General features: G+C 52.8%; 46 protein-coding genes, 2 tRNA genes and 1 pseudogene (1 of these 49 running past the window's edge). 31 read left to right on the top strand and 18 right to left on the bottom strand.

The features are described from left to right. The 5 genes from hybA to ACTVJH_RS09755 all read left to right on the top strand — a co-directional run. Positions 1-811, top strand: the 3' portion of a protein-coding gene (hybA, locus tag ACTVJH_RS09775) for a hydrogenase 2 operon protein HybA (protein WP_455989864.1). It extends 104 nt beyond the left edge of the window; 811 of the gene's 915 nt are visible here — the last part of the coding sequence; its start codon lies off the left edge, out of view; its stop codon occupies positions 809-811. Beyond that, entirely contained in the window at positions 808-1,971 is a 1,164-nt protein-coding gene (gene nrfD / locus ACTVJH_RS09770; RefSeq protein ID WP_455989862.1) for an NrfD/PsrC family molybdoenzyme membrane anchor subunit, read from the top strand. Before hybA ends, nrfD begins: the two co-directional genes overlap by 4 nt. Further along, on the top strand, positions 1,968-2,753 hold the full coding sequence (locus ACTVJH_RS09765; protein ID WP_455989860.1) for a cytochrome c3 family protein: 786 nt from the start codon (positions 1,968-1,970) through the stop codon (positions 2,751-2,753). Before nrfD ends, ACTVJH_RS09765 begins: the two co-directional genes overlap by 4 nt. Further along, positions 2,754-4,052, top strand: a complete 1,299-nt coding sequence (locus ACTVJH_RS09760; RefSeq protein WP_455989886.1) for a tetrathionate reductase family octaheme c-type cytochrome — start codon at positions 2,754-2,756, stop codon at positions 4,050-4,052. 70 nt (positions 4,053-4,122) lie between these two features. Continuing rightward, positions 4,123-4,356 carry a hypothetical protein gene (locus ACTVJH_RS09755; RefSeq protein WP_455989858.1) on the top strand — a complete coding sequence of 78 codons (234 nt, stop codon included), beginning with the start codon at positions 4,123-4,125 and terminating at the stop codon, positions 4,354-4,356. Between the two features lie 129 nt (positions 4,357-4,485). On the opposite strand, the gene ACTVJH_RS09750 is transcribed toward ACTVJH_RS09755, so the two are convergent. From ACTVJH_RS09750 to ACTVJH_RS09720, 7 genes and pseudogenes are all read right to left on the bottom strand, one after another. Further along, complete coding sequence (locus ACTVJH_RS09750) at positions 4,486-5,355, bottom strand: EamA family transporter (RefSeq protein ID WP_455989856.1); 870 nt, start codon at positions 5,353-5,355, stop codon at positions 4,486-4,488. Positions 5,356-5,735: 380 nt separating this feature from the next. Further along, complete coding sequence (locus tag ACTVJH_RS09745) at positions 5,736-6,464, bottom strand: amino acid ABC transporter ATP-binding protein (RefSeq protein ID WP_455989854.1); 729 nt, start codon at positions 6,462-6,464, stop codon at positions 5,736-5,738. Between the two features lie 111 nt (positions 6,465-6,575). Further along, positions 6,576-7,248: pseudogene (locus tag ACTVJH_RS09740) on the bottom strand (ABC transporter permease subunit). Between the two features lie 152 nt (positions 7,249-7,400). Beyond that, positions 7,401-8,144, bottom strand: coding sequence for a glutamine ABC transporter substrate-binding protein GlnH (gene glnH, locus ACTVJH_RS09735; RefSeq protein ID WP_455989852.1), 744 nt, complete (start codon positions 8,142-8,144; stop codon positions 7,401-7,403). Positions 8,145-8,217: 73 nt separating this feature from the next. Continuing rightward, complete coding sequence (murA, locus tag ACTVJH_RS09730) at positions 8,218-9,471, bottom strand: UDP-N-acetylglucosamine 1-carboxyvinyltransferase (protein ID WP_455989850.1); 1,254 nt, start codon at positions 9,469-9,471, stop codon at positions 8,218-8,220. A 183-nt stretch (positions 9,472-9,654) separates the two neighbouring features. Beyond that, positions 9,655-9,730 (bottom strand) — tRNA-His (locus ACTVJH_RS09725). A 63-nt stretch (positions 9,731-9,793) separates the two neighbouring features. Then, complete coding sequence (locus ACTVJH_RS09720; RefSeq protein ID WP_455989848.1) at positions 9,794-10,972, bottom strand: TraB/GumN family protein; 1,179 nt, start codon at positions 10,970-10,972, stop codon at positions 9,794-9,796. Positions 10,973-11,143: 171 nt separating this feature from the next. On the opposite strand from ACTVJH_RS09720, the gene ACTVJH_RS09715 reads away from it, so the two are divergent. Both ACTVJH_RS09715 and ACTVJH_RS09710 read left to right on the top strand, forming a co-directional pair. Continuing rightward, entirely contained in the window at positions 11,144-12,547 is a 1,404-nt protein-coding gene (locus ACTVJH_RS09715) for an ATP-binding protein (protein WP_455989846.1), read from the top strand. A 34-nt stretch (positions 12,548-12,581) separates the two neighbouring features. Continuing rightward, on the top strand, positions 12,582-14,030 hold the full coding sequence (locus ACTVJH_RS09710; protein WP_455989844.1) for a response regulator: 1,449 nt from the start codon (positions 12,582-12,584) through the stop codon (positions 14,028-14,030). Between the two features lie 184 nt (positions 14,031-14,214). Here the strand turns inward: ACTVJH_RS09710 and ACTVJH_RS09705 are convergent, their stop codons facing one another. From ACTVJH_RS09705 to ispG, 9 genes are all read right to left on the bottom strand, one after another. After that, complete coding sequence (locus tag ACTVJH_RS09705) at positions 14,215-14,538, bottom strand: hypothetical protein (protein ID WP_455989842.1); 324 nt, start codon at positions 14,536-14,538, stop codon at positions 14,215-14,217. Between the two features lie 512 nt (positions 14,539-15,050). Then, positions 15,051-18,698: a DUF748 domain-containing protein gene (locus tag ACTVJH_RS09700; RefSeq protein ID WP_455989840.1), complete on the bottom strand. Its 3,648-nt coding sequence runs from the start codon at positions 18,696-18,698 to the stop codon at positions 15,051-15,053. Between the two features lie 391 nt (positions 18,699-19,089). Beyond that, on the bottom strand, positions 19,090-20,994 hold the full coding sequence (dxs, locus tag ACTVJH_RS09695; RefSeq protein WP_455989838.1) for a 1-deoxy-D-xylulose-5-phosphate synthase: 1,905 nt from the start codon (positions 20,992-20,994) through the stop codon (positions 19,090-19,092). 46 nt (positions 20,995-21,040) lie between these two features. After that, positions 21,041-21,934 carry a polyprenyl synthetase family protein gene (locus ACTVJH_RS09690; protein WP_455989836.1) on the bottom strand — a complete coding sequence of 298 codons (894 nt, stop codon included), beginning with the start codon at positions 21,932-21,934 and terminating at the stop codon, positions 21,041-21,043. Continuing rightward, entirely contained in the window at positions 21,912-22,157 is a 246-nt protein-coding gene (gene xseB / locus ACTVJH_RS09685) for an exodeoxyribonuclease VII small subunit (RefSeq protein WP_455989834.1), read from the bottom strand. Before xseB ends, ACTVJH_RS09690 begins: the two co-directional genes overlap by 23 nt. Positions 22,158-22,338: 181 nt before the next feature. After that, positions 22,339-23,208: a M23 family metallopeptidase gene (locus ACTVJH_RS09680; RefSeq protein WP_455989832.1), complete on the bottom strand. Its 870-nt coding sequence runs from the start codon at positions 23,206-23,208 to the stop codon at positions 22,339-22,341. Positions 23,209-23,574: 366 nt separating this feature from the next. Continuing rightward, positions 23,575-24,975 carry an exodeoxyribonuclease VII large subunit gene (xseA, locus tag ACTVJH_RS09675; protein ID WP_455989830.1) on the bottom strand — a complete coding sequence of 467 codons (1,401 nt, stop codon included), beginning with the start codon at positions 24,973-24,975 and terminating at the stop codon, positions 23,575-23,577. A 27-nt stretch (positions 24,976-25,002) separates the two neighbouring features. After that, the gene (locus ACTVJH_RS09670) at positions 25,003-26,736 is read right to left on the bottom strand and encodes a proline--tRNA ligase (RefSeq protein WP_455989828.1); all 1,734 of its coding nucleotides are present in this window, start codon (positions 26,734-26,736) and stop codon (positions 25,003-25,005) included. A gap of 241 nt (positions 26,737-26,977) precedes the next feature. Beyond that, positions 26,978-28,051 carry a flavodoxin-dependent (E)-4-hydroxy-3-methylbut-2-enyl-diphosphate synthase gene (gene ispG / locus ACTVJH_RS09665; RefSeq protein WP_455989826.1) on the bottom strand — a complete coding sequence of 358 codons (1,074 nt, stop codon included), beginning with the start codon at positions 28,049-28,051 and terminating at the stop codon, positions 26,978-26,980. Between the two features lie 287 nt (positions 28,052-28,338). Between ispG and ychF the strand changes: the two genes are divergently transcribed. The 9 genes from ychF (at position 28,339) to ACTVJH_RS09620 (ending at position 41,295) form a co-directional block, all read left to right on the top strand. Further along, positions 28,339-29,439, top strand: a complete 1,101-nt coding sequence (gene ychF / locus ACTVJH_RS09660) for a redox-regulated ATPase YchF (protein WP_455989824.1) — start codon at positions 28,339-28,341, stop codon at positions 29,437-29,439. Between the two features lie 242 nt (positions 29,440-29,681). Next, positions 29,682-33,236, top strand: a complete 3,555-nt coding sequence (locus tag ACTVJH_RS09655; RefSeq protein ID WP_455989822.1) for an FAD-binding and (Fe-S)-binding domain-containing protein — start codon at positions 29,682-29,684, stop codon at positions 33,234-33,236. A 157-nt stretch (positions 33,237-33,393) separates the two neighbouring features. Continuing rightward, on the top strand, positions 33,394-33,861 hold the full coding sequence (ruvX, locus tag ACTVJH_RS09650; RefSeq protein WP_455989820.1) for a Holliday junction resolvase RuvX: 468 nt from the start codon (positions 33,394-33,396) through the stop codon (positions 33,859-33,861). Next, on the top strand, positions 33,858-34,913 hold the full coding sequence (mltG, locus tag ACTVJH_RS09645) for an endolytic transglycosylase MltG (RefSeq protein WP_455989818.1): 1,056 nt from the start codon (positions 33,858-33,860) through the stop codon (positions 34,911-34,913). The genes ruvX and mltG overlap by 4 nt, the downstream gene beginning before the upstream one ends. Before the next feature lie 160 nt (positions 34,914-35,073). Continuing rightward, complete coding sequence (locus tag ACTVJH_RS09640) at positions 35,074-36,636, top strand: ABC transporter substrate-binding protein (RefSeq protein WP_455989816.1); 1,563 nt, start codon at positions 35,074-35,076, stop codon at positions 36,634-36,636. Between the two features lie 194 nt (positions 36,637-36,830). Continuing rightward, positions 36,831-37,808: an ABC transporter permease gene (locus ACTVJH_RS09635; RefSeq protein ID WP_455989814.1), complete on the top strand. Its 978-nt coding sequence runs from the start codon at positions 36,831-36,833 to the stop codon at positions 37,806-37,808. Next, positions 37,809-38,726, top strand: a complete 918-nt coding sequence (locus tag ACTVJH_RS09630; protein WP_455989812.1) for an ABC transporter permease — start codon at positions 37,809-37,811, stop codon at positions 38,724-38,726. Between the two features lie 299 nt (positions 38,727-39,025). Continuing rightward, complete coding sequence (locus ACTVJH_RS09625; protein WP_455989810.1) at positions 39,026-39,997, top strand: ABC transporter ATP-binding protein; 972 nt, start codon at positions 39,026-39,028, stop codon at positions 39,995-39,997. 278 nt (positions 39,998-40,275) lie between these two features. After that, on the top strand, positions 40,276-41,295 hold the full coding sequence (locus ACTVJH_RS09620; protein ID WP_455989808.1) for an ABC transporter ATP-binding protein: 1,020 nt from the start codon (positions 40,276-40,278) through the stop codon (positions 41,293-41,295). Between the two features lie 99 nt (positions 41,296-41,394). Here ACTVJH_RS09620 and ACTVJH_RS09615 read toward each other — a convergent pair whose 3' ends face one another. After that, positions 41,395-41,829 carry a response regulator gene (locus ACTVJH_RS09615; RefSeq protein ID WP_455989806.1) on the bottom strand — a complete coding sequence of 145 codons (435 nt, stop codon included), beginning with the start codon at positions 41,827-41,829 and terminating at the stop codon, positions 41,395-41,397. 144 nt (positions 41,830-41,973) lie between these two features. Between ACTVJH_RS09615 and ACTVJH_RS09610 the strand changes: the two genes are divergently transcribed. From ACTVJH_RS09610 to ACTVJH_RS09585, 6 genes are all read left to right on the top strand, one after another. Beyond that, entirely contained in the window at positions 41,974-42,171 is a 198-nt protein-coding gene (locus ACTVJH_RS09610; protein WP_455989804.1) for a hypothetical protein, read from the top strand. 3 nt (positions 42,172-42,174) lie between these two features. Continuing rightward, positions 42,175-43,086, top strand: coding sequence for an ATP-binding protein (locus tag ACTVJH_RS09605; RefSeq protein ID WP_455989802.1), 912 nt, complete (start codon positions 42,175-42,177; stop codon positions 43,084-43,086). Positions 43,087-43,376: 290 nt separating this feature from the next. Then, complete coding sequence (locus ACTVJH_RS09600; RefSeq protein WP_455989800.1) at positions 43,377-43,769, top strand: response regulator; 393 nt, start codon at positions 43,377-43,379, stop codon at positions 43,767-43,769. Positions 43,770-43,807: 38 nt separating this feature from the next. Then, positions 43,808-44,356, top strand: a complete 549-nt coding sequence (locus ACTVJH_RS09595) for a CBS domain-containing protein (protein WP_455989798.1) — start codon at positions 43,808-43,810, stop codon at positions 44,354-44,356. 60 nt (positions 44,357-44,416) lie between these two features. Next, a complete protein-coding gene (locus tag ACTVJH_RS09590; RefSeq protein ID WP_455989796.1) occupies positions 44,417-45,883 on the top strand; it encodes an SLC13 family permease in 1,467 nt (488 codons plus the stop codon). A gap of 102 nt (positions 45,884-45,985) precedes the next feature. Then, a complete protein-coding gene (locus ACTVJH_RS09585; RefSeq protein WP_455989794.1) occupies positions 45,986-47,413 on the top strand; it encodes a transferase in 1,428 nt (475 codons plus the stop codon). A 239-nt stretch (positions 47,414-47,652) separates the two neighbouring features. Here the strand turns inward: ACTVJH_RS09585 and ACTVJH_RS09580 are convergent, their stop codons facing one another. Next, positions 47,653-48,030 (bottom strand): PilZ domain-containing protein, encoded by a 378-nt coding sequence (locus ACTVJH_RS09580; RefSeq protein ID WP_455989792.1) that lies wholly within the window; start codon positions 48,028-48,030, stop codon positions 47,653-47,655. A 650-nt stretch (positions 48,031-48,680) separates the two neighbouring features. Between ACTVJH_RS09580 and ACTVJH_RS09575 the strand changes: the two genes are divergently transcribed. From ACTVJH_RS09575 to ACTVJH_RS09535, 9 genes are all read left to right on the top strand, one after another. Next, positions 48,681-49,814, top strand: a complete 1,134-nt coding sequence (locus ACTVJH_RS09575; protein WP_455989790.1) for a branched-chain amino acid ABC transporter substrate-binding protein — start codon at positions 48,681-48,683, stop codon at positions 49,812-49,814. Positions 49,815-49,922: 108 nt separating this feature from the next. Further along, entirely contained in the window at positions 49,923-50,828 is a 906-nt protein-coding gene (locus ACTVJH_RS09570; protein WP_455989788.1) for a branched-chain amino acid ABC transporter permease, read from the top strand. Positions 50,829-50,840: 12 nt separating this feature from the next. Next, positions 50,841-51,788: a branched-chain amino acid ABC transporter permease gene (locus tag ACTVJH_RS09565; RefSeq protein ID WP_455989884.1), complete on the top strand. Its 948-nt coding sequence runs from the start codon at positions 50,841-50,843 to the stop codon at positions 51,786-51,788. Further along, complete coding sequence (locus tag ACTVJH_RS09560) at positions 51,785-52,549, top strand: ABC transporter ATP-binding protein (protein ID WP_455989786.1); 765 nt, start codon at positions 51,785-51,787, stop codon at positions 52,547-52,549. Before ACTVJH_RS09565 ends, ACTVJH_RS09560 begins: the two co-directional genes overlap by 4 nt. A gap of 2 nt (positions 52,550-52,551) precedes the next feature. Beyond that, positions 52,552-53,259 (top strand): ABC transporter ATP-binding protein, encoded by a 708-nt coding sequence (locus ACTVJH_RS09555; RefSeq protein WP_455989784.1) that lies wholly within the window; start codon positions 52,552-52,554, stop codon positions 53,257-53,259. Positions 53,260-53,410: 151 nt separating this feature from the next. Beyond that, a tRNA-Pro gene (locus ACTVJH_RS09550) sits at positions 53,411-53,487 on the top strand. A 425-nt stretch (positions 53,488-53,912) separates the two neighbouring features. Further along, positions 53,913-54,587: a hypothetical protein gene (locus tag ACTVJH_RS09545; RefSeq protein ID WP_455989782.1), complete on the top strand. Its 675-nt coding sequence runs from the start codon at positions 53,913-53,915 to the stop codon at positions 54,585-54,587. A gap of 801 nt (positions 54,588-55,388) precedes the next feature. Continuing rightward, positions 55,389-55,625, top strand: coding sequence for a hypothetical protein (locus ACTVJH_RS09540; RefSeq protein ID WP_455989780.1), 237 nt, complete (start codon positions 55,389-55,391; stop codon positions 55,623-55,625). A 377-nt stretch (positions 55,626-56,002) separates the two neighbouring features. Next, a partial coding sequence (locus tag ACTVJH_RS09535) for a DUF927 domain-containing protein (RefSeq protein ID WP_455989778.1) occupies positions 56,003-57,671 on the top strand: 1,669 nt, incomplete at its 3' end.

The raw sequence follows: 57,671 nt of genomic DNA, 5'->3' as shown, positions 1-57,671 counted from the left end.
GGCACCTCCCGACCCCTTCGGCTGCCTGGTCGACATCACCCGGTGCGTGGGATGCCGCAAATGCGAACAGGCATGCAATGCCTACAACAAACTCCCCGAGCCTGACAAATCCTTCACGGACTACACGGTATTCAACACCACCCGCCGGATGGACGCGGATGCCTTTACCGTTGTCAATCGATATTTCACCGGGGAGGTGGACGATCAGGAACGGCAGGTTCCCACCTTCGTCAAGATCCAGTGCATGCACTGCCAGGATCCTGCCTGCGTGTCCGCGTGCATCACCGGCGCCCTGTCCAAAAAGGAAAACGGGACCGTGCACTACGACGTGACCAAGTGCATCGGCTGTCGGTACTGCATGGTCGCCTGTCCCTTCGAGGTTCCGGCCTACGAATATGACGAACCCCTGACTCCACGGGTCCGCAAATGCACCTTCTGCTTCGAACGGATCGAGAAAGAGGGCGGCAAACCGGCCTGTGCCGAGGTCTGTCCCGTCGAGGCGATCACCTTCGGCAGGCGCACGACCCTTCTTGAACTCGCCCACACCAGGCTGGACAATGATCCCAGCCGATACGTGGACCATATTTTCGGCGAGACCGAAGTCGGGGGAACGAGCTGGCTGTATATCTCCGGCGACCCCTTTGAACAGCTCGGATTTCCTGTCATGCCGACCAAACCCGTCCCCAAATTGGCAGAAACCATTCAGCATTCCGTGTACACATATATGTGGGCTCCGGTAACCCTGTTCGTGGGGCTTGGATGTCTCATGCGTCGAAAGAATAAAAAACATGACGGGGAGGTGAACTCATGAGCCATACTCCCAGACCCATGCATACGCCCTTCTGGACGCCGGGCGTGATTGTCCTGGCCGTTTTGATGCTCATCGGATTCGTATGCATCGCGGCCAGATATATCGGCGGACTCGGGTACGCCACCAACCTGGACAATGGCAATCCATGGGGCCTCTGGATCGGTGTTGACGTGGCCTCGGGCGTTGCCCTGGCAGCAGGAGGCTTCACCACCTCGTTTCTGGCACACATCCTGGGACGCCACAAATACGAAGCCGTACTCCGTCCGGCACTTCTGACCGCCGCCCTCGGATATACCTTTGTGGCCTTTGGGGTCTTTTTGGATATCGGCCGTTCCTGGGCTATCTGGAAACCCATGTTCAACTGGAATTTCAATTCCGCCCTTTTTGAAGTGGCCATGTGCGTCATGGCCTATCTGACCGTGCTCTACATCGAGTTCTTTCCGGTGGTGGCCGAACAATTCGGCAAACGGTTCAAACTGCTCGCCTCCCTCGACCGGATGCTTGCCCCTGCCATGTGGGTGTTCATCATCCTGGGCGTTGTCCTCTCCTGCATGCATCAATCAAGTCTGGGCACGCTCATGCTCCTGGCACCCACCAAAGTGCATCCTCTCTGGTACACCCCGCTTCTACCCCTGCTCTTTCTGCTCTCGGCCTTTTCCGTGGGCTACCCCATGGTCATCTTCGAGACGGGACTGGCCACACAATCCCTGAAACTCGAATCCGAAATGGAGATACTCGGACCGTTGTCCAGGTGGACCATCCTGACGCTGGGTACCTACATGGCCGTTAAAATCGGGGACATGATCGTTAGGGGAACCTATGTCTATCTCCTCGACGGCACGGCCCAGTCCAATGCGTTCATCATCGAGGTCCTCTTCGGAGTCATTGTGCCGTGGCTGATGCTTCTCTCTCCCAGGGTTCGCCATTCACGAGGACTTTTGTTCTCCGCAGCGACCATGATCGTCCTCGGGGTGCTCATCAATCGAATCAATGTGTTCACTGTGGCCTACAAAGCACCGGTGACCCATACCAGCTACTTTCCCTCTGTTCCGGAAATAGCCACGACTGTCGGCCTTATTGCCACGCTCATGTTTTTATACCGGATCGTGGTCACCTGGCTGCCGGTGATAGGCGCCCAAAAAAGAGAGGTGAAATCATGAAACAATATATATTGACCATACCCCTCCTTGTCATCCTGATGGCCCTGGGGCTGCCGGTTCATGCGCAAGAAGAGCCTTCTGGTCCGTCCGAGCATGTAGGAGCAGGGATCAACACCCAATGGAGAGCCCCGGATCAGGACGCCGCCATTGCCCGCTCCAAGGAAATCATTCCCCTTGTCAAGGAGGTGGTCATCGAACCTCCGGGGGTACGCAGTCAGCGATTCATTGAGGAGGGGTTCGATATTGCCGACATCAAGCACAACTATTTCTGGCTGGACAGCCCGATCATCAAAAAAACCGAGGACATGTACCGTCCCGTGCGATTCATGCACACCAAACATGCCGCTTCGGTCAAGGATTGCACCCTCTGCCATCATGCGCGACCTGAGAAAGCAATCCATGACCAAGCCAGACTGGATGAAACCCTGAGGTGTTCAGCCTGCCACCAGGAATCCTTTGATCCCCGGATGCCGGAACGGATCGGGCTCAAAGCCGCCTATCACATCACGTGCATGGACTGCCACAAAGAGGAAGGCAAGGGTCCGGTGGGCTGTCAGGGATGTCATCTCAGAAATGAAGTCAACCATACGGACAGGATCAATCTGCCTGCGAATCCAACCCCCATGCAGGTGACCGCGGAATGTCTGCGATGTCATGAAAAAGCGGGCAACGATATGATCAAATCGGCTCACTGGCTCTGGAAAGGTCCTTCTCCCTATACCCTTAAACACAAAAAGAGCATACAGATCGGAAAATCCGAGAAAACGCTCAACAATTTCTGAATAAACATTCAAAGCAACGAGGCTCGTTGCACATCATGTCACGCCGGATACGGATGGAAGGACAAGAACTTCGATTTCACGGACAAGACCAGAATAGATTGCCTTGTGTGTCACGACACCACGGGCACATACAAAAAGACACCCGCCGGAGCCGGAATGCCTGCCGAGGATGTCGACCTGGTCATGGTGGCCAAAAATGTCGGCTATACCAGTCGTCAAACCTGCGGAGAATGCCACTTCAGTGGTGGAGGGGGTGACGCCGTCAAACACGCCGACATGTCGGAAACCCTGAACTGGCCCGACCGCAACTGCGATATTCACATGGGCGGATACGGTTTCAGCTGCACCGAATGCCACAAGACCAACAACCACAAGATCCCCGGTCGAAGTTCTTCTGTGGCCGTGGCCGAGGGGAGCAAGACCTGTGAAAGCTGTCACACGGACAATCCCCACTACGGGGATGACCTGCTGGATGTCCATTTGAACCGGCATTGCCAGAGCGTGTCCTGCAATACCTGCCACACCCCGGTCTATTCCAAATGCACCCCAACCAAGGTTTTCTGGGATTGGTCAAAGGCCGGTGACAAGGATCGGGTCCCCAAAAAAGATAAATACGGCAAGGAAGATTATAGATGGAACAAGGGCGAATTCAAGTGGGAGGAAAGCGCCAAACCCGAATATGCCTGGTACAATGGATATATGGAGAGGATCCTGGTGGGTGATAAAGTGGATTTCAACGGGGTCAACCACATCACCTATCCGGTCGGTTCCATCAAAGACCCGCGCTCCAAAATTTATCCCTTCAAAATCATGCGCGGCGTTCAGGCCGCAGATGCACAAAACGGCTATTTTCTCCTGCCGCATCTTTTCGGCGAGGAAGGATTCTGGGCCACGGGCAATTGGCAGAAAGCCTTTGTCCTGGGAATGCAGGCGGCCGGCATGGACTACAGCGGTGAATATGCATGGGTGGAAACGGATATGTACTGGGGGATCCACCATGAGGTCTGTCCCAAGGAGTTTGCCCTGTCCTGTGCCCAATGCCACAAGAGTCTCAGCGGCGACGTAACCTGTGGCCGCTGTCATCAGGACAACCGGAACGTGGACTTCAAGAAGCTCTCCACCCAGGGGACCAACTTCCAGTTCATGTACTCCCAGGGTCGGGATGTGAAAGATCTGATCGGGGTGACAGATTACCTTGATTTCAAGGCCCTTGGCTACAAAGGCGATCCCATCATCTGCGGGGGACGGTTCAAGAAACTGCCCCTGGGATATCAAAAGGCCCCTGAAACCTGTGAATAGAACCTGCAAACATTAAAAGGCCCTGGGGCTGCATCCGTGCGGTCCCAGGGCACACCATGGAGCCCACATTATGGCTGAAGTGAGAATGAAGGCAGAGGCACGTACGGATTATGATTGTGAAACCACCGGTCTGCCCGCGGAACGATGGGGCGAGGCCGTTTTCACCATAGGCGACCAGGAGCTGGTCGTTGAGGTCAGCGTGGAAAAGGACATCATCGTGGCCATCATGCTCGACGAACAAACGACCTGGAAAGGAACACTCACCGGACTCAGGGAGCTGATCACCTCTTCCATGAAATCGTAAATTCATCCTGCTGATTTTTTAGTAAGTTACTCGTGAAAGTCTGCCATAAAAAACAAGAAAATTCTCTAACCGCTTGAACCTAAAACTTAAAACTTAAAACCTAAAACCTAAAACTGCGGCTTGACCGCATTACACGAACATGACCCAGGCCCCGGCGAGCATGACCAGGACGGCGAACCATCGCCTGCGCACGTCTTCACCCAGAATCAGCCAGGAAAGCAGCAGGGTCACGACCATCCCGAGCATGGACACGGGTTCGGCAACGCTGACGTCGATGGTGGTGATGGCCACGAGCAAAAAGAGATAGGAATAGGCGTTGATCGCCCCGCTGGCCATGGCCGTCCAGGGCTGTTCCCGCATGATCCTGACAATACCCCCGGTTCGCCCCTTGATGAGCACATAGACAAAAACGTATCCGGAAATAATCAGGTAAAGAAAGAAGCAGTATACAAGGGGGGAGGCTGCCTGGATATTGCTCTTGTCAATGACCCGGCCCACGGCGATGAGCAGGGAAGCGATCATCATGAACCGGCAGCCGGTGTTGTGAAGCAGTCCGTGCATGGATTGGATAAACGAGGTCGTTTGTGCAGCAGAACGATTCAGATGGGAGGCCCCGTACAGGAGAAGCGCCAACCCGATTCCCTTGGAAAGGGTCAGGGATTCGCCCAGAAAGATAAACGCAATGACCGCCAGAAAAACAATGTTGAAATTGTACAGCGGGCTGACAAGCGACGCCTCCTCCAGCGACAGGGACCGGACATAACAGACAAAGGCCACGGAATAAAAGAATCCGCTCACCAGGGCCCTGGGAATAAAAACCCAGGAATCGATCCGTTGGAACATGACAAACGGAAGCAGAAACAGGGCCCCGAGAAAAAAGAATAAAAAGGTGGAGCAAAAGGAATCGGCCCGCGAACCCATTCTTTTAACGACGATCCGTTCCACCCCGAGGGTGAGCACCCGCCCGGCAAGGGCGAACATGGGTAAGGACACCAGCATATCTATTGATTCTCCACGAAAAAAGGCAGCCGGGGCTGCCCTGAAAAGAAACGGTGGAAAGAGAAGGGAGGAGGGAGACGGGAGACAGGAGACAGAAAAGCGAACGCACTAAGCCTTAGCGGCTCATATGCAGAGCAGACAGAATAGAAACGCGAGGTCCGAGGTCGAAATAAAATTTCAAGCGGGATTGTTCTCACCGTCACCCCGAAGAAGCCCGAGATAACGGCAATGTCACAACGGGCACTGCCTTTCCTGCGCACTGCGTACTGCGCACTGAGCACTTCTCTCCCCTTCAGCTCTGCATAAGGTCTGCTAACCTCGCAACCTCGCTTTTCCTGCCTCCCGTCTCCCTCCTCCCTTCTCCCTTTTTCCCTTCTCCCTTAATGATCCTCAACCTTGCCCAGAAATTCCCTGGTCCTTTCATTCTGGGGATTGGCGAAAAATTGTTCGGGATCGTTTTCCTCGACGACCCGGCCGTCATCCATAAAAATAACCCTGTCGGCCACATCCTTGGCAAAATTCATCTCATGAGTGACCACAAGCATGGTCATTCCCTCTTTGGCCAGATCTTTCATGACATCCAAAACCTCGCCCACGAGTTCCGGATCCAGGGCACTGGTAGGTTCGTCAAAAAGAATCAGCTTGGGATTCATGGCCAGGGACCGGGCAATGGCCACACGCTGCTTCTGACCACCGCTCAACCTGTCCGGGTAGACATCGGCCTTGTCGACCAGACCGACCTTTTTGAGGAGCTTCATGCCCAGGATCTTGGCCTCTTCCCGACCCAGCTTCCGGACCTTGCTCGGCCCCAGGGTCACGTTTTTGAGCACGGTCATATGCGGAAACAGGTTGAACTGCTGGAAGACCATCCCGGCCTCGGCCCGAACCTGATTCATGTTCGTGGACTTGTTCGTGAGATCCTGTCCATCCACGACAACCCGACCACCGGTGATGTCCTCGAGCCGATTGACGCACCGAAGCAGCGTACTCTTCCCTGATCCACTCGGTCCGATGATCACAACCACCTCACCGGACTGAACATGAAGATCGATCCCGTGAAGCACTTCCTGTTCACCAAACCGTTTTATGAGATTTTCAATGCGTACCATAAAAGCCCTGCCTGTGTTCCCCGCCTGTCGTGATGACAGGCGGCCGTTTGCAATCCTTTCTGCTTCTGGTCACAAAATAAATGCCGCCCAAAGCACATGTTGATCTGCCCGCTATCGCCTGGAAAAGACCAGCTTGTCTTCCACCACAGCGAGAATCTTGGAAATGGTCATTGTCAGGACGAGATACATGATGGCTACAGTCAACCAGATCTCAAACGACCTGAAATTGGTGGCGATGATTTCCTGACCACTGCGGGTCAGTTCGCCGACTCCGATGACCACGAGAAGCGAGGTGTCCTTGAGACTGATGATAAACTGATTTCCCAGGGGGGGGAATCATCCGCTTGAAGGCCTGGGGCCAGATGACAAAGGCCATGGTCTGCCCCCGGGTCAGCCCGATGGAACGACCGGCTTCATATTGACCGATATTGATGGACTGGACTGCTCCTCGGACGATTTCCGCGATATAGGCTCCAGCGTTTACCGCGATGGCCACGATACCTGCGGTCAGGGGAGGAATGCGCATGCCCAGAACCAGGGGAAGACCGAAATAGAGAAACATGACCTGAACGATGAGCGGTGTTCCCCGGATGGTCTCGATATAGGTGCCGGCCAGCTTCTGCAGACACCAGCTTCGCGAGATCCTGAACAGTCCGGCCATGGCACCGAGGATGAATCCAAAAAGCAATCCCACAAGGGTGATAAGGATGGTCAGCTGAACCCCTTGCAGGAGGATGGGAATGGCTTCCCAGATCGCGTCGAACTTGAATTGAAAATTACCCATGACGATCCTTGATTCGTACTTGGCGTTGACATCATGTATAAAAAGACAAGGGTGAGCTCGAGAACTCAATGTAAAAAACGAAGCGTGAAGTGGGAAGACGGGTGCAACATGGTGTCTCACACTTCACGCCTCGCAGGTCCGGCAGCCGTCGCTTAGAGAGGCTCGATACCAAACCACTTCTTGTAAATCTTGGCGTATTCACCCGACTCCATCAGCTTGAGAATGGAAATGCTGACCTTCTTGCGCAACGGGGAACCCTGAGGAAAACCGATTCCATAGTACTGGCCGGCATAAACAGGACCGACAACCTTGACCGCACCTTTGCCGGCATCCTTGGCATAATATTCGACAACAGGCTTGTCGAAAACAACCGCGTCAGCGCCACCGCTTCTCAGCTCCATGAATGCCGCATCCTGGTCCTGAAACTTGCGGATAGGCTTGGTGGTGTATGGTTTGACAAAATCAACACTGCTGGTGCCGATCTTGGTGGCGACAATCTTGTCCTTCAGATCCTCGGCGCTCTTGATATCCGTGTTGTCGCTTCGAACCAGTATACGCAGACCGGACTGATAGTAGGGATAGGCGAAATCAATGACTTCCATGCGCTGGGACTTGATGGTCATCCCGGCGATACCGACATCCACGTTCCCTGTCTGCAGGGCGGGAACGATCCCGTTGAAGGCCATGGGCTGCAGCTCGTACTCCAGGCCGAGATCCTTGGCAACGGCATCCCAGAGATCGATGTCAAAACCCACATATTCCCCGGTCTTGGTATCCTTGTATTCGAAGGGCATGAACGCGGTATCACAGGCGACCACGAGCTTCTTGGCCACAGCATTTCCGGACAGACAGCAGAGCATGAGCCCGGCGAGCAAGACAACGGCAATTCGTTTCATCTTTTCTCCTCCATGATTGTGAATGATATCGGTTGACAATTAAACAGCATCTTTTTTGGGAAGATACCGATGACTACGTCTGTTGTTCACGTCTGATGTGGGCGCCCACCCGGGAGAGTTTGCTGTCCATGGTCTCGTAGCCTCGATCGAGATGGTAGATACGACGTACCGTGGTCGTACCCTTGGCGGCAAGTCCGGCAAGAACGAGCGAGGCACTGGCCCGAAGATCCGATGCCATGACAGGGGCCCCGTCAAGACGATCCACGCCCCGGATAAACGCATTTTTCCCTGAAAGTTTGATGTCTGCACCCAGCCTGACCAATTCGAGCACATGCATGAATCGATTCTCGAAGATATTCTCTTTGATCATTCCCGAGCCTTTTGCAAGGGCCATCAGGGCCATGATCTGGGCCTGCATATCTGTGGGAAAACCTGGATGAGGCATGGTTTCAAGATCCACGCAGCGCAGGCCGTCGGTTCCCCGAACAACCACGCGGTCACCAACCGCCTCGATGTGCATGCCCATTTCGCGCAGCTTGACAACCACGGGCTCGAGTTCGGTTAGCGGACACTGGGCAAGGGAAAGCTCCCCCCCGGTAATCCCGGCCGCAACCATATAGGTTCCGGCCTCGATGCGATCGGACATCACCTGGTAGGAACAGCCCGTGACCCGGTCCACCCCCTGGATCGTGATCACACTTGTCCCGTGCCCTTCGATGCGTGCACCACAGGCGATGAGAAAACGGGCCAAATCGACCACCTCGGGCTCCCTGGCCGCATTTTCAAGAACGGTTTCCCCCTCAGCCAGGGTAGCGGCCATGAGCAGATTTTCCGTTCCTCCAACGGTCGGGAAGTCGAAATGTATACGCGCCCCATGCAGTCGGTTGCAATATCCGGTGATATCGCCCCCTTCGAGTTCAAACCGCGCCCCCATCTTTTCCAGGGCCCGCAGATGCAGATCAACGGGGCGGGCACCAATGGCGCATCCACCCGGCAATGCCACCTTGGCATGCCCCAGCCTGCTGAGCAGCGGTCCCAGACAGAGCACCGATGCGCGCATGGTCCGAACCAGATCATACGGGGCCTCTGGAACGAGATCTCCCGGCCGGACCATGACCCGGTTTCCCTCCTGCTCGGTCGTGCACCCCAAGACAGCAAGAAGCCTGATCGTCGTGGTGATGTCGCGTAATACAGGGACCTGAGTCAGATGCACATCGCCTTCACACAGGATCGAGGCGAGGAGAATGGGCAGGGCTGCGTTTTTCGCCCCGCTGATAGCCACCTCCCCGAAGAGGGGATACCCGCCTTCTATGACTAGTTGATCCATGGAAACTGCCTCGAAATTGTTGAAATCTGGGGTTTTGAAAGCGTCAGCAAAGGTCAATTCTGTACTCCAAAATTCATTGAAAGTCATTTATTAAATGATCCGCCTGCAAAGTTCCTCGCTGTCCCCGCCGAAGCGGGGACAATAAAAAAGACCTGTGCTTGTCAGCACAGGTCCTTGTATTCTTGGGGTGGATGACGTGACTTGAACACGCGGCCGCCTGGGCCACAACCAGGAGCTCTACCAACTGAGCTACATCCACCGTCTGAAGAAATGCGTGTCTATAGAAATCATGCCCGCCGGTCAAGGATTTTTTAACGTCCGATCAAAAAATCCGGGCCGTGATCCAGCTTCCGGCGACAAATGTCCCCAGGGTGCTGCCCAAGTTGGCCAGCACCACAACCAGGAGAATCCGACAAACAGGATTTTTCCAGAACCCCTTGATGGAACCAATGGCCCGAGGGATATCCTCGAGATCTGCAACCGTGGGTTTCTTGACCCACGCCTGAACCAGACCGGCCACCCAGCCGGCAGCGATCATGGGATTCATGCTGGTTAACGGGGCTGCAACAAAGGTGGCCGCAATGGTCAGGGGATTGGCCAGTGCCAGAGCGGTTCCGGCTGCTGAAAAAAAACCATTGACCAGAAACCATATATATACGGACTCCATGGAGTGTTCAGCCCCACCCTTGAAGAACCCCAGAACGAGGATGAGCAGAATGAGAAGGGGAATGACCCACTTGATGATCGTTCCGGTATGTCCCTTGGGAGGAAGCTCCTCAAGGGGAGCAAGATCCTTATCTTCCTGGATGTGTTCGAGGATGCCGGGCACATGGCCGGCACCGACGACACCGACCACGGTATTTCCGGGGGCATTGCGGATTCTCTGGGCCAGATAGATGTCCCGCTCATCGATGAGCCGCTTTTTCACCTGGGGAAAGGACGCCGCCAAAGAAGCCATCATCCCTTCCATCTGATCCTGCTGTTTGATCTCTTCAATGGTCTTTTCATCGATTGCATCACTGACGAAAATACTCCCCACAAGCTGAAAAAGCATCTTCATCTTGCTTATGAAACCGAGATATCCCCAGACCCGCTTCAAGGTGATTTCCACATTGCGATCCGCACACACCAAGCGGGCTCCCAGCAGTTCCGCCTGCTTGATCCCCTCCATCATCTCCGCTCCGGGCTGAACCCCGAGCTTGTCGCCGATCTTCCGGTAAAAGGAGGTGAGCATGAGCTGGGCGAGAACGAACAAGGTCTTTTTCTCTTTGATAACCTTGAAGATATCCATACGCCGCCAGTTATCCTGACTGACCATGGCCTTGTACCGGGGTTCACAGAGCTCGACACAAACGGTGTCCGGTTGGATTGCGCCGATGGTTGTCCTGACGTCTTCCACGCTCTCTTTGGAGACATGGGCGGTGCCGACAAGATAGATATCCTTGCCATTGGCCCGGACATGCGTACATGCATCGGGCAATTTGGGTGATGAAAATTCCATAATGATTGTGGGCTCAAGCCGGGATGTGAAGTGAAGAAAAAACAGGGGAGATGAGTGAAAAACGACCTGTTCGTCGCGTTCGGCCCTGGAAATATGTCCAAAAGGGATTGTAACATCAACCAATGTCGGATAACCAACAAGGCATCCACTCACCCGCACGAGGAAAGGGGTATGCGTATGCAAAGCCTTTCATTCTGTAAAGAGATAAACGATCCCCAGGAAAAAAAACGCCTGGAAATGATTCACGATCGGATCCGGCAAAAAATTGCCGATTACAGACACTACCATTTCACCCGGGAACAGATCCACGCCCTGGCCATTTTTTTCGACCTGGCTCAGGAGTTCAACTCCCTCGAGGATCTCTACTCGTTGGCGGTTTCCACCCCCAAGGAGCTCTTTGGGATCGATGCCTCTTTGTATGTACTCAACGCTGAGGGGGAGTTCCTTGTCAAAAGTTCGACCATTGGCGATCAATGCGTCCCCGAAGTCTGGCAGGAACCCGAGCCCTTCTCCTGGACTCCCTGGCAGCAGGGCAACCGATTCATCCTCCCCATCCGCTGCAAACACATGCTCACGGCCCAGCTTCCCTTTGTCCCCAAAAACAAGGATATCATCGGCATCCTCGAACTGGTCACCCCTCGCCCCCTGACCGACCATGAGCGGTTTTTCTTCGGGAAATACGCCAACCGGGTCGGCTTCCAGACCCACAACAAGATCCTGAGCTCCTCCAACCAGGAACACCTGCGATTCATCAAAAGCCTGGTCCAGGACATTGGACACAATGTCATCGTGCCCAACATGTATTTCAAACTTCTCTTCAACCGGTTCAAGGAGCATTTGGACGAGCTCAAGAAACGGTTACAAAATCTGACCGCGGAACTGGAATCCAGCACCCAGGAAATAGCTCCCCGTCATCTGGATACGGCACTGGGAGGTCTGAAAAAAAGCGCTCAGCTGCTCACGGAGCGTTACAGGGATATGTACAGCCACTACACCAGAACGAGCCTGTTTCTGGAGACGTTGCTCAGACGGAGCCACTTTGAAAAAGGGCGCTATGTTCTGCTCAAGCAGGCCTGCAACTTCAAAAAAAAGATCATCGACCCTCAGCTCGAACATTTCCATCCCCAGTTCGAGGAAAAAGACATTACCGTGGACACCCAACTCGGGGGCGTTCCCGATGAGGACACCACACTCGTGGCCGACATCGGGCTGTTGAGTCAGGTCTTTGCCAATCTTTTCTCCAATGCCGCCAAATATACCCGTGAGGTCATCGGGCCGGATGGCAAATCCCACAAATTCGTCTCCTATGGGTGGGAAAAACTTCCTGACTATTTCGGTCCGGGAAAGGACGCCATCAAACCCAATGTCTTCTCCACGGGTCCACATATTCCCGAGGAAGAACGCAGCTGGCTCTTTGAGTCCAGTTTCCGGTGCAAGGCCACCCGGAATGAACCCGGATCCGGACACGGGCTCTTCTTTGTCAAACAGATCGTCGAATTGCACGGCGGCACAGCGGGATACGAACCCACTGAAATGGGTAACAATTTCTATATCATCCTCCCCTGCGCCGATTGAGGCGATCAGAGGACACGAGACCGGGGAGCAGGATATGAAACATACCGTACTGACCATAGAAGATGACGATATCATCCGGGAAACCATGGCCGAATGGCTCGAGGACAACGGGTTCATCCCCCTGACAGCATCCAACGGCCAAAAGGGTATTGAAACATTCAATCGCAAACACCCCGACATGGTCCTGCTGGATCTGACCATGCCTGGGATGAACGGGCTGGCCGTTCTCAATGCTATCAGACAGCAGGATCCCGACACTCCCGTGATCGTTGTTTCCGGACGAAACGATATCAGAGATGCCATTTCAGCGTTCAAGGCCGGGGCATGGGATTATGTGACCAAACCGATTCTCAGCATGGACATTCTCAAGGCGACCATCCTCAATGCCCTGGAGAAAAAAGATCTCAAGGAACAGGTCGAACAGGCCGAGAAACGTTACAGTCAACTCATCCAGAATCTGCCCATCGTCATCTTTGCCCTGCGCAAGGATTTTTCCATCGATTTCATCAACCAGGCGTCTCAGGTCATTCTCGGCTTCAAAGACAGCGAACTCATGGAAAACCGGGGACTTTTTTTCAAACGCATCCCCAAGGAAGACCGCAAGGAAATCGCCCGGTCCTTTAAAACCTGCTTCAAGGAGTCGAACACCCCCTTTTCCCTGGAGTTCCGGTTCAGGCACAGACAGGGGTATTTCATCCATCTCCAGGCCCGATCCATCGTCCTTTCAAGTTCCGAGGATCCCCAAAAAATCCGTCGCATCGAGGGGGTGCTCATGGATGTCACCGAGCACCATTTTCTCCAAGAGGTTCTGGTACAACGTGAAAAACTCAATCTCCTGGGCGCCATGTCCTCAGAAATCGCCCACCAATTCCGCAATCCCCTCATGTCGCTGGGAGGGTTCGCGCGTATCCTGCACAACAAGCATCCTGACATCCAAGAGGCCGAAATCGTCCTGAGCGAGGCCAAAAAGCTCGAGGAACTCCTGGCCAATGTGGACAGCTACATCCGGCCGGTACCTTTTTCACCCGCCCCCTGTCAGATCAACGACCTGCTCATGTTTTCCATCGGCATGCTCAAGGAACTCTTTGAAAAATACCATGTCGCTCATGCCCTGGATCTTGCCGAATCCATCCCCGCGATCATGTCCGATGAAAACACCATCAGGCAGAGCTTTATCAGTCTGCTCACCCAGCTCGTTCCCCTGGCTCAAGACGGACGGATCCGGTTTGCCTCCTATGCAACCAGTCAGCATGTGTGCATGGAACTGCTCATTACCCCGGTCCTCCAGGAGCTCAAACGTCCGGGGTTGAGCCTGATCCCCTTTGAACAAAAACAGGACAACACCATGGCTGCGACCTACCGGCTGGTCAAGAATATCGGGGGATATCTCTCCATCAAGCAGGAAGTCGATGCCACTTCCGTGACCATTACCCTGCCCAAGATCTTCAAGCATGGCCAGGAAGGGATGCAGGATGGATTCTAATGCGGCCAAGCCGCAGTTTTAAGTTTTAGGTTTTAGGTTCAATCGGTTATAGAATTTTCTTGTTTTTTATAACAGAACTTTTTGAGTAAGGTACTAAGGCTCACAGCCAAAAACGCGGCTGCCTTGAATCTTCAAGACAGCCGCGTTTTTGGCTGTGAAACCATGATGTCCGGGTTCAGCCGACTCAATGCCTCTCCACATGAATCTCTGTCTGGGAAAACTGATTCACCCCGACCTCGACCCGCTTGAGAGAATCCCTGCACAGGGCCACGGCCTCTTTGAGTGGTTCCAGCCCCTCGGGAAGGTCCATGGTACTGCCGGCCGCCTGCAATTCCTGGATTCGCTGCATGACCGTATCAAATTGTTTCCGGACCTTGCCCGCTGATTCAGGACTTTCCCGGCGAACCAATCCTTCATAGATATCCATGGCCCGTCTCATATCAAAAAGATATCCTTCGATCTCGTCATTCATGAACTTGAATTTTCTGGTCTCTTCACTCGTTGCCACGCGTCTCTCCTTACACCTCAATCAGTATTTCCCGAGTCCCTGACGGACTTTCTCCCATCAGATCCAACCGATTTTCTTTTTGCTACCAATTTCCATTTATATTCTTGTACAGGGCAAAGGCAATCAGCCCTCCTACAACAAAGCCGCACAGGGTCAATATCCAAATACTCATTACACCTCCGGCACATCTTGCCGTCAAAGCCGAACACGGTGTCTGAAAAAGACAATCCTTCGCGTATCGGACATGTTTCTAAAAAACAGGATCTACCCGCACCTTCTGATGGCGTCAAATCGTGAAATCCTCTTCACGACAGATTCTTGGCAGACAATCTGCTGCCAGGGCATCGATGGCGGTCTCTCCCGGAAAATGATCGACCCGCAACCAGGAATGCGCCCGCACGGTCCGGAACCTGACACGATTCTTTGGTCGGACCCCGGATCATCCCGCGAGCATCGTCTTTCACAAAGACACCTATCTCGAGGGACCTGGGGCATGGGGGAATTGATCCTGCTTATTGGTTCAGGGACAATTCAACGCGCATGCCGGATTGATCATCAGCCTGCTCAATCAGTTTCGGAGAGGTGACAAAGACACGATTCGCCGCGATTTGACCCGTTTCCAGAAGATATTGCTGAACGCCCCGGGCGCGCTGGTTGGCCAGTTCCAGCAAATCGTCTTCCTGCACGCTCACTTGCTGACGAACCGCCTGTTCCATCTCTTCCAGACTCGGTTTGACAACCATGTTGAATCTGCGCGGCTTATCACCCGGTGTCTCTTTGTAGGCCTCGAACAACCATTCTTCGTACTCTCCTTCCGCAATAGTCACTTCATCCACGTTCTCGAATGCATCCTTGTCATCGTTGTACTTCTGTACCTTGAGCCTGCGCAGGAAGGCCTGATTCTCAAGTGTCGATCTGTCCGCTGCCGGATCAGCCAGACCGGAGACGAACACTCGAAGCTTCGGTCGCTTGGTCAGGGCCGTTACCACGGTGTCCAATTTGTTCTCCCCTGCAGGATCGAGCCGGAAGTGACCAGGCGCAAAATCGAGATGACTCAAGTCCTCTCCGCCTCCGAACATGGATCCGATCAGGGCAAAGGGGGCTGTGGCTATCTTGGAAAAAATTCCGATGATCGCCTTGAAAATCACCCCGCCGAGACGAAACTGGGGATCGTCCAGCCGTCCACGTATCGGTACGTCCAGGGTCAGATCGCCGTTACCGTCCTGCAGCAGGGCCAGACCGAGTTTGATGGGCACGCTCACGGCGTCGGGCGAGTCCACCTTTTCTCCGAGTTGGAATTGCTGGACAAAAAAGGTGTTCGTGGCATCGAGGACATGGTCTTCCGTAATGAATTTTCCGTTCCAGTTCAGCTTGCCCTGCACAACCGGATAGGCCAGCGATTTGATCGTGTAGGGTGTCAGGCCGGTCATATCCATGTGAGCGAGATTGAAGACCAGATTCGACGATACCGGACGACGCAGGGGGCTCACCTTCCCGGCCAGGGAAATGGGTGCATGGTCGTTCAAGGTAGCGTTCAGATCGAGTGCTGCGCTCTTGGAAGGATCCAGAGATACATGGCGCAGGTCGAGGTTTATCTTTGTCAGATCAGCCGTGAAATCCGGGGATAGGGAGTGATCATGGAATCCGATCTTGCCCTGGACGATCCGGACGCCGTCGATAGCAATGTCCTTGAAAAAATACGGATGGGACTGCGTGGTTGCCGGCGAAGCCTCGGCGGACTCGGCCGAAGCGGAAGGCTTTGCTGCCGGAGATCCGGGATCACCCTGCTCGTTGCCGGATTCCGCACTCAGCGCACGGGCCAGATTGAGGACGCCCTGTTCATCCTTGGCCAGGACGAGACGGGGATGGGAGAGGACGATACGGTCCATCTGCAGCATCCGGGATGCAAGGCCCATGTCGATCCCCGTTAGCTCCAGCGAATCGAAATCCGCCAGGGGACGCTGGTTCCCGGACTCCCGGAGCAGGAAATCAACCATGCGCACATCTCCCTGAAAAACACCCCCCACCTCGTTTTTTGTCGTCAATTCCCAGTTCCCGGCAATATTCAATATGCCGCCGGCAACATCGATCTTCACGGCTTCGGGGAGATAGGAAGTGACAGGAGACAGCCCGAGATCGGCGATTTTGAGCTGACCTTTGGCAAGCATTGTTTCAGGGATCACGTTCCCCTGGAGATTCACCTTCCCGCGCCCATTGACCAGCGCACCTAGATTGAAATCAACGGGGCTGCCCAAATCTGTTCCCACATTGGCCAGATCCAGATCCAGATCCGTGATCCTGTTCACGGCAACCGGCATGACCGTGCGATCCGTGAACACAAATTGACCATCGGCACAACGGACATGATCCACCTGGACCATCCAGGGGGAAGAATTTCCCGTACTGTTCGAGCTTGCGGAATCTTTGTTTTGGTTCGTGCTGTCGCCGGCAAACAGGGAAACCAGATCGATGTTCCCCTGCCTGTCACGCTCGAGCGCAACAGCGGGATTCGTCAAGGTGGCGTTGGCAACGGCAATGCGATGGCCGCTCACATCGATGTCGCCACCTGCAAGGGAGAATGTCTCAAATCCCAGGGATGACTCTTGTAATCCGGGTTTGCGTAGTTTGACCCCATCGACTTGAACCTGCAGATCAGTGAAACGCAGATCCGTCGCATTGCCGACTGCAACCTCGAATCCGGAGGCCAGATCGATCATCCCCTGGGTCAGATCAAGAGGAAGAAAGGGGGCATAATACGGGGCGTAGGTTGGGATGGTCGCGTTGGTCAGGGTGCAGGTCCCGTTACAGGAAAACGGAGACAGAACCACATCGGTTTCAAGAGCCAGGGTCTCCCCGTTACTTGTCGTGGTATCTGCCCGAACCCTGGAAACGGCCCCTTCCTGGGTGTCAAAATCCGTGATGGCAACATGCAGGGGGGAGATGGATGTTTCAAATCCCTGCTCCACGACCGTGTCCTCAAACTCGACCCGGCCATTGTCCAGGGTGATCGATGCAGCCGAGATCCGCATGGCCGGTTGGGACGTCGAAGGGGCCGGGGGGGCTTCTGGATTACCGGAATCTTCCGTGCTCTTGCCGGTTATCTCCTGAATATATCGATTCCAATTGATCCCGTTTCCTTCTTCCCGGGTAAGGACAACAAGCGGATCCTGGAGATGGACGCGGGAAAATGCGGTTTCCAGCCCCAGAAGCCTGAACCGTTCCAGCTCGGCAACAAGCTGCTTGCAGGCCAGAATTCGACCGTCCTGACTATGGGTCAGCTCGGCATCATCAAGTGTGAACTTTCCGGCGAGAAACAGACTCAGGGGCAGATCACCCGTATTGGACTCCTCGACCACCAGGGAGGCATTGGTGGTCGCCCGGCCTGAAATCAGGGTAAGATTCGGACCTATGGGCACATAACTCCAGAAATCGGTCAGATCGAGCCCGATTCCATGCAAATCGAATTCCGTACGTCTGGGCGAGGAAAAGGGAACCGAGGACCCTTGAATCTCAAAAGAAGTCCCATTGAGGCGAAAGGCCAGATGGGGGAGGATCTTTGCATCCAGATCCTTTTCATGCGTCGAAAAACGGGGAATAATCAGCTCGATCTTATCGACCACATGACTCACGGACCGAGGGTCATCCTGGACACGCAGACTCCCGTTCACGCAGGCGAAGTCCTCGATGATTACCGGAAAAAGGCCGCTCTCTTCGGCCTCTTCAACGGGTTCAGATTTTTTTTCCCCGCTACGGGCAAACATATCTGTCAGATTTGTCCGGCCGGAGGGGTCCTGAACATGGACGAACACCTCGGGAGCACCAATGAGGATCCGTTTCAGAACAAGAGCACCACGAACCACAGAGGCCGCCTGTACATCGACATCAAGAACTCCCAGAGAGAGATCGACCGTGCTGTTGTCGGTCCCATAAACAGCAACCCCTTGAACCCGGGCCCGCAGGGTCAAAGGGTTGAACGTGACTTCCTCGACAACCACCCGCCGGGACAGGGCCTGGCCCAATGTATTGGACAGAACCGATTCGGCGATGGGCGGTACGGCAAAAAACCCGAAAACGACATATGCCAGAAACAGAATAATCAGGATGGCAAGGGTTTTCATCATCCAATGCAAGCCCTTCCATGTATCGAATATCAGGCCCATGGTCTCCTCCGAAAAAGATTACGGAAAACAGAGGACAGCGAACAGAAACTGCTGCCGAATCCTGAAAAAAACGTGTCACTTCCTTGAGTTTTTCCTGCGCCCTGTGCGCTGCGCACTGCGCACTTACCCCGTCATCTTTGCACAAGATCTGCCACCCTCGCAAGCTAATGTCGAGTCCTGCCTCCCGTCTTCCGCCTCCCTTCTCCCGTCTCCCTTCTCCCGTCTCCCGTCTCCCTTCTCCCGTCTCCCGTCTCCCTTCTCCCGTCTCCCGTCTCCCTTCTCCCGTCTCCCGTCTCCCTTCTCCCGTCTCCCTTCTCCCTTCTCCTGTCTCCCGTCCTGCGTACTGCGCCCTGCGCACTGCGCACTTTTTTCCCGTCTCCCTTTCTCCCGTCTACCCGAACATCTCCAGACAGGCGTTTTTAATGCCCTGCTTGCCGATCCCCACGATCCTTCTCAATTCCTTTTGCGCTCCATGCTCCACAAAGCCATCCGGAATCCCGAGCCGTTTGATCTTCTGTCCGCAGAGGACTCCCTTATCGGTCCAGTATTCAAGCACCGCAGAACTCATCCCTCCGGCAAGAGAGCCTTCCTCCACCAGAACAAAAGAACGAAACCGCGTGGCCAGATCAAGAAGATCCCTTTCAGGCAGGGGTTTGACAAAACGGAGGTTGTACAAAGCCAGGGAACACTCTTTTTCCTGCTCGATTTCCCGGATAGCCTCCAAGGCCGGATGAACCCTGCTGCCCACAGCAATGACACAGCAATCCAAACCGTCCTTGATCAGTTCTCCCCGGCCCAGGGGGATCACGGGGGCATGTTTGTCCGGCTTCGCTCCGACACCTACACCCCGCGGATACCGCAGGGCAACGGGTCCTGGATGGGTAATGGCCGTTTGCATGAGCGTTGCAAGCTCAGCCTCGTCCTTGGGGGCCATGACTGAAATATTGGGAATATGCCGGAGAAAGGCGAAGTCGAAAACCCCGTGATGGGTGGCGCCATCTTCGCCGACCAGGCCGCCCCGGTCCAGGCACAGGGTTACATTCAGATTCTGCAGGCAGACATCGTGTACGACCTGATCGTAGGCCCGCTGCAAAAATGTGGAGTAGATAGCCACAACCGGCTTGAATCCCTGGGCGGCCAGACCGGCGGCAAAGGTGACCGCATGCTGTTCACAGATACCCACATCAAAAAATCTGTCCGGAAACTTCTTGGCGAAACAGGACAACCCGGTTCCCTCGGGCATGGCCGCTGTAATGGCCACGATCTTATCATCCTTTTCGGCCAGATCGCACAAGGTCGCACCAAAAATCTCCGTATACGACGGCAGGGAGCAGGCCGGAAACTTCCTGGCTTCCCCGGTTTCCGGCTCGAAACACCCTACCCCGTGAAAATAGGTGGGGTTTTTTTCCGCCGGTTCATACCCCTTGCCCTTTTTGGTTAACACATGGACCAGAATGGGACCTTCAAGCCGCTTGACCCGTTCAAACACCGAAACCAGTTCACGGATGTCGTGGCCGTCAATGGGGCCCACATAGGTAAAATCAAAGGCCTCGAACAGCATGCCCGGGGTAAAGAATCCCTTGAAAGAATCTTCGCCCCGCTTGAGATACCCCACAAGTTCGGTTCCGATCCTGGGGATCTGGTTGATCCAGGCTTCTGTTTCCTTCTTCAGTCGCATGACCCACCTGGAGGCGAACCGCTTACTCAAGAAGGAGGAAAGCGCTCCCACATTCTTGGAGATGGACATCTCGTTGTCGTTTAAGACAACAATAAAATTTTTCTCCAACCCCCCGGCCTGGTTGAGCCCTTCATAGGCCATCCCTGCTGTCATGGATCCGTCGCCGATGATCGAGACCACATGATGACGCAGTCGTTCCAGATCCCTGGCAACGGCCATGCCCAGCCCGGCGGAGATGGAAGTGGACGAATGACCGACCCCGAAATAATCATACGGACTTTCATCACGTCTGGGGAATCCGCTGATCCCTCCGAGCTGGCGCAGGGTATGGAAACGATCCCGCCGGCCGGTCAACAGCTTGTAGGCATAGGCCTGATGCCCCACGTCCCAGATAAGCCGGTCCCGCCCGGCATTGAAGGATTTGAGCAGTGCCAGGGTGAGTTCGACAACCCCGAGTGACGGTGCGAGGTGACCGCCGGTGACGGAAACTGCCTGAATGATGACCTGACGAAGCTCAGCTGCCAGGAAAGAGAGTTCTTCAAATCCGAGTTCCTGAATGTCCCGGGGAGATTGGAGAGAGGCAAGGCCGTCGGGCAAAAGGTGTGTCGATTCTTTCATGATCTGTATGCCTGTAATCGTTCTCGCTTGATGGTTAACAAAGGTTTCAACATACCCTGGCCACAACGTACTCTGCCAGGCCGACAAGAAAATCCCTGTCCGGACCATGAAACATGTCCAGAGCCTCACAGGCCTGTTCGACCTGGACACGGGCGAGATCCATGCTTGCATCCAGCCCCAGGATGCGGGGATAGGTATTTTTATCCGCATCCTGATCGCTGCCCACGGGTTTTCCCAGGTCATCCTCATTGCCGACCACATCCAGGACATCATCCACAACCTGGAAGGCAAGACCGAGATGCTCGCCAAAACGACGAACCTGTTCCACCTGAAGGGACGATCCTCCGGCAATAATAATCCCGCATTCACAGGACGCCTGGATCAGGGCACCGGTTTTCATGGCGTGCATGGCCTGAAGACTCGTGATATCCAGGTCGGATCGACCCGTATACTCCATGTCCAGAACCTGTCCGCCAACCATGCCCCGGCTTCCGGCCGCATGGGACATGACCTGCATGGCAGCCACCAGTCGATCCGCAGCCACCCGGCTCGTGAGCATCAGGGTAAAGGCCTCGCACTGCAGACCATCTCCGGCAAGAATGGCCAATGCCTCACCAAACTGCTTGTGATTGGAAGGCTTGCCCCTTCGCAGGTCGTCGTCATCCATGGGCGGAAGATCGTCATGAATCAGAGAATAGGTGTGGATGCACTCGATCCCTGCGGCAAAGGGAAGGACGTTGTCCATCGCTTCGCCGGCAAGAGAGGCGCAGGTCAGACAAAGAACCGGCCTGAGCCTTTTACCGCCCGCAAGCAGGCTGTATTTCATGGCCTCGGCAAGATGGGAAGGAACGTTCGGATCGTTCAGACAGGTTGCAAGAAACGACTCCACCTGACCACCACGCCTGGCAAGTTCGTCTTTAATCGCAGGATTCATTTCCATGGCCTTCTTCCTGGTTCTCAAAATCCTTCCACATGCCCTCGGCCAGAACATGGACCTCTTTTTTGGCCTGTTCCAGTTCCCTGCGACACTCCCTGGCCAGGGTGACCCCCTGCTTGAAAAGCTCGACCCCCTTTTCCAAAGCGGGTTCCCCTGTTTCAAGCTGGGCGACGATTTCCTGTAACGTCTTGAGTTTCTTTTCAAACGATAACTGGTCGTTGTCCATTGTTCAATCCTGATTGCGATGGTGTGGCAAGAAAATGATACCTGGTGAACAAAGAGGCGTGGTCCAAGAAACGTCACTCCCCACAAGACTGCCCATGAAAAGTTCGCACATCAAACGCAGCCCTCCTAACACCTAACCACCTAAAACCTCAAACTTAAACCTAAAACCTCAAACCGTCCTCTCACTTTCTTGATCCGAACAAGGGCATGGGGTCCACGGGTTCTTCAAGCAGATAGAGGCCGAAATGGAGATGCGGACCCGTGGCCCGACCGGATTTGCCCATCTTGCCGAGAACATCCCCCTTGCGGACCACCTGGCCTTCGCGCACAGCTATCTCGGAGAGGTGAAAATACATGCTCATGACACCCTGGCCATGATCCACATACACTGAACGGCCGGAAAAATAATGATCACCAACAAGATCCACGATCCCGTCGGCACATACCTTGACAGGCACACCCATGCCGCCGCGAAAATCCACGCCCCTGTGGGGCGCCCGGGGTTGATCGTTGATGACCCGCTGAAGCCCAAAGGCCGAGGAAACCTCTCCCGGCACGGGACGAGCCAGCGGAAGCGACCAGAATCTCCCCTGGCTCCGATGGCTGAGCACCTCGGTAACAACTTCCTTTTCCTTGTAATATCTCGAAAGATTCTGCTCGGAAAGATTGACCATCTGTTTGGGAAGAGTCAGCCTCTGGACGGGATACACCTTGTCTTTCACGTCCACGGCCTGCTGAACGGTTTGCTGTTCACCATTCAGCATATAGGTCAGACGCAGGAGTTGTGATCCGGGTTTGTGATTCAGACCGACACCGAGCAGTATTTCGACCACCTCGTCACCCGTACTCACGGCAATATCCAGGGTCTTGTCCAACCACTCGAGTTGATACGCAGAACCCCCTGCAACCGGATTGAACCGACAGACAAATCCCTCGCCTCTGGACACCGAAGAAGGAGCTGTCAGCCGGACATCCCGGGCCGCATCCGCACAAACAGCTGCAGACGTAGCAACAAACAATACAGCACAAACAACCATCATCCGAAATCCCATGGAACCATCCTCGTGATTTCCTGAAACATACTCATCCCCGGCAGACAATGTGGGCCAATTTTGGCCAAACATCAAGCAAGTGAGCATTGCCGGCAGGGCAAATGTGTTCTCAAGCAAGTACCTGAAATATGATGGCCGGCTTGCCCCGCTTAGGGCGGTTTGACTGTCTGATCGAGCCAGGCATCGTTCATCAAGCCGTTACCTGACATCTTGCCCGTACGGCTTGTTTTTATTGAGCAACGGCTTGATGGTACGAGGCCGGCGAGAGAGTTTCAAACCGTCTTAAGCGGGGCAGGCCGGCCATGAGAACAAATCAGCCCTGGCATTGCCTATGATTCGATAGGCCAGACAGAGCAAGTGCGTTGCTCACTTCTCACCTTCATCTCCCTGGGCGATAACCCGCGCAACAACCCTGCCGCGGGCAGGCAGGATCTCGAGGAGCTCTTCAGGGGATACTTCCCCCCCATCGCGCAAAAAGCTCCCATCGGATTTCCGGACCAGGCTGTACCCCCGCTCGAGCGGGGCATGGGGATCAAGAGCGTCCAACCTGGTCTGCCGGACCTCTGTTTGAGTAATCCTGCGATCCACAAAACCCTGTGCCCGGTCGACGAGTCGTTCCCCCCAGGTCATGATCAGGTTTTCCTGCATCCGCCAGTATCCTGGACCAAGAACAGTCCGCAGGCGCGCACCTTCCCGGTCCAGCAAAGCGCTTTGCCTGTCGACCCATTGGACGCCCGCATGTCCCAGAGAGCGGGTCGCATGGGTCAGCCGTTCCATGAGCCGATCGATCCGCTGCTGGGGGCTGAGCCAGTCAAGACCTTGTTCCAATTGAGCAAGCCGGGACTCGCACTGCGTTTCAAGCGCTTTCACAGCTCTTAAGAGCCGGGATATGCTCTCATCAAGAGTCTGGATCATGGATTCCCGTTCGGGATAGAGCATCTGGGCGGCATGGGTGGGTGTTGCCGCGCGAACATCGGCCACCAGGTCGGCAATGGTCGTGTCCACTTCATGACCGACCCCGCTGAGCACGGGAAGGGGGCAGGTAAAAATAGCCCGGGCCACGGGCTCGGTATTGAAGGCCCAGAGATCTTCAATGGACCCCCCGCCCCGGATGAGGACGAGGATTTCGGCCCAATCGTCAGCTACGGCCTGATCCATGGCCCCAATGATGGATTGCGGGGCCTTGTCGCCCTGGACCAGGGAGGGATAGATGCGGATCTGTCCGCCGAGCCCCCGAAAGTGGGCAATCTTTAAAAAATCCCGGATGGCTGCGCCCTGGGGCGAGGTGACCACGGCGACCCGGCGGGGATGACGAGGAAGCAGACGCTTGCGGCCGGGATCGAAATATCCCTGCCCGGCCAGCTTGTTCTTCATGGCCTCGAAGGCGAGGTAGAGATCGCCAACCCCCTGCTCCTGAACCAATTCAGCTATGAGCTGATAGCTGCCTCTGGGCGCATAGACGTTCATCCGGCCGGCCACCAGAATCTCCATGCCCTCCTCGAGCACAAATCCCCGGCCCGAGGTGACTTCGCCAGTCAGCGGGTCGATCCGGTCGCCCTCTGACGATCCCTGCATGCATTGCTGATTGGATTTGAACCAGACAACCGCCAGGCTGGCGCTGTGGTCCTTGATGGAGAAATAGATATGTCCGGACCTGGGACAGGACATATTGGTCACCTGTCCACGGACCCAGACAAAGGGAAACTCTGCCTGAAGCGTATGGGAAACAGCCTCGGTGATCTCGGAAACAGTAAAAATCCGGGTCATTGATCTTCCTGAAGGCATGAACGGTTTTTATGCCCCAAGTCCCCAGCAGGCATATACGTCCTTGCGCCATGCCGCGAAACCTTCCTGAAAACCCTCCAAAGCGAGTTCGATCTTTTCCCCGGTTTTGCGGTTCTTGGCCTCGATAACCCCGTTTGTAAGGCCCTTCTTGCCCAGGACAAGCTGCATGGGCGCACCCATGAGATCGGCGTCCTTGAACTTGACCCCGGGCCGCTCTTTGCGGTCGTCAAGAAGAACCTCGACGCCCATGGCCTCGAGGGTATCATGCAGCTGGACCGCCTTTTCCCGGAGTTCCTCATCCTTGGCCCCGGTCAGGGCAAGAAGAGAAACCTCAAAGGGAGCAATGGACGGCGGAAACATCATCCCGTTTTCGTCATTGTTCTGCTCGATGGCCGCAGCAACCACCCGGCTGACGCCGATACCATAACAGCCCATGATCATGGGCTTTTCCTTGCCATTTTCATCAAGATAACACGCATCCATGGCCTGACTGTACTTGATCCCCAATTTGAAGACATGGCCGACCTCGATCCCCCTGGGCAGTGAGATGGGCGCTCCGCACCGGGGACAGACATCCGTATCCGTTATCTGTCGAAGATCGGCATATCCGGTCAGCTTGACATCCCGGGTAATGTCCAGATGCATGACATGGGTATCCCCCTTGTTCGCCCCGGCAACCCAATCCGTGGCCGCCTCAACTTCGAAATCCGCATAGATCTTTTTCACCTTCAGATTGACAGGTCCGGCAAACCCGACAGGGGCTCCGGTCCACTGTCTGACCTGCTCGGGGGACGCCAGCTCGCAGACCTCGCCGCCGACCAGGGTCTTGAGTTTGCAGTCATTGACCTCCCGATCCCCGCGCACGAGCACGGCAACGCCTTCCCCGTCGATATCGTAGAGCAGGGTCTTGAGGATAGTTTGAGGCTCGACATCCAGGAAGGCAGCCACTTCATCAACCGTATGCCTGCCCGGGGTGGCCACCTCGACCATCTCTTCCAGGCAGGCCGAACAGGTGCCATCGGCACAGGTGACCTCGGCTTTTTCCAGATTGGCGGCAAAATCACATCCCGTGCACACGGCAATGGTATCTTCCCCGGTCTCGGCCAGGACCATGAATTCATGGGAATAGCTTCCCCCGATGGACCCGGTATCCGCTTCGACCGGGCGGAACTCAAGGCCGATGCGCGAAAAAATCGCCATATAGGCATCATACATCTTCTTGTAACTCTCGTTGGCCCCCTCTTCGTCCACATCAAAGGAGTAGCCGTCCTTCATAATGAACTCCCGGCCCCGCATCAGCCCGAACCGGGGCCGGATCTCGTCCCTGAACTTGGTCTGGACCTGGTAGAGATTCAAAGGCAGCTGTTTGTAGGACCGCACCTCGCCCCGGATCAGATCAGTGACCACCTCTTCATGGGTGGGTCCCAGGCAATAATCCCGGCCGTGACGATCCTTGAAACGCAGAAGCTCCTTGCCGTAAAAATCCCACCGCCCGGTTTCCTGCCAGAGATCAGCGGGCTGAACCATGGGCATGAGGATCTCCAGGGCCCCGGCCCGGTCCATCTCCTCGCGAACGATCGTGGCCACCTTGTTCACGGCCCGCAGTCCCAAAGGCAGATAGGTGTACATCCCCGAGGTCAGTTTGCGGATCATCCCGGCCCGCAAGAGCAGTTTGTGGCTGATGACCTCGGCCTCGGCCGGATCTTCCTTCAGGGTGGGGACATAGTATTGGCTGAAATGCATGATTGAGCTCCTTGAGGGAAATTGAGAAATTTGGGAAATTTAAGAAATTTAAGAAATTTATGAGATTTATGAGATTTATGAGATTTATGAGATTTAAGAAATTTAAGAGATTTAAAAAAAAATGATAAATTTGAGAGAGTTGAGAGATTGAATTGAATGGAGTGAAACTCGTTTCTTCCTGCTCGGCATGTCGGATAAAAAGGCATGGAGACTTCCCCTGGGGCGCAGCTGCATCCAGGGGTTACTGGCGTTCCTTCAGAAATGTCTCCAGTTCCTGCAAAAACTCCGGAATCAGGTTGCTCTCGCCTTTGACCTTGCGAATGACCTTCCCTTTTCGAAAGATGATCCCGCAATCGCGGCCGCCTGCAATGCCGATATCCGCCTCTTTGGCCTCGCCCGGACCGTTGACCACGCATCCCATGACCGCCACGGTGAAGATGTCCTTTACATGCATGAGCCGTTTTTCCACTGCGGTTGCCAGACCGATCAGATCCACCTCGGTTCTTCCACAGGTGGGGCAGGAAACGATTTCCGGACCGCGCTGTCGGAGTCCCAGGGAACGCAGAATCTCCCAGGCAACGAGCATTTCCTCCACAGGATCACCGGTCAGGGAAACGCGCAGTGTGTCCCCGATCCCCTGGGCAAGAAGTATCCCCAACCCCACCCCGGATTTCACGGCGCCGCGAAGGGGTGTGCCCGCCTCGGTCACCCCGATATGCAGGGGATAATCCACCTTTTCGCTCATCAGCCTGTAGGCATCGATGGTCGAAAGAACCGAAGACGATTTAAGGGATATCTTGATCTGATCGAAATCACGCTCCTCGAGCAAGCGGACATGGTTCATGGCCGATTCAACCATGGCCTCGGGCGTGGGACCTCCATATCGTGCCACAAGCTCCTTTTCCACGGACCCGCTGTTGACCCCGATTCTGATGGGCACACCGTGAACCCTGGCCGCATCCACGACCATATCCACATGATCTCTTCCCCCGATGTTTCCGGGATTGATGCGCAGCCCGTCCACCCCCGCCTCCATGGAGAGAATGGCCAGACGATGGTCGAAATGAATATCCGCGATAAGGGGAACATCGGTTTGATCCTTGAGTGTCCGGATACAGGAGGCCGCATCTTCGTCAAGCACGGCCAGACGGACAATCTCGCATCCGGCCTCGGTCAGGGCCCGAATCTGCGCCAGGGTGGCCTGAACATCCCGGGTGTCCGTATTGGTCATGCTCTGGATACGGATAGGGTTGTCCCCGCCAATGCCCACCCCGCCCACTGACAGGGTTCTGGTCGGCTTTCGTGAAATATGCATGGTTATATCCTTGGCATCTGATAATTGAAGGGCTGTGACTGCACTGCCCGAACCAGATTCTGCTAATTGATTTGCCTTCCCGTGTACAGACCACGCCCTAAGGGTGTTTCTTGGGATCATGGATTTTCCCTTGACGACCCCTTGGGTTGTGCCTCAAAAAGATATGTTTCGGTTATTGCGAAAATTCACACCCGTTTTGAATCCATCCCCCCTTCGTATATCATGCAGTATCCCGGGCGTTATTCATCATTCAAATACGGACTGTCCCCCATAAGGAGCATGCATCCATGGCATTGAGCATAGGAATCGTCGGTCTTCCCAACGTGGGCAAATCGACCATCTTCAACGCCCTGACCAGGGCCCAGAACGCGGAAAGCGCCAACTATCCTTTTTGTACCATCGAGCCCAACAAGGCCGTGGTCCCGGTTCCGGACGATCGCCTCCAGGCCCTGGCCTCACTGGTCGATCCGGAAAAAATCGTCCATGCAACCGTGGATTTTATCGACATCGCCGGGCTGGTGGCCGGGGCGAGCAAGGGAGAGGGGCTGGGAAACAAATTTCTGGCCAATATCAGAGAAACCCAGGCCATCCTCCACGTTGTACGTTGCTTTGAAAACGACGACATCGTTCATGTAGACGGCTCCATCGATCCCATCCGGGATATCGAGATCATCGAGACCGAATTGATCATGTCCGACCTGCAGACCGTGGAAAACCGCATTTCGCGGCTGGAAAAACAGGTCAAGGGGGACAAGAAACTCGCTCCCGTTCTGACCATGTGCAAAAAACTCGAAGAGCACCTGACCACCGGCGCCCCGGCATCGGCCTTTCCCAACAAGGACGATGAAACCTTACACAGCCATTTCAAGGAATTGGGTCTCATCTCGGCCAAACCGATCATCTATGCCATGAACGTTGACGAAGACACCATCGCCCAGGACAATGACCATGTTCTGCGTGTCCGGGAGCTGGCCGCAACCCGCGGCTGCTCGTGCATCAAGGTTTCAGCCAGGATGGAAGAGGAACTCGCCGGTCTGGACGATGACGAACGCACCGAATTCCTGGACTCCTACGGGGTCACGGAAAGCGGCCTGGAACAGGTCATCCACACCGGCTACGCCACCCTGGGGTTGATCAGTTATTTCACGGCAGGCCCCAAGGAAGTCAAGGCATGGACCATCCGGACAGGCTGGAAGGCCCCCCAGGCAGCCGGTGTCATTCACACGGATTTTGAACGCGGATTCATCCGGGCAGAGATCATCGCCTACAAGGATTACATCGCCAACGGCTCCGAAACCGCCTGCCGGGCCAAAGGCGTGCTCCGGGTGGAAGGCAAGGAATACGTCGTCAAGGATGGGGATGTTGTTCATTTCCTGTTCAACGTATAAGTATTTGGGCGAATCCGCACCCATCTGCTTCGTTGCTGCGAGGTTTTGAAATCCTCATGTACGGAGGTACACTCCGGTTTCAAAACCCCTTGCGCCTCGCAGATGGGCACGTCTTCACCCAAATACCCACTGGATACGCACTCATCTTTGTCTTTGCGTTCCAACACCGCGTCCCTATCACCGAATGCAGAACGCAAACCTCCTGCCACCTCAAACTTAACATCTAAAACCCCCAAAAAATAATGCCCCAACGCGGACCCCACATATCTTTGGCTCCTGAACGACTGGTCAAACGTGTTCTTGGAATTCCCATCGAGGAATTCCAGACCTGGCCGGAGTATCTTCAGGAATTGGCCCTCTCCCTGGCAGAAGAGCTCTTCATGATCCGGTACAATCCCTTTATCCCGGCAGAGAATGTCCATACCAGTGTCATGGAACGGCTCAGGCGGGAAAAGGGAGCCCTGTCTCCGGAATATTTCCACGATCTCTCCTCCTGTTTGCAAGGGTATTGGGACCGGTTTGACCAGGATCGCAGATTCACGGCCAAATTGCTCAAACGAATGGCTGCCATCCTGCCAAAGGATCAGATTTCGACCTCCCCGCACACCCTGGTGGAATGCTCCACCGATGCCACTGATTTACGCATGGAACTCCCGGCCATGGTCGTGTTTCCCGAGACCACGGAGCAGATCCAGAAAATTGTCCGACTGGCCAATGAACTGGGGTTCGCCATCGTGCCCCGGGGAGGCGGTTCCGGTCTGACAGGTGGTGCCGTGCCGGCCAAATGGCGGACCGTTGTTCTGAGCATGACCCGGTTCAACAAGATCCTTTCCGTGGACGCAGAAACCAAGCGACTCTGCGCCCAGACAGGCGTTCTGACCCTGAATGCGGGCCAGGAAGCGGCCAGACACGGAATGCTCTTTACCGTGGACCCGGCCTCCAAGGCGGCCTCTTCCCTGGGAGGCAATGTCTCGGAAAATGCGGGCGGCCCCTTTGCCTTTGAGTACGGCACGACCATCGACAACGTGGCCAGCTACACCATGGTCACCCCGTCGGGGGAATGCATCGAAGTCAGGCGCAAGGACCACCCCGGGCACAAGATCTTTCCCCATGAAACAGCGGTGTTCGAAATCCTCAACGAACGCGGAGAGATCAAGGAAACCATCTCCCTGCACGGGGAAAAAATCCGGGCCGCAGGTCTGGGCAAGGACGTGACCAACAAATATCTGGGCGGTCTTCCCGGCATCCAAAAGGAAGGGGTCGACGGGATCATCACCGAGGCCTGTTTCACCCTCCATCCCCAGCAGGACCATTTCCGGGTCCTGTGTCTGGAATTTTTCGGTTCCTCCATGCGCAATGCCTCGCTGGTCATCCAGAGCGTGGTTGGTTTGCGAGATACCATCAGAAAGGAGGGGGACAAGGTCAAGATTTCGGCCATGGAGGAATTCGGGACCAAATACGTCCAGGCCATCGAGTACCAGAAAAAATCCTCCAGATTCGAGGGGGCGCCCATATCGGTGCTCATCATCCAGCTCGATTCCGACGACGAGCCTGCCCTTGACAAGGCCATGCAGGAAATCGTGGATATCACCGATCCCTTTGACAACGTGGACATCTTTGTCGCCAGGGATGAAAGAGAGGCCGAACGGTTCTGGCACGACCGCCATCAATTGAGCGCCATCTCCAAACGGACCAGCGGATTCAAGATCAACGAAGACGTGGTCTTGCCCCTGGCTGTCATTCCGGAATTTTCCGACTATATCGAGGGCATCAATCTGCACTATCTGGCCAGGGCCTACCGCAAGGCATTGCAGCAGGTCACCGGACTCGACGGGGTCGAGGTGGACGATGGCTTCATCCAGATGGAACTCGGGGTGACCACGGACATCCTCAAGGAAAAGACCACCACTGCGGATATTTCCGAACAGGAGCTCGAACTTCAGGTCTTCTACTTTTTCCAGCACCTGAAAAACAAATATGCCCAGATCCAGGACAAACTGGACAGGATCTTCGAGAACATGAGCGGAACCCGGATCATCGTGGCCAATCACATGCATGCCGGGGACGGCAACTGCCATGTGAATCTGCCGGTCAACTCCAATGATCCGGAAATGCTCGAACTGGCCGAAGAGGCTGTGGTCAAGGTGACCCGCAAGGTCCTTGAACTCGGCGGAGTGGTCTCGGGTGAGCACGGTATCGGGATCACCAAGATCCCCTTTTTGCAGGAAGAAAAAATCGTTGCCCTTAAAGGATACAAGCGCAAGGTCGACCCGAACAATGTCTTCAATCCCGGCAAGCTGACCCAGCGCGAATTGGTGGTTTTGCCCTACACCTTTTCCTTCAACCGGCTGATCAAGGATATCAACAAGACGGCCATTCCGGGCAAGGATCGGCTGATCAATCTGCTGGCCAATATCCAGACCTGTACCCGATGCGGCAAATGCAAGCAGGTCTGCCCCATGTTCCAGCCCGAAAAAGGATTGCTTTTCCATCCCAGGAACAAAAACATCGCCCTGGGCGCATTGATCGAGGCCATCTATTATTCCCAGCTGCACACCGGAGAACCGGACAAGAAACTTTTGGATCAACTCAGGGAGATCATGGACCATTGCACGGCCTGCGGCAGATGTACGGCTGTCTGTCCGGTAAAGATCCATACCAGCGACGTAACCCTGCACATGCGTGCCTATCTGGATGAAAAGGGTGCGGGAGGCCATCCCTTCAAGGCTCAGGTTCTCAATTTCCTGAGCAAGAACCCCCGAAAGACGCTCCCCATAGCCGCCCATGCAGCCAGCATCGGGCAGGCTGTTCAAAACAGGGTGGTTGACCGGATTCCCGCAACCTGGAAGCAGCGCATGGCCAACCCCATGTTTTCAGGCAGGGGTCCTGATCTCGATTTCAGCAATCTCCTGAAACAGATGGAGCTCAAGAAGGGGTCGATTTTTCTGCCCGCGCAGAGTTCCCGGGAAATCCTGGAAACGGTCTTTTATTTCCCGGGATGCGGGGCCGGACTTTTCTACCCCTCCATTGCCATGGCCGGGACCTACCTTCTTCTCAAGGCGGGTGTCGGTGTGGCTCTGCCGCCGGAACATCTCTGCTGCGGGTATCCGCTGCTCGCGGCCGGCCACAATACGGCCTACCGGAGAATGGGACGGGAGAATCAGGAAATCATCCAGCAATCCGTGATTCAGCTCGGTGAAATGGGGTATGCCTGCACTTCGTTTCTGACCTCCTGCGGTACCTGCCGCGAAGGAACAGCGGAATACCGGCTTCAGCCCGGAGCAGACACAAAAATCAATCATCTCGATGTGGTCCAGTTCCTCATGGAACGGCTGGAAGGATCAACATCTGCTTCGGAAGAACGCGAACTCATCTACCACGCGGCCTGCCATCCGGAATGGACCGGCATGGACCCGGCCAAGGCCGGCTCCATCTATGCCAAGGCCCTGGAATCCCAGTCAGGATGCTTGGTACGTCTGAGCCCTGGATGCTGCGGAGAATCAGGTATGGGTGCCATGACCTCCCCGGCCATCTACAACAAAATCCGAGCCAAGAAGCAGGAACAGCTCAACCTGGATCTCAAGGGATATCCGGATAACGGCCCGGTCATTGTGGGCTGCCCTTCCTGCAAAATCGGCATCAAACGTTCCCTCATCCAAATGAACCGGGAAAATGAAGTTCTGCATACTCTCGAATACCTGGCCGAACAACACGGGGGCACGGATTGGAAAAAGAATTTTCTCAAGGCCCTGCAGCAGGCCAAAGTGACCAAAGGTGTCAGGACAGTGGGGTGCTGATTCTGAAATCGCACGGGCAGACACATGTGTCTGCCCTTTAGGATACGTTTCGGCTCAGCGATTTCATGGCCCGCATCTACCGGAGATCATCCTGATTGTTGCAAATACATGCATGCATCATCCCTGATATGATCCAAAATCTTGAACACCACGAACGATGACTGTATCAACGCCCTCTTCTCCCCGCTATCTGGCCATCGACTTCGGACTCAAACGAGTGGGCCTGGCCGTAGCCGGACCTGACAGCACCCTGGTCTTTCCCCTGAAGACCCTGTTCAGGACCTCGCGGACGGCCTTTTTCGAGGAACTGCTCGCGACCATCGAAGAAGAGTCCATCCAGGCCGTTGTCGTGGGCCTGCCCCTGGACATGGAAGGCAACGAGCAACTGATCTCCCGACAGGTCAGAAATTTTACCGAGAGCCTGGCACGGCGGGTGTCCCTGCCCATTTATCTGGAGAACGAGGTTTTGACATCGTTTGAGGCAAAGAATCGTCTCCATGAAGCCGGAGTTTTTGGAAGCCGCCGAAAAAAGGTCCTGGACCAGATGGCGGCCGTGGCCATTCTTGAATCCTTTCTGGGTCACCCGGAAAGTCATGAACCCGTTGCCCGCCCTGACAACCCATGAATTCTTCCCACCTCTCCCTTGTGCATCGTCTGGTTCTCATTCTCCTTGGAGCCATGATCCTGGTCACGGCCGTACTCTGTACGCAGGTCTGTCATTTTTTGCACACCCCTCCGGCAGATCCGGGACAGCCGGTTATCGTTCGGATAGAATCCGGCCTGAGCTTTTCAGCCATCGCCTCCCTGCTCGAATCCAGGGGGGTCATCACCAACCGGCAAAAATTCTCCCTCCTCGGGCGCTTCATGGGTAAAACCGGTTCCATTCGGGCCGGTGAATTCACCCTGAACACCGGGTGGACTCCCATGGAAGTACTGGATGAACTTGGCCGGGGCAGAGACATTCTCCACCCACTGACCATTCCCGAGGGACTTACCTGGTGGCAGACCGCACAATCCATCCAGGACTCGGGACTGGGATCACGTGATGGTTTCGCCCGGATCGTCAGGGACCCGGATTTTCTCGCCCACTGGAACATCCCCGGGGACAGCGCCGAGGGCTATCTTTTTCCCGAGACCTATCTCTTTCCTCAGGTACATTCCGGACAATCGTCATCCACAACGGAACCAACCCGTCAGGACCGGAAGATCGCCGATCGATTGATTGCCATGTTTTGGGAACGAACCAGCGATCTTTTTCCCGCTTCCATGTCTCACCAGGATATCCGAAACATGATCACCCTGGCCTCATTGGTGGAAAAAGAAACCTCCAAGGATAACGAGCGAGCCAGGATCGCAGGAGTCTATACGAATCGACTCAAAAAAAATATGCGACTGCAATGCGACCCGACCATCATCTATGGTATTGGACCGGATTTCGACGGCAACCTGACCCGCAGGCATCTCCGTGACCGATCCAATCCCTACAATACCTACGTTCACCCGGGGCTTCCTCCCGGACCGATCTGTTCGCCGGGCCACGCCTCCCTACATGCGGCCCTGAACCCGGAATCCCATACCTATCTCTATTTCGTCTCCAAGGGTGACGGCAGCCATGTGTTCAGCAAAACACTCAAGGAACACAACCGCTATGTCCGAAAATACCAGCTGGGCAGATAGGTATAATCCCGCTGGGATCAGGACAGCGTGTGATCCCCTTCCAAAAACCTGTTTGATTTTTAAGGCGTTGCCGAGTATGTCACCAGATCGTAACACGCAATGATCAGCGAGTGATGTTAACGCAGTCTGTTTTCTCAACTTTTTTCTGGAGGTAGCATCCGTGAAAAGATTGTCCATCCTGTTGATCGCAGCCGCCCTTGTATTTTCCATGGGCATGCTTTCTGCCAGCCCGGCTCTTGCCGGCAAGTCCATCAAGGTCGCCTTTGACGCCGACCCCGTCTCCTTGGACCCCCATGTCCAGCTTTCAGCCGGTATGCTGCAGTACTCGCACATGGTTTTTGACCCATTGATCCGTTGGACAAAGGATGGCGGGTTTGAAGCTCGTTTGGCTACCAAGTGGGAACGTATCGATAACCTGACCATACGCTTTCATCTCCGCAAGGGCGTCACGTTTCATTCCGGCAATTCGTTCACCGCCAAGGATGTAGCCTGGACCCTGGCCCGACTGAAAAAAAGTCAGGACTTCAAGGGATTGTTCGAAGCTTTTGACACCCCAGTAATTATTGATGATTATACCATAGATATCAAAACAAAAAAACCATACGGGCTCGTCGAAAATATGGGTACGTATATTTTTCCCATGGACAGCGCATTCTATACCGGAACGGATGACAAGGGGTTGCCCAAGGATACCATCGTCAAAACCCAATACTCCTTTGCCAATAGCAACGAGTCCGGAACCGGAAAATACCAGGTCACCTACCGGGAACAAGGCGTAAAGACAGTTTTCACCAAGTTTCCCGGATACTGGGACAATGCCGGCAATGTGGATGAAATCGTCCTCACCCCCATCAAGAACGACGCCACCCGTGTGGCCGCCCTGCTGTCAGGGGATGTCGACTTCATCATGCCCGTTCCTCCGCAGGATTACGCCCGCATCGAGGGTAATAATGATCTCAAGCTGGTAGCCATGGCCGGCAGCCGGATCATCACCTTGCAGATGAACCAGAAAAGACGGCCGGAATTCCGGAACCAGAAGGTCCGTCAGGCCATGGTCTATGCGGTCAATAACGCTGGTATCGTCGAAAAAATTATGAAGGGAAAAGCTGGCGTAGCTGCACAACAAGCTCCTAAAGGCTTTGCCGGGTACAAGGCCAACTTGACCCCCCGCTACGATCTGGCCAAGGCCAAACAACTCATGAAGGAAGCCGGATACCCCAATGGATTTACCTGCTCCATGATCGCTCCGAACAACCGCTACGTGAAAGACGAGCAGATCGCCCAGGCCGCTGCCGCCATGCTCTCCAAGATCGGCATCAAGGTGAACCTGAAGACCATGCCCAAGGCCCAGTACTGGGACGAATTCGACGCCCAGGTTGCTGACATCCAGATGATCGGCTGGCACCCCGACACCGAGGATTCCTCTAACTACACAGAATTCCTGCTTATGTGCCCGAACAAGGAAACCGGTTACGGTCAGTACAACAGCGGCAACTACTGCAACAAACAGGTCGATGAATTGATCAACAAGGCCATGACCGAAACCGACATGGCCAAACGCAGCGCTATGCTCCAGGAAGTCGAGCAGCTTCTCTACGACGACGCAGCCTTCATTCCCCTTCACTGGGAGAATCTCTCCTGGGCCTCCAAAAAGGGACTGAAAATCGAACCTATTGTCAACGTCCAGAACTTCCCCTACTTCGGGGACCTGGTTGTCGAGTAACCGCGCATCCAAAACCTATAAAAGAGCGGACTGCATTTCGGGTCCGCTCTTTTATGTAAAGAAATTTATGAATATAGAAAATTGAAGAAATTGAAGACATGTATTCTCACTATTTGTAATTTCTTAAATTTCTTGAATTTCTTACATTCAAAATCCTTGTTTTTCCTTCCACCCTTCTACCCCGGACACCAGTCATGTTTGCCTTCATAGTCCGACGTATCCTCCAGGCCATGGTGGTCATGTTTGTCATCAGCGTGATCGGCTTTGCCATCAAGCAGAATGTGGGCGATCCGGTCAGACAGCTCACCGGCATCTCGGTCTCCGCTGCCGAGCGCGAGGCCCTGCGTGATGAACTTGGCCTGAACGATCCCTTCCTTGTCCAATACGGCCGTTTCCTGGCCAAGGCGGTCAAGGGCGATATCGGTCAATCCTTTTTTTACAAAAAACCGGCCATGGAGGTCATCCTCAAAAAGGCCCCGGCCACCCTGGAACTGGTCCTGTGCAGTTCCATTCTCATTGTTCTGGTCTCCATCCCGGTGGGCATCTATGCGGCCATCTATCCCCGGCGACTCTTTTCACGATTCGCCATGAGCGGGAGCATTGTAGGGGTCTCCTTTCCCGTATTTTTAACCGCTATTCTGCTTGTGTATCTTTTTTCCATCAAATGGGGTTTGTTGCCCTCGTATGGAAGGGGAGAGACCGTGAACGTCTTTGGATGGTGGAACACCGGGCTGCTTACCCTGGACGGGCTCAAACACCTGATTCTGCCGACCATCTCCCTCTCCTCGATCATGCTTCCCCTGTTCATCCGGCTGATCCGCTCGGAGATGATGGAGGTTCTGCAGACCGATTACATCAAATTTGCCTGGGCCAAGGGCATCCACAGGTGGCGGATCTGGTTCGTTCACGCCTTCAAGAATACCCTGCTGCCGGTCATCACCGTCGGCGGGGTGCAGCTGGGCATGATGATCGCCTACACCATTCTGACGGAAACGGTCTTTCAATGGCAGGGCATGGGATTCATGTTTCTCGAGGCAGTGGAACGCTCTGACACCTCCCTTCTGGTGGCCTATCTCATCTTTGTGGGAGCCATTTTCGTGTGCGTGAACACGCTCATCGACATCATTTACGGCCTGGTCAATCCCATGGTCAGGATCACAGGAAGGTCATAAATGGGACGTTGGAAAAAATTCAAACAATCATACTTTCTCTATAGCTTTCTCCACGACAAGATCGCCATCATCAGCCTGGCCATTGTACTCGTATTGGTGATCATGGGCATTGGAGCTCCGGTTTTCGCGCCCCATGACCCCTATGACACCACAACCATCGACATCATGGACGCCGAGACTCCACCGGTCTGGCTCGAAGGGGGCAATCCCTCCTACTGGCTCGGAACCGATGACCAGGGACGCGATCTTTTCAGCACCATGCTCTACGGCATGCGCATCTCTTTGTTCATCGGAATCGGAGCGGTGTGCATGCAGGCTGTCCTGGGAATCATCCTCGGTCTCACGGCAGGCTATTGCGGAGGAAAAATAGAATCTCTACTCATGCGGATGGCCGATGTGCAGCTCTCTTTTTCAACCATGATGGTGGCCATATTTTTGAGCGCCATCTTTCAGGCCGCCTTTGGCGTGGCCCGGTTCGAGGAAATGGCCGTGCCCTTTCTGATTCTGGTTATCGGTTTTGCCGAATGGCCCCAATATGCGCGAACCGTCAGGGCCTCGGTGCTTGCGGAAAAAAAGAAGGAATACGTGGAAGCCGCCCGGGTGATCGGCTTCTCCCCCAAAAGGATCATGTGGCGGCACATCCTGCCGAACACGCTTTCACCCATCCTGGTCATCTCCACGGTCCAGGTGGCCAACGCGGTCATGAGCGAGGCTGCCCTCTCCTTCCTGGGTCTGGGCATGCCCGTGACCAAACCGTCGCTGGGCTCCCTGATCAATTCCGGATTCGAATACATCTTTTCCGGCTCCTGGTGGATCACCCTCTTTCCCGGCTTCCTTCTGGTCCTGCTCATTCTGGTGATCAACCTCCTGGGCGACTGGCTCCGGGACGTGCTCAACCCGAAGCTGTACAAAGGATAAGAAAGTACGCAGTACACAGGCATAAAAAGTACGCAGTACACAGTGCGCAGTGCGCAGTGAAAACCTTTTTTTTGGTAATGATTCTCACAATTTTATTTATAAAATAGTACGAACAGACATCATCCAGAACCAACTTTCAAAATCAGTGCAGTTAGTTCTGTGCCCTGCGCACTGCGCACTGTGCACTTTTTTATACACTGCGCACTGTGTACTGCGTACTTTTTATGCCTGCGCACTTTTTCATACACTGTGTACTTTTCTACATAAATCCTAACACCTAAAACCTAAAATTTTCCCCCATGTCCAAACTGCTTGAAGTCAAAAACCTGGTAGTCAAATTCGGTCTGCGCGCCGGCGATCTGACAGCACTCAACGATATTACCTTTTCCCTGGACCAGGGCGAGCGCATGGGTCTTGTGGGGGAATCCGGGGCGGGCAAATCCGTGGCCGGTTTTTCGATCATCAATCTGATCAGTCAGCCGGGGTTCATCGATTCAGGAGAAATTTTTTTTGAGGGGGAAGAGATCAGCCACTATCCCCTGGAAAAAATGCGTGATCTCCGAGGCAACCGGATCAGCATGATCTTCCAGGACCCCATGATGACCCTCAATCCCGTGCTGACCATCGGTACGCAGATGGTCGAGACCATCCTGGCCCACAAACGCATGTCCCGCAAAGCGGCCGAGGCCATTGCCGTGGAGAAACTGAGCAATGTCTATATCCCTTCACCTGAAAAACGGCTCGACCAGTATCCCCACGAGATGTCCGGGGGGATGCGCCAGCGCATTGTCATCGCCATAGCCCTGCTGACTGATCCGAGCCTGATCATTGCCGATGAGCCGACCACCGCCCTGGATGTGACCATTCAGGCGGAAATCATGGATCTCTTGCTTGAGCTCTGCGAGACCAAAAAAATGGGGCTCATCCTGATCACCCACGACCTCGGCGTGGTCTCCCAGGTGACCCAGAAGGTTGCGGTCATGTATGCCGGACGAATCGTTGAAAAAGGACGGACCGATGATATCATCAGCAACCCCCGGCATCCTTACACCCAGGGGCTGATCCACGCCCTGCCCCAGAGCAAGCAACGTGGCAACCGTCTCAACCAAATCCCCGGGATGATGCCCAATCTGACCTCCATCCCCCAGGGGTGTGCCTTCAACCCGCGATGCTCCCTGTGTACGGATATCTGCAGACAACGCGAACCCGAGCTGCATCCCTGTTCCGGCGGACGGGGTATGGTGGCGTGTCATTTGGTTACTAACGAATAAATAAAAAAAATACGCAGTGAATGAAAAGTGCGCAGCACTCAGTGCACAGTGCGCAGGAACTGCCCTGGTTTTGAAAGTTCTTTCAGGATGATCTCTCCGCGTAGTATTTTACAAACGAAATTGTAACAACTATTCATTGAAAAATTGTTTTTTACTGCGCACTGCGTACTGCATACTGCGCACTGCGTACTGCGTACTTCTGTGCCCTACTTACTTTTCATACATTAAAAACTATATAATCTTACAATCTTTATCCCAAATCTCCCATGCAACCAAAATTGTCTACATCCATAGAAAAAATTCTTTCAGTCAAGAACCTGGTCAAGGTATTTGATATTTCTGGAGGTTTTCTTGATCAGCTGAGCATTCAAAATGGCAGGCCCGTGCGCACGAAGACAACGGTCAAGGCGCTGAATGATGTTTCTTTCAGTATATTTCCGGGAGAGACATTCAGTGTGGTGGGAGAATCAGGATGCGGAAAATCAACCCTGGGCAGGACGGTTCTGGGGCTGTACCCACCCACGAGCGGCAAGATTCTGTATCGGGGAGAGAGAATCGACAATATCGACGCGAAAAAAATGCTTCCTTACCGGGCCAAAATGCAGATGATTTTCCAGGACCCGTACGCTTCTCTCAATCCGAGGATGAAGGTCAGACAGATCCTTCTTGAACCCGTGGCCTTTCATCGCCCGGACAAATCGGCTGCGGAACTTACAGACAAGGTCGACGAGATTATGGAGCTTGTGGGCGTAGACCCGGCCTGGGCAGACCGGTTTCCTCATGAATTTTCAGGGGGTCAACGCCAACGCATCAGTATCGCCCGCGCCCTGATGGTCGATCCGGAGTTCATCGTGGCTGACGAACCCATCTCGGCACTGGATGTCTCCATCCAGGCACAGATTCTGAACCTGCTTATGGATGCTCAGGAAAAAAAAGGATTGACCTATCTGTTCATAACCCATGATCTTTCAGTAGTTGAGCACATCAGTTCACGGGTGGCAGTCATGTATCTGGGATCATTGTGCGAGCTTGCCAGGGCCGAAGACCTCTTTGAATCGCCCAGCCATCCGTACACCAAGGCCCTGTTGAGTGCCATTCCCCGGCTGGGGCACAAGGGGCTTAAACATATCAAACTCTCCGGCGAGGTTCCAACCCCCATCAATCTGCCCTCGGGATGTTTCTTCCACGGTCGCTGCCCCCATTGTAACACGCGGTGCATAAACGAACGACCAGAGCTGATTACCCTGGAAAACGGGACCAAAGTCGCCTGTCACGCTGTGCAGGAAAAAAGAATCTGATCCCGAATCGAACCAGTCAGTGATGGCAGGCGTATCATACTTTTTACGAGACCTGAGTGTGATCCGACCCGCAGACAATCCAGAGACTCATAAGATGGTTCATCCCGGCAGAATAAAATCATCATCACCCGGTTCCTCCACAGCAGGCGACTTTTTTTCCGGTCCGGCTTCAGCCTTTTTCATGGCCAGCCCGATCTTGGTCAGCAATTCAGTGGAGTCCACGGACTTGACCACATAATAATCCGCGGCAATGGACTTGAAATCCTGCTGGAAGCTGTCATAGGCCGTGCAGAGAATCACCGGGATCTCCTGATCTTCTCTGCGAATGTCCTGAAGCAGATCGAGTCCGGATCGTTCCGGCCCCAGTTTGATATCCAGGACAACCACGTCGGGCTTTTCCGCAGCGATCAATGGAACAATCTTATCGCTTCCATCGGAAACAGCCACCTGATACCCGGCAGCTTCAAGCTCCTCCTGATAGAGCATGCGAATATGGGGCTCATCGTCTACCACAAGAACTTTTTGGTGCTTCATAATAGCATCTCCGGCTGTTTTTTATGGATATTTCCCTGATAGCCCGGATCGAAAAAATAGACAACCCACTTGAGCTATTCCATTTCGCTACCACAGTTATTACCCCTTCTCAATAGAAACCTGTCAATCCAAGGTATTCGCATCATGGTGGAAGTAACCATAGAACCGGACAACATCCGTCACTCATTCCCCAAAATCAATTCAGTACTCCAGCTCCTCAATCGGATCGACCGCAAGCCAGGCAACGTCCTGGTCATCCGCGAGGGAGAGCTGCTTACTCCTGATCAAAAAATTGGACCCAGCGACACTCTCATTGTCCGTGATGTGGTCTCACGAGGATAAAAGATGAAGTGCAAACGCTGCAAACAGCCTGCGGTAGTGGCCCTGCCCAGTCATAACACGGCATTCTGCAGAGAGTGTTACCTGATCTTTTTTGCCCGGCAGATGGAACGGGCCATCCACTCCCAAAGGATGTTCTCAAAAGATGACAGACTGCTCGTGGCCATCAGTGGAGGCAAGGATTCCCTGGCCGTTTCCTGGCAGCTGAAGAAACTCGGCTATGACATCACAGGACTGCATCTTGATCTGGGTATTGGAAATTCCTCCCTCATGGCCCGGGACATATCCGAACGATTCTGCGCTCAATTCGACATCCCCCTGCAGATCGTGGAGTTCGCGGCTGAAGGATTGGCCATTCCCGCTGTCCGGGAACGGGTCAAACGCCCCATCTGTTCGGTCTGTGGCCAGCTCAAGCGTCATTTTTTCAATAAAATGGCTGTAGAAGGCGGATATTCCGTACTTGTCACCGGTCACAATCTGGACGATGAAACAGCTAGATTGTTCTCCAACGTCATGGCCTGGGACACAACGTATCTGGAAAGTCAGGGGCCGGTCCTGCCTGGCGAAAATGGCTTTGCCAAAAAGGTCAAACCCCTGTATACCCTCTCGGAATTCGAGACCGCCAATCTCTGTTTTCTGGCCGGGATCGAATACGGGTATCATCCCTGTCCGTTCAGTAAAAAGGCCAGCTTTACCATCTACAAAAACCTGCTCAACCAGCTCGAAGAAATCCAGCCCGGACGCAAACGCAGCTTCTACCAGAAATTCCTCGAACACGGACGACCCCATTTCCAAACCAACGAACAAGGGGACTTGCCCCTGCGTCCCTGCCCCCAATGCGGCTTCCCCACATCGTCGCCAGAAGGGGAGCTCTGCGGGGCCTGTCGTATCCGTGAATACATGCGTGCAGACAAGTAATTAAACCCGGGACCGTTCCTCTCTCTGCGCTGGAAAATTCCAGGTCCACTCCGGGACGATCCGTATCACCCTACCACCTCCTCTCTCTCACCTTGTCCTTCTTTTTGACTAATTGTATCATATTGTTTCAAAACATCTCCATTCGATTTTTCCAATATGTTTCATTTCGTTTCTTTTCATCTCAAGGCTGCTCTTTGAAAAATTAACATGCTGAAATAATATACCATAAATTATGGCACCTTGTTTGCTATTTCACAATCTATCTTGTAACCTTTTGCAGCGTACAGACTATGACTCCGAAAATTCTCTTTGTGGACACTGATCGTTCGTTTTTGACCCACCTCTCCTCAAGACTTCGTCAACATGACATCCAGGTTGTCGAACAACTCGGGGTCAACGGGGTCGAAGATCAGCTCCGAGCCAGGCCCATCGGTATCGTGGTCATCGATATGGAGAGAATCAAAGGGGAAGGTATTGTCCTCATCAAGTCTATCAAAAACACCTTTCCCCGTACGGAGATCATTTTACTGACCAATGCGGAGCAGGTCTCCCTGTCCATAGAGGCCATGAAAATCGGCCCGTTCGAGGAAATCTATCTCCCCTTGGACATTCACGCTCTGGTCAAGACCATCAAACAGGCTCAAAAAAGGTGGGAAACTTCTTCCTGTCAATCCGGCATATGACGGCTGAACAATCGTTCCAATAAGCGAGGAGGTTCAAAGTGAAAACTATCAAGGTTGGGGAACTCATGATCCCCCTGGGAGAGTATGCACAAATCGATGAAAGCAAGACCCTGTTTGAAGCGGTCATGACCTTGCGCAAACTTCAAAAAGAAAAAAAGAAAAATATCCACACCAGTCTGCTGATCGTCACCCAGAAGGGCGAGATCGCCTCCATGCTGACCATTCTGGATATTTTTCGTTTCATGGAACCCAAATACAAAGACGTCGAAGAGATCGATCTTTCCCGGTTCGGCTTCCAGCCCGGCTATGTGGAATCCATGCTCGAATCGTATGATCTCTGGGCCAATCCCCTGGAGGACTTCTGTCGGAAGACGTCCCATGTGGTGCTCAACGATATCGAGCAAAAGCTGATTCCCAGAAACGTGATCGATGCGGATGCGACCCTGGATATTGCCGTTCACCGCATGATCCTGGACAACAAACATTCTTTGCTGGTCAAAAAAAATGGCAAATTTGTGGGGGTGCTCCGCTCCTATGACATCTTCGGCAAGATCTGCGAAGCCATCGAACAATGCGAAATTCCCTAAATACATGACACTGTATAAACTTAGTATATCCACTTTTCTACAAGCAAGGAGAAATACATAATGACTGCAGCAAAAACCGGTGGGGTCGAGTGGAGCCGGATTTTCTTTATTCTACTTGGTGTCACCTTGTTCACCGTTGTCTATTATTGTCCCCCTTGGCCGGACGCGGTCAACCCCATCACCGGTGATCACATCGTCCTGAGCAAGGAGGGCAAGGGGGCCCTGGCCGTATTCTTACTCGCCGGTATCTGGTGGGTCTTCGAGGTCGTACCCATCGGCATTACCAGTCTGGCCATCGGCGTGCTTCAGGCCATGTTTCATGTCCGTGAAGCCAAGGTGGCCTTCAATGACTTCATGGACCCTTCGGTCCTGTTCATCTTCGCCTCCCTGATCATCGGTGCCGTGTTCACCAAAACCGGATTGACCAAACGTCTTGCCTACAAGATGCTCATGATCGTGGGGGAGAAAACGAGCATGATCTATCTGGGATGCTTTGTAGTCACCGCCGCCATGACCCACCTTATGGCCCACACCGCTGTTGCCGCGACCATTTATCCTCTGCTTTTGACCATCTATGCCCTGTACGGCGAAGGGAACAAGCAGACCCGGTTCGGCAAGGGATTGTTCATCGGTATGGCCTACGTGGCCGGTGCAGGAAGTATCATCACCCTGCTCGGCGCAGCCCGCGGCGCGGTTGCCGTTGGTTTTTTCAAGGAAATCATTGGCACGGACATCACCTTTTTCCAGCTCACCTACTACATGGCCCCCATTGGCTGGCTCATGGTCTTTCTGCTCTGGGGCTTCATCATGATCGCGTTTCGACCTGAAAAGAAGATCATCCATGGTCTGCGTGCAAAGGCAACGGAGCTCAATGCGAACCTCGGCCCCATGACCCGCAATGAAATACTGGCTGCGGTCATCGTGGGTGGCGTCATTCTGGTCATGTCCCTGCGTTCCTTTGTCCCCGAGCTCAAGGCCATCGACAAGACCGCCATCATCCTGGTCTCGACCATCTTGTTCTATGTGCTGAAGATTCTGGATATCAAGAATCTGGAAGACGTTCCCTGGAACATCATCCTCTTGTTCGCCGGGGCCATGAGCATCGGCTTCTGTCTCTGGCAGACCGGAGCCGCCGAGTGGCTGGCCATCAACTGGCTGAACATGTTCAAGGATGCCCACTGGTTCGTCTTTGTCATGTCCATCGCCTTTTTTGTTATGATGATGACCAACTTCATCATGAACGTGGCCGCCATTGCCATCTCCCTACCCGTGGCATTGGTCATTGCGCCCTTCCTGCATGTCGCTCCGGAAGTGATTTTATTCGCCTCCCTGGTAACCGCAGGCATGCCCTTCCTGCTCCTGGTGGGAGCGGCGCCCAACGCCATTGCCTACGACTCAAAACAGTTTACAACCGGGGAATTCTTCTTGTATGGAATTCCTGCAAGTGTGTTGCTCATGATTGTTGTCGGATTGGCCGTCTACGTCATCTGGCCGTTTATGGGTATGCCCATCATTATTCCCTCATAAATAGCACCACCCATTGCAACTCAACGAACCACGGAATGCAGCAATGCCTTCCGTGGTTCCTGTTGCGATGCCAAACGTACCGATGAAACGCCAAGGAGGCTCATGGAACATCTACGCCAGCTCACCCGACGTATCGTCAACCGGATCAATATCAATCTGCGTGGTCCCAAAGTGGATTGCGGTCCGTATGCCCTGGAAATCGTCCCGGAAGAAAAATTTACTCAATTCTATGCCTTTTACGGGCTCTCCCCGGATCTTCCCCTGCATCTCAGATTCAAGGGCTCCTGCCTGGCTGGAAGCTATTTTTTGGGAAGATGCACGGTCGAGCACTCCCTTATCTACAAGACCGACATCCGAGGCGACGAATTCAAACGCAAAGGAACCCAGTTCGATTACGAAGGCCTCAGTATTCCCCTGCACCACGATGAAAAGGTGGTTATCAAGGACAGTTTTCTGGTTAAAACCCTTGTGCACAACTTCTCCCATGATCCGGAAAACCTGGAAGAATTCCGCATCAAAAACACCTTTTCCACACACTACGCCAACATCCACGGAGCCCCCATGGAAGGAGCCTTTTTGGGACCCTTTTCCACCGTGGACCTAACCTCCCTGCACGACTGCGTTGTGGGCACCTTTGCCTACGTCCAGGTCGGGGAGCTGTCTCATGAATGGATCGAGCCGGGCATGGTCTGGGTTCGATCCGAGGGCAACTTTGATTACAGATACCGCTTCCCTCTGGAACCCCTCAAAAAATACATCGATCTCAAGCCCCACAAACGTCCCACAGGCATTCTCTTTGATTTCGTGGAGTCAAGAAAACAGGAGTTCGAATCCATTTATTGCCGGGTTCAGAATCAGCCACCCTTCTCCACGCAGGGGGCCTCGGTCAGTCCGTACGCCGTGGTCAAACCCAAAACCCTGATCGGGGAGAATGTCCTTGTGGCCCAGCGGGCGTATATTGAAAATTCTTCCCTGGGACGGGGTTCCAACGCCCAGGAGAACTGCTATATCATTGATTCGACCCTCAAGGGCAACAATGTCACTGCCCACGGCGGCAAGGTCATGAGCTCCATACTCGGGGAAAACGTGTTCGTCGGATTCAATGCCTTTCTCCACGGCAAAGAGGACGCGCTCATCACCATTGGCAAGGATTCGATCATCATGCCCCATGCGATCATTGACGCCAAGGAACCGGTAACCATCCCCGAGAACACCCTGGCCTGGGGGCTGATCACCAGCCAGAAGGATCTCAAGCAAAACAGCGTCTCCCTGGATGAGCTCGCAGAGGTGGACGGCAAACTCGAGCTCGGATCCATGGTCTTTCAGGGTCACGGAAAGGCTTTTGTGGACGCCTTCAGACATCGGATCACCCATATCCTCGAGGCCAACGGTGCCTTTTATACAGGGCAGGACAAGGGTGGGCACGCTCAAAAAGGCCAGGACATCTCCTTCAACATCATCCAGCCCTATGCGGAAGGACCGCTTCGCGGGATGTATCCGACCATGGACATCTCCCATCTCGAAGACTGATACCCCGGATAGGATCGATACCAAACGATCCCGTGGCAATCTGTCAGAAAGGGAAGCGTTGATCTGCCGGGCAAGCACGCCATCAGAACATACAACAGGGGACGGAATCCTTCAAGGATTTCGTCCCTTTGTCATTTTCTGCACGAACAGACAATCATAATCGTTCCATCCCAGACAAGCCCAGCCAGGGCTGGAAACGATCTCATGATCACCATCCAGCGAAGAATACGCCCGAAGAGTCAGGACCTGCCCTGATCGCTGATTTCATGGAAATACACCGGATAGTCGTACTCGATACCTGCCCCATAGACGTCAGAGGACGCGGACTCGACGGGATTGCACCAGACAATCCGTCCGAAATACCCGCTGAATATCTCCGGACCCTTTTTCTCCTTGGCTGTGTAATCGGACATGCTGATCCGAATATCCTTTCCCGGAACCAAAGGGCGTTCAGACTCGATATACATACCGCCACTGCTATAATTCTTCATGGTTGCATGATAGGTCCGATAGGAATTTTCACTCACGAATTGGACCGGAGTGGAATGGGCGATCCTTCGATAGGATCTGGTTTCACGATGTTCCTGAAACGTGGCGGAATTCTTTTGCCCTTGCATGGTCACCTCCTTTGCCCCACTGGGTACATTTTGGAAGCAACCGTATCTCAAAACAATCCTTGTGACAATAAAAAATCAAAAAAATATGGGATGTTATACATTTTTCATTTTTCCTTTTCTTTTGTCGGACCTTTGTAACAATTCGGAAGTAGCCCAAAAGACGCAGGTCGTCTTTGATCGTCATCCCGGACGTGATCCGGGATCTTGTTCGACGGGGCAGCTGCTTATTCGACATACAATTCTCGAGGCCCAGGAGATCCCGGCCTGCGCCGGGATGACCTGCTTGCGACATCCGTTTCAATCCTACTGAGTAGTTAGGGACTTTTTTTAAAAAATCAGCAATCAGTTTTCACCTCCGGTCTGTAAAAACCCGCCAAAAAGACATGGTAGACCAGAATTGACAGAAATGGCGTTTATCGAGATCGGTTTTGCTTTCTCCCTGCTCAAATCATGTAATACATCCCACATGTTATCGTTTTTTTGGCTCAAGACCTTGGGGTATGGGAATTTCACGTTGCCAAAATTCGTGAAATCAGTTAGTTAGCCGTGTACTTTCTGACCCGAAAATGACGTGTCTGGTCACGAAACAATCCGGCTTTGGAGGTTTTTGACAAATTCGTAAAACCTATTGGCGCTCACAGGAGACTCTCATGTTTGGAAAATCTGTCAAATCAATGGTGCTCGCTTTTCTTGTCCTTACATTTATGTGTGGTTTTTCACGGGCAGGAACCATCAAGATCGGGTTGATGTGTCCCCTGACCGGCTCCTGGGCCAGTGAAGGTCAGGACATGAAACAGATCGTGGAGCTTTTGGCCGAAGACCTGAATGCCAAGGGCGGTCTATTGGGGAACGATGTGGAAATAGTTATCGGTGACGATGGCGGCGATCCCCGAACCGCAGCCCTTTCCGCCCAGCGTCTGTCCACCATGGGCATCGTGGCCGTCATCGGCACCTACGGTTCAGCCGTGACCGAGGCCTCCCAGAATATTTTCGCTGATTTCGACATCATCCAGATTGCCAACGGTTCCACTTCCATTCGTTTGACCGCCAAGGGGCTGGACAAATTTTTCCGTACCTGCCCCAGGGATGACGAACAGGGCAAGGTTGCCGTCAAGACCCTTGAATCCATGGGTTTCAAGCGCATCGCCATCCTGCACGACAACACCACCTATGCCAAGGGACTTGCCGAAGAGGCCCAAAAACTCCTTGCGCCCAGTTCAGCCGAAGTCGTCTTCTATGACGCCATGACCCCGGGTGAACGGGACTACAACTCCATCCTGATGAAGATGAAGGCAACCAAGCCCGAAGTGGTCTTTTTCACCGGGTATTACCCCGAAGCGGGCCTGATGCTCCGCCAGAAGATGGAGATGAACTGGGATGTTCCCTTTCTCGGCGGCGATGCCACCAACAATCCCCAGCTGGTGGAAATCGCGGGCAAGGATGCAGCCAAGGGTTTCTATTTCCTGAGCCCTCCGGTTCCCCAGGATCTGGACACTCCCGAAGCCGATGCATTCCTGAAAAGCTATGCCAAAAAATATGATTCCGAGCCCGGTTCCGTGTGGGCCGTGCTCTCCGGTGACGGGTTCCTGGCCATTACCACGGCCATCAAAAATACCAAATCCACTGATCCCGATGTCCTGGCCAAGTACATGCACACCGGGCTCAAGGACATGCCCGGGCTGACCGGAAAGATATCCTTTGACGACCAGGGTGACCGTATCGGCGACCTCTACCGTCTGTACCAGGTCGATGCGAACGGTGCCTTCATTCTCCAGCCCAAATAACACCATCTCACCTAGGAGAGACGCCGGGGTCTTCCCTGCTCCCGGCGTCTTTTTTCATGCCGGTTCCCTGGAATCGGGTAACGTCCTGCGGAAACACGAGAAACGCTTATGGAGCTTTTTTTCCAACAATTGACCAATGGATTGGCTGTAGGAGGCATCTACGCCCTCATCGCCCTCGGGTACACCATGGTCTACGGGGTGATGAAGCTGATCAATTTCGCCCACGGCGACCTGTTCACCATCGGGGCCTATCTGGGACTGACCCTGCTCACGGCCATGGGGCTGACCGAGACCCTTGGTCCGGTGGTCGGCATTCTGGTTCTGGCGGTCATGGTCATGGGTCTGGTGGCCATTATCGGGGTCATCCTGGAACGCGTCGCCTACAAGCCCCTGCGCGGGGCCGATCGTCTGGCAGCCGTAGTTTCCGCCCTGGGGGCCTCCATCTTCTTTCAGAACGCGGTCATGCTCATCTACGGGGCACGATTCAGGGTTTATCCCCACGACATCCTGCCCAAAATGGCAGTGAACATCCTGGGGCTGGAAATTCCGCTGATCAGAATCATCATTCTGGCCACCTCGCTGCTGCTCATGGCAGGCCTGTACTTTTTCGTCCAGAAGACCAAGACAGGTACGGCCATTCGTGCTGCAGCCATTGACCAGGGAGCAGCCAAGCTCATGGGTATCAATGTCAACCGGGTCATCAGTATCGTCTTTCTCATCGGTCCGGCCCTGGGCGGCGCTGCCGGAGTCATGGTCGGCATGTACTATGGCCAGGTCAACTTCACCATGGGGTGGATGTACGGGCTCAAGGCGTTCATTGCCGCCATTCTCGGGGGCATCGGAAATATCCCCGGGGCCATGCTCGGCGGGATACTTCTCGGGGTCATCGAGGCCATGGGAGCCGCGTATCTGTCCATTGCCTGGAAGGATGCCATCGCCTTTGTTGTCCTGATTCTCATTCTGATCGTCAGGCCTACGGGATTGTTGGGTGAACGCGTTGCTGAAAAGGTGTAGGCCATGAAAAAAATGTATGCTTTTTTCGCAGGTATTGTCGTTGTTCTGGCCTTTTGTCCGTCATTTCTGAACCCGTATTGGGTCGATGTGCTGAACAATATCGGCATCTATGCCATTCTGGCCCTGAGCCTCAATTTCATCCTCGGCCATGCGGGCATGTTCCACATGGGCCATGCAGCCTTTTTTGCCGTGGGTGCCTATGTTACGGCCATCCTGAATACCGTGTATCACATCCCTATCATCTGGCTCATGCCGCTCAGCGGCATTGCAGCTGCCGTTTTTGCGGCCATTGTGGCCCGGCCGATCATCCATCTGCGTGGGGATTATCTGCTCATCGTGACCATCGGTATCGTTGAGATTGTGCGCATCGCCCTGGTCAACGATATCTTCGGGGTTACCGGCGGATCAAACGGAATTTTCGGAATCGGCCGACCTGAATTCTTCGGCATGAAAATCAGAAGGCCTCATCAATTCTATTATTACATCTGGATTTTTCTGGGCATGAGCGTGGTCTTGTTCCGCATGCTCGAGGATTCACGATTCGGACGAGCCCTCAATTACATCAAGGAAGACGAACTGGCTGCCGAGGGATGCGGGATCAATACGGCCCATTACAAACTGATCGCCTTTGTGCTCGGTGCGTTCTGGGCAGGCATGGTCGGAAACATCTATGCCTCCAAGATGATGATCATTTCGCCGGAATCCTTTTCCTTCTGGGAGTCGGTCCTCTATTTCACCATCGTCATCATGGGCGGTTCAGGAAGCATTCCCGGAGTGATCCTGGGTGCCTTTCTCATTGTGGGACTCCCTGAAATTTTCCGGGAGTTTGCCAGCGCCAGGATGCTTATTTTCGGTGCGGCCATGGTCGTTATGATGATCTTCAGACCGGCAGGGATTCTTCCGCCTTTGCCCCGTATCTACAAGCTGGACAAGGTGAACAAAGGAGGATCTCGGTCATGACGCTTTTGCATGTATCCAATCTGACCAAATCCTTTGGCGGTCTCATGGCCGTGAATGACGTCAGTTTCGATCTGGAGGAAAACACGGTCATGGGGCTGATCGGTCCCAACGGAGCCGGCAAGACCACGGTCTTCAACCTGATCACCGGCAATTACCGGGCCGATACCGGCGAGGTCGTCTTTGGCGGCGAATCCCTGATCCGTACCTCCACCCATGATATTGTCAGCAAGGGGATCGCACGGACCTTTCAGACCATCCGCCTCTTCCCGAACATGAAGGTCATTGAAAACGTCCTGGCCGGATGTCATTGCCGGATGCGCTCGGGGATCTTTTCCTCCATGTTCCGGCTGCCTGCTCAGCGTCGCGAGGAACAAGAGGCCATTGGTAACGCCCTCAGGGAATTGGAATTTGTCGGTCTGAGTGACCAGGCCATGAACAAGGCCAAAAATCTTTCCTACGGCAATCAACGCCTCCTGGAAATCGCCAGGGCCCTGGCCGCTCAACCCAGGCTGATCGTCCTGGACGAGCCGGCCGGAGGGATGAATGCCCAGGAAACCGCCGCCCTGGTGGAACTCATCAAGGCAATCAAAAAACGGGGAATAACCGTTCTGCTCATCGAGCACGACATGAGTCTGGTCATGCGCATCTGTGAACAGATCATTGTCTTGGAGCACGGCGCCCTCATCGCCCAAGGGTCCCCGGAAGTCGTACAGAACAATCCCAGGGTCATCGAGGCCTATCTGGGAACCGACGAGGACTGATCATGCTGCTTGGAATCGAAAATCTTCATGTCACATACGGGAATGTCGAAGCGTTGCACGGCATCGATCTGGCCGTTGAACAGGGCGAGATTGTGACCATCCTGGGTGCCAACGGGGCGGGCAAATCCACCACGCTGATGTCCATAAGCGGTCTGGTCAAGGCGAGCGAGGGATCGATCCGGTACAAGGACGACGACCTGACCACATTGCATGCCCATGATATCGTCAAAAAAGGCGTTTCCCAGGTCCCGGAAGGACGCCGTGTCTTCGGTACGCTGACCGTACAGGAAAACCTGAATCTCGGAGCCTTCACCCTTACGGACAAGGACAAGATCGCCAAAAACCAGGAATGGATCTTCTCCCTGTTCCCCCGACTCAACGAACGACGGGAACAGCTCGCAGGAACCCTCTCCGGCGGTGAACAGCAGATGCTGGCCATTGCCCGGGCCCTCATGGGCAGCCCGGATCTGCTCCTCCTTGACGAACCCAGTCTCGGACTCGCCCCCATCCTGGTCAAATCCATCTTTGAAACCGTCAAGGAAATCAGCCAGTCCGGCGTGACCATCCTGCTTGTTGAACAGAACGCACGAGCCGCCCTGAAGCTGGCCGACCGAGGCTACGTCATGGAAGTCGGCCGTATCGTCCTGGAAGGCAAGGCCGATGATCTGCTCAAAAACACGGAGATCAGCAAGGCCTATCTGGGAGGATGAGAGCCATACCTTGTCGAACCAGGATTTCCCCCTCACCCGCCCAGAATCGCCCAACCCGCTTTCCACCAAGGCACAGAGCGTGTCCGTAATCGCTGGGAGCCATTATTTTAATTGACAGCAAGTAGGGTCTTGTATAGTTCCCATTGGTCTTCGGGAAGTGGCGCAGCTTGGTAGCGCATCTGGTTTGGGACCAGAGGGTCGCAGGTTCAAATCCTGTCTTCCCGACCAGCAAAATCAAAGGCTTACGCCAAACAGCGTAAGCCTTTTTTTGTATTACCGGGTTTTTGGCGTCAGTTTTGGTGTCAGTAAGGCGAGCGGTTATGGAGATTTTCAGCACCAGTCAGATCTGCCTAGAAGTATATTATTCAGGATCACCAACATATTTTTCGACCGAACAGGCGAAAACACTTATCGTTCTGGATGCTGATCAAACATCTGCCCCCCCCTTTGCCACCAATCCCTGCCTCCTTCAAATATTCTTTCTCTCCAGAATTGCTCTATTTGTCTTTGAATTCTGAACATCAACTGAATCTGATCCTTCTGCCCCCCAGCAGATGCACATCCCAAAAAGAGGGACATGCCTCTGAAACCGGGTGCATGTATAGCAGCTGGTGAGATATAAAAAAACTCGATTGGTCCTAAGGAAAATAGTCATGTCTAAGCAAATTCCCAAAGGTTACGTTGATACCAAGAAAATAGTCGAGGTCTTAAAAATTTCATATCATACCCTTTGTATCTTTTTAAACACTGGTCTACTAAAAACACTTAATACACCCAGAAAATTTTCAACAAGAAATATCAAAAAAGCTTTTGTAGAAACGAAAGGACTTAATAAGATTATTCATGAATTCAAAAATGAAAATTTCATGTTTACCAATTTAGACAAAGGCCAAAGAATGACTTTGTTACATCGACATTTTGAATATAAATCTTTGGTAGAAAAAGAAAAAAAATATATTGAAAGAATTAAAAATCTTGAAAATAATTTAAAAAAAACAGAATCATCACTCAAAAAGTACAAAAATAAATGTAATAATTTAAAAAAAATGATTATTAGAACACAAAAAAGAACAGAAAGTCTGATCAAATTAACAGCCGAATGCTACAATGATCCATACATGAATTCAAAAAAAATTATAACTAGATCTGATCTGATAAAAAAATGCTTCACAATGAACCTTCAAAATCTTCTTCAAGAAAACAAAAAAACTCATCAACCACAACCAATATTAAAAACTTGTGCTTGGACAATATTTAGAGATAGTTTTTCATATACAAATAGATTATATGAGATAAATAAAGGATTCGTTGAAAAAAAATCAAAATAATCTGCAACTTCAAAAAATTATAGCACCCTTCTCAATATATATTCTTCCTTGCCATTTCATACTCCTCCGCAACAAACATCTCTCTGTATCCATAGCCACCCAATTAACTTGGGCTACCTTCCTTCTGATCACTTAGGTTAATTTCCGATAAGGCGACAATACTCCCAAGACAACGGGACAATCGTTCCATTTTTTTTGCAACAGCACACCTTCCGAGTAAGCTCCTCTCTCCGCGACCCCAGAACACCCTCACGCGAACGCCTCATATTCATCGAGATTTACAAAAACGAATGCGGTATATTTTATCATGAAAACCGTCGTTGCCCTATAAGACCATACATATCTTATTACAGAACCCATTAACATACTGTTTTAAAGCAATTTTTTTAATAAGTGTAAAATTTTCATTTTTTTTCATTTTACCCTTATCTGAGTTTGAAGAGCATTATGGAGCAGTAACAAAAATTTAAAATTGCATAACTTCCCGAAATAAAAGTAAATAGAATAATTTTTTTAACCGAATATTTCTGAATAAATTTGTCAAGTGGTGAAATAATGAAAATGCCAATTTACCTATCTTAAAATCGTCATCGCAAAATAACCAAAACGTTATTTTTCTTTTAGCAATTTGAACGCATAAACGCTTATTATACCTATATAAAAAAAATATTTTTTTGTTATCCTTTTTTTTCAAAATGGTACTTAAAATACACAAAAAAAAATTGTAGATTTTATCACTTTACCATTATTCGTGAGTATTTATATTTTCTCCACGACACAAACAACAAAAAGGAGATAGTTATGAATTCTGATCAGAGAGAAAGCATAATGTCACTATTTAAAAAAAATTGGAAATCTCCATTTGTCGCTAGGACACATGTAGGCGAGTTTAGTGGTGGTTTGTTACATCCAAGGACAATGGCTAATTTAGATTCACAGAAAAAAGGTCCATCTAGACGTATTAGACTGGGACGTAGCATAGCTTATCCGGTTGATGAACTATTGCTCTGGATGACTAATAATATAGAATTTTTATAAATCGTCATAAAAGTTATGGATAAATAGTCATGATGATACGGATGCTCGGTTAATACAGACACAAATTAACTACACACATACTACAGCGGTAATTTTCAAAAAAGTTGTCGCCTTTTTCGACCGACAAGCTTTGAAAATCAGAGATCACCCGAACAGAAAATCACCCTGAATTTTACTGAGGGACGAAGCGTAGTACTAAACCAGGACAAAAAAGGTCGGCAACAAATCCCTTAGTTGCCGACCTTTCCAAAAAAAGCACCACTTCCCCCTGCCCGATATCTACTGCGGGAGAATGGCCAAAGAATCTAGTCAATTTTTTGATAACCGATCTCTCAAGGAAAAGCAATCTCGGGCATACAAACATTGCCGAGGAACCCATGCAGAAAAATTGTAGAAAAAAAAGCTCCCAGCAAGATCCAGCCTACGAAACTCAAAGTGAAATGGCAAAATTTCATGAAATTCTCGCCGATCATGGACTTTATCCAGACGAGATCATTTTTTCAAAAAAAATACAACGATTCTCGACAAATGAGTCGCCTACCGACAAAGCTGGATACTACCAAATTTTCGACAATAAGAACGGTCTGTTAGGCGGATTTTACGGAGATTGGCGAACAGGGCTAAGTGGAACATGGTACTCCAAAAATCTTTCCAAGTTTAGCCCCAAAGATTTCAAAAAAATCAGGACACAAATTAAAAAAGGAAAAGAAGAAGAAGCATACCTACGCAAGCAACTACATGAGGATGCAGCTAACAATGCAAAAAAAATATGGAATAATTCTGCTCCTGCTCAATCGAAACATTTATACCTGCAAAAGAAGAGAATTAATTCATATGGTCTACATCAAGACAATGAAAAACTTATTATACCAGCTGTTAATATCGATAATATTGTTCAATCAATTCAATATATATACCCTGATGGCAAAAAATTATTTTTAGACAATGGTAAAATTAAATCTCATTTTTTCAAGATAAATGGAAAAAATGATATAATTGTACTATGTGAAGGATATTCAACAGCAGCATCTATATATGAATCTACAGGATATTCCGTTTTTGCTTCCTTCAGTGCATCAAATCTATTGCCGGTTGCTCAAGAAATACGTTTTAAATACCCAAAAAAACGAATTATTATAGCTGCTGATAATGACCAGTGGAAGGCTATCAATACTGGGCTAGTCAAGGGAATGGAGGCGGCCAAAAAAATCCAGGCCGACTTTGTCGTCCCTAATTTTAAAAATATCACATCAAAACCGAATGACTTCAACGACTTACACCGCCTCGAAGGACTCGATACAGTCAGAAATCAAATTAACGCAGCGAAAACTGTTGTGGTAGAAAATGAACCACCTTTTGTTTGTAGGCATGACGGCGTATACCATTTGTCCACAGATGCAGAAGAGCATATTTTATTCGAGTATGTATGCAGCCCTGTTCATGTAACCGCGCACACTCGTAACCACGATAACGAAAATTGGGGACTATTGCTTGAAATACTCGATCCTGACGGAAAAACGCATCAATGGGCAATGCCCATGTCGATGATTGCGGGTAATGGAGACTCATATAGATCTCACTTAATGCATTTAGGTATGCGGCTAGGTAGTGCTAAGAATTCAAAGTATTTATTGTATGATTACCTCATGTCTTCAAATGCCAAAAAACGAGTACGATGTGTGTCTCGAATTGGATGGCATGGCGATTCATTTATTTTGCCAAACTATAACTATGGAAATTCAAAAGAAGAAGTAGTCCTGCAGACCTTGCCCTCTGACAATTTATTTTGTCAATCAGGTACGTTGGAAGAATGGAAATCGAATATTGGAAAATACTGTATTGCTAACAACCGTCTTCAATTCGTTATATCTTTAGCTTTTGCTGCACCATTTCTCGAACCTATGGGTTCAGGATCTGGAGGATTCAACTTCGTTGGCGATTCCTCCGTTGGCAAATCTACTCTGGGCAAAATTGCAGGAAGCATTTGCGGGGGAGGTGGCATCAACGGATATATTTCATCTTGGCGAGCGACAGATAATGCTCTTG

Source organism: Desulfoplanes sp. PS50 (genome assembly GCF_053851535.1).
The sequence above is the reverse complement of the archived record's forward strand: the minus strand, read 5'-3'. Positions and strand labels throughout refer to the sequence as shown.

Excerpts from the sequence above, each read along its gene's own strand:
- ACTVJH_RS09585 (WP_455989794.1), top strand. The coding sequence starts at position 45,986 with ATGGAACATCTACGCCAGCTCACCCGACGTATCGTCAACCGGATCAAT.
- ACTVJH_RS09545 (WP_455989782.1), top strand. The coding sequence starts at position 53,913 with ATGTCTAAGCAAATTCCCAAAGGTTACGTTGATACCAAGAAAATAGTC.
- ACTVJH_RS09560 (WP_455989786.1), top strand. The coding sequence starts at position 51,785 with ATGACGCTTTTGCATGTATCCAATCTGACCAAATCCTTTGGCGGTCTC.
- ACTVJH_RS09540 (WP_455989780.1), top strand. The coding sequence starts at position 55,389 with ATGAATTCTGATCAGAGAGAAAGCATAATGTCACTATTTAAAAAAAAT.
- ruvX (WP_455989820.1), top strand. The coding sequence starts at position 33,394 with ATGACTGTATCAACGCCCTCTTCTCCCCGCTATCTGGCCATCGACTTC.
- ACTVJH_RS09555 (WP_455989784.1), top strand. The coding sequence starts at position 52,552 with ATGCTGCTTGGAATCGAAAATCTTCATGTCACATACGGGAATGTCGAA.
- mltG (WP_455989818.1), top strand. The coding sequence starts at position 33,858 with ATGAATTCTTCCCACCTCTCCCTTGTGCATCGTCTGGTTCTCATTCTC.
- ACTVJH_RS09600 (WP_455989800.1), top strand. The coding sequence starts at position 43,377 with ATGACTCCGAAAATTCTCTTTGTGGACACTGATCGTTCGTTTTTGACC.
- ACTVJH_RS09570 (WP_455989788.1), top strand. The coding sequence starts at position 49,923 with ATGGAGCTTTTTTTCCAACAATTGACCAATGGATTGGCTGTAGGAGGC.
- xseB (WP_455989834.1), bottom strand. The coding sequence starts at position 22,157 with ATGGACAACGACCAGTTATCGTTTGAAAAGAAACTCAAGACGTTACAG.
- nrfD (WP_455989862.1), top strand. The coding sequence starts at position 808 with ATGAGCCATACTCCCAGACCCATGCATACGCCCTTCTGGACGCCGGGC.
- ACTVJH_RS09615 (WP_455989806.1), bottom strand. The coding sequence starts at position 41,829 with ATGAAGCACCAAAAAGTTCTTGTGGTAGACGATGAGCCCCATATTCGC.
- ACTVJH_RS09610 (WP_455989804.1), top strand. The coding sequence starts at position 41,974 with ATGGTGGAAGTAACCATAGAACCGGACAACATCCGTCACTCATTCCCC.
- ACTVJH_RS09670 (WP_455989828.1), bottom strand. The coding sequence starts at position 26,736 with ATGCATTTCAGCCAATACTATGTCCCCACCCTGAAGGAAGATCCGGCC.
- ACTVJH_RS09630 (WP_455989812.1), top strand. The coding sequence starts at position 37,809 with ATGGGACGTTGGAAAAAATTCAAACAATCATACTTTCTCTATAGCTTT.
- ACTVJH_RS09575 (WP_455989790.1), top strand. The coding sequence starts at position 48,681 with ATGTTTGGAAAATCTGTCAAATCAATGGTGCTCGCTTTTCTTGTCCTT.
- ACTVJH_RS09720 (WP_455989848.1), bottom strand. The coding sequence starts at position 10,972 with ATGGAATTTTCATCACCCAAATTGCCCGATGCATGTACGCATGTCCGG.
- ACTVJH_RS09625 (WP_455989810.1), top strand. The coding sequence starts at position 39,026 with ATGTCCAAACTGCTTGAAGTCAAAAACCTGGTAGTCAAATTCGGTCTG.
- ACTVJH_RS09605 (WP_455989802.1), top strand. The coding sequence starts at position 42,175 with ATGAAGTGCAAACGCTGCAAACAGCCTGCGGTAGTGGCCCTGCCCAGT.
- ACTVJH_RS09655 (WP_455989822.1), top strand. The coding sequence starts at position 29,682 with ATGCCCCAACGCGGACCCCACATATCTTTGGCTCCTGAACGACTGGTC.
- xseA (WP_455989830.1), bottom strand. The coding sequence starts at position 24,975 with ATGACCCGGATTTTTACTGTTTCCGAGATCACCGAGGCTGTTTCCCAT.
- ACTVJH_RS09590 (WP_455989796.1), top strand. The coding sequence starts at position 44,417 with ATGACTGCAGCAAAAACCGGTGGGGTCGAGTGGAGCCGGATTTTCTTT.
- ACTVJH_RS09745 (WP_455989854.1), bottom strand. The coding sequence starts at position 6,464 with ATGGTACGCATTGAAAATCTCATAAAACGGTTTGGTGAACAGGAAGTG.
- ACTVJH_RS09680 (WP_455989832.1), bottom strand. The coding sequence starts at position 23,208 with ATGGGATTTCGGATGATGGTTGTTTGTGCTGTATTGTTTGTTGCTACG.
- ACTVJH_RS09565 (WP_455989884.1), top strand. The coding sequence starts at position 50,841 with ATGTATGCTTTTTTCGCAGGTATTGTCGTTGTTCTGGCCTTTTGTCCG.
- ACTVJH_RS09755 (WP_455989858.1), top strand. The coding sequence starts at position 4,123 with ATGGCTGAAGTGAGAATGAAGGCAGAGGCACGTACGGATTATGATTGT.
- glnH (WP_455989852.1), bottom strand. The coding sequence starts at position 8,144 with ATGAAACGAATTGCCGTTGTCTTGCTCGCCGGGCTCATGCTCTGCTGT.
- ACTVJH_RS09690 (WP_455989836.1), bottom strand. The coding sequence starts at position 21,934 with ATGGAAATGAATCCTGCGATTAAAGACGAACTTGCCAGGCGTGGTGGT.
- ACTVJH_RS09715 (WP_455989846.1), top strand. The coding sequence starts at position 11,144 with ATGCGTATGCAAAGCCTTTCATTCTGTAAAGAGATAAACGATCCCCAG.
- murA (WP_455989850.1), bottom strand. The coding sequence starts at position 9,471 with ATGGATCAACTAGTCATAGAAGGCGGGTATCCCCTCTTCGGGGAGGTG.
- ACTVJH_RS09765 (WP_455989860.1), top strand. The coding sequence starts at position 1,968 with ATGAAACAATATATATTGACCATACCCCTCCTTGTCATCCTGATGGCC.
- ispG (WP_455989826.1), bottom strand. The coding sequence starts at position 28,051 with ATGCATATTTCACGAAAGCCGACCAGAACCCTGTCAGTGGGCGGGGTG.
- dxs (WP_455989838.1), bottom strand. The coding sequence starts at position 20,994 with ATGAAAGAATCGACACACCTTTTGCCCGACGGCCTTGCCTCTCTCCAA.
- ACTVJH_RS09635 (WP_455989814.1), top strand. The coding sequence starts at position 36,831 with ATGTTTGCCTTCATAGTCCGACGTATCCTCCAGGCCATGGTGGTCATG.
- ACTVJH_RS09700 (WP_455989840.1), bottom strand. The coding sequence starts at position 18,698 with ATGGGCCTGATATTCGATACATGGAAGGGCTTGCATTGGATGATGAAA.
- ychF (WP_455989824.1), top strand. The coding sequence starts at position 28,339 with ATGGCATTGAGCATAGGAATCGTCGGTCTTCCCAACGTGGGCAAATCG.
- ACTVJH_RS09750 (WP_455989856.1), bottom strand. The coding sequence starts at position 5,355 with ATGCTGGTGTCCTTACCCATGTTCGCCCTTGCCGGGCGGGTGCTCACC.
- ACTVJH_RS09580 (WP_455989792.1), bottom strand. The coding sequence starts at position 48,030 with ATGCAAGGGCAAAAGAATTCCGCCACGTTTCAGGAACATCGTGAAACC.
- ACTVJH_RS09710 (WP_455989844.1), top strand. The coding sequence starts at position 12,582 with ATGAAACATACCGTACTGACCATAGAAGATGACGATATCATCCGGGAA.